The following is a 57,671-nucleotide window of genomic DNA, read 5'->3' as shown; positions in this document are numbered from 1 at the left end:
GGATGAAATCTGGGAAACGGCCACAGGCGCCTTACGCCAGGCCCTGGAGGCCAAGGGGATGCCCTATGTGGTTAATGAAGGTGACGGCGCCTTCTACGGTCCCAAGATCGATTTCCACCTGGAGGATTCCCTGGGCCGGACCTGGCAGTGCGGCACCATCCAGCTGGATTTCCTTATGCCCGAGAAATTTGACCTGCACTACATCGGCGAGGATGGCCAGAGGCACCGGCCGGTGATGATTCACCGGGTCGTCTTTGGCAGCATTGAACGTTTCATCGGCATCTTAATCGAACATTACGGCGGTGCCTTTCCCGCCTGGCTGGCCCCGGTGCAGGTGCGGGTGCTGCCCATAACCGACCGCCACAACGACTATGCCTTCAAGGTCAGGGAAGAACTGGTGCGGGCCGGCATCCGGGCCGAAGTCAACGACCGCAATGATAAAATCGGCTACAAGATCCGCGCCGCCCAGCTGGAGCAAATCCCTTACATGCTGGTGGTGGGGGATAAGGAAGCAGCCGAAGGTACCGTGGCAGTCCGGGAACGCCGCGCCGGGGATACGGGCAGTGTGCCACTCCAGGCCTTTATCGACAAAGTAACAGGAGAGATTAGCCGGCGGGAGTAGCACCTGGCTATTATAAGGATAATAATGAGCCCATCTGGCAGGTAAAGCTGCCAGATGGGCTTTTGTTTTAGTATACGTTTATCTGGCTTTAGACTACCGGCAAGAATCGGAAATTACTGGACCTGCGCCCGGGTGAATATTTATCAATTACTCTGGTAGGCGATGAGGTGCAAAATAAAGAAGGAAATTAAAACTAGGACCCGGTTCCTTATTTTAAAGATTTAAAGCAGCGGTTTGATACCGGTCCTGCCGGAATACAGGTCCAGCTCAAAATGCCGGTTATATAGGGGAAATGAGCTTTCTTCCCTCACATGTACCAGTGTTCCACTTGCTGTTAATTTTACCCTGGAGCCCCTCCTGGTTATGCCCGCCGACAATCCATCCAGGAGGCGGAAGAGCCGGTACATGGGCAGGAGGTAGAGAGGGTAGTCTTCCGGCAGATCGTGTTCTTCATGGTGGTGATATTTTATGATACTGACGGTCTTATCATCTATGTTATAAATACCCTTGGCCAGGGAGGCACTGCGGAAGGCGTGTAGGTACCCCGGTTCAAAGGATTCGCGGGGGTCAACCACATCACCGGGCTGCAAGTAAGGCTGTACCTTGGCCAGGTCATGGAATATAGCTGCCTTTACCACGGTTTCTTTGTCCACTCCAGGTAGCTCGGTGAGACCCTGCTTGGAGAGTTCGGCTACCAGGCGCAGGATATTTATTACATGCCGGTACACGCCTTCCCGGATCACTCCCGTTACTTTAATTTTTCCAGTACCGGCATCATACTCGTCCATGTATTCCACAATTGATCGCAGCCTGGCTTCCACGCGCTGGTCCGGCAGCAGGGTGGCCAGCGCCAGTTCGGCCTCCAGCTGGGCATGTTTGACCTTTTCAAATAGATCCTGTTCATTAGTTATATCTACAAAAATTGCCAGGTACCCGGGCGCCTTTTCCTTGCCGGACTTGATGCCCCATACTTTATAACTACGGCCGTTCGTCCTGATTATTTTCGTTTCATTTTTAACAGCTATGTTAATTAAATCGCTGGCGTTTAAACGTGTTATCTCAAGTATGTGGGCCGCCAGGGGGTTCAGGTACTTTATATCACCCGCAGGACTTATGAAAGCGAGCCCCACCGGTGCCTCTGCAATTACAATCCCAAAAAGGTCCTCAATTTCCAGGCGCCTTTCTTGTTCCTGGGTGTGTTTTTCCAGTGCTTCTGCGAGGAGCCCCTCCAATGATAATACACCGCTTGATTGCTTATCCTGGCTGATAAAATAGGGGAGCTTTTTCGCACGATCTTGGAGCCAGGTCTTGATACCTGCTAGTTCCTGTTCGACTTCAAGGTAGTCTTCATTTCCTATCATGTGTATGTAATCCTTGACTTTGCGCGACCTTATGGGCGCGGCATCAGGATCTCCCTGGAAAATTTTTAATATATCGAGGTAGTCGAGCCATCCCGCCGGCTTGTCCCCTTCACCGGCAACCTGCAGGACAAAACTGCTGGTATTAATGAGGGTGGCTATGGCATCTCCTATACTGGCTTCAGGAGATATAGTGACGATGTTATTGTACCTGTTAACGGACATGTTTTTGGTCTCCTTCCGGCAACTCTTCTCCACCTCTACTCTATCTATTTCAACTCGCCTGCTCCTGGTCGCCATCACTTTTCTCCTGGCTGCCTGGGAAATCTATTCAACGCCAGCCACACCTGGCTTCTCCTGGCAGCGCCCGGGAAATGCTTTGTTTATGCTTTGTCTAGCTGGCCCCGGGCATAATCAAACAACCTTCTCCATCGCTGGCGTTATCCGGATAAACAGCAAAACCGAAGCGCCAGGGCCCATTTTTTGTTTCAGGTGCGTAAGAGCTTCCTCGCCATTGCCTGCCTCGTCAACTATGTATCCTTTCTCCTCCAGCAGCATTTAAACATTCCCCCCTCTCTTTTTTAGCTTACCTTTGCCAATAACTTATTTGAGACATTCATGCCGCCTGATAGCGGCACCAGCAGAGGATGAAAACCTTTAGATGTAGAATCATCCTTGTGCGGCTGGCGAAGAGAGGTCGCAAGTTTCTTGGTGCTTTGAGCCCGAATGTGAGACGGACCCCGGCGGCCTGGTGCACCACGGAATGTTGCATATAAGCACGCAGGGTAGATTAATCCAAAAGGTTGCTGCACCAGCCGCAGTAAAAATGACAGCCGCAAGGAGAGAAGTGAACATGCAAATTGTTTATGAGCGTTGTTGCGGGTTAGATGTCCACAAAAAAAGTATCGTAGCCTGTCTTATCACCCCCGAAGGAAAAGAAATTCGAACCTTTGGCACCATGACTGACGATATTTTAGCTCTTATTGACTGGCTTAAAAGCAAAGGCTGTACCCATGTGGCCATGGAAAGCACCGGCGTGGATTGGAAACCGATTTATAACCTGCTCGAATTAGAAGAAATAGAACCTATGGTAGTAAATGCGCAGCATATTAAGACGGTACCCGGGCGCAAGACGGACTGTAAAGATGCAGAATGGATAGCAGAGCTTCTCCAGCACGGGCTGCTAAAAGGAAGCTATATTCCCAGCCGGGAACAGAGGGAATTAAGAGAGCTGGTAAGATACCGCCGTAGCCTTATCAATGAACGCAGCCGTGAAACCAATCGCCTGATAAAAGTGTTAGAGGGCGGCAACATTAAACTCTCTTCGGTAGTCAGTGACGTTAGAGGGGTTTCTGGACGTTCCATGATTGAAGCCCTTATTAACGGTATCGAAGACCCCCAGGTTCTATCGGAATTGGCCAAAGGGCGGCTTAAAAGCAAACGCGAAGAATTGGAACGTGCTTTACGAGGTGTAATCGGACCTCACCAAAGGATGCTCCTGTCCGTGCTATTAGAACATATTGACTTCCTGGACCAGCAAATTAACCGTCTGGACCAGGAGATAGCCGAGCAGATGCGCCCTTTTGAGGAAGAGCTTACCCTTCTGGAAACCATTCCCGGAGTGGGTAGGCGGACCGCAGAGCAAATCCTAGCAGAGATAGGTACAGATATAAACCGTTTTCCCACGGCTGCCCATTTAGCCTCCTGGGCCGGAATGTGTCCGGGTAATAATAAGAGCGCCGATAAACGTAAATCAGGTCGTACTACTAAAGGCAATAAATCTTTACGCAGCACGCTGGTATCAGCTTCCCATGCAGCCGCTCGTGCTAAGGAAACCTATCTTTCTGCCCAGTACCACCGTATTGCTGTTCGCCGGGGGTCCAAACGCGCTGCTGTCGCTGTTGGCCATTCTATTTTAGTAATAGTCTACCATATCCTTAAGAGCCGTCAGCCGTACAAAGAACTTGGTGCCAATTACTTTGATTGCCGCAAAAAAGAAGCGGTAGCCAAGCAGGCAATAAAGAAACTGGAATCCTTGGGATTTAAGGTTAATATTGAAACATCTGTTGCCTAAAGCAAACTGGTACTATTCTGCTTTAAGCTGAACCAGCCTAACAAAAAGCTCAGGTGTTAGGCCTAGTAGGTTTTTCGTCTCTTTATACTTTAAACCGGATTACGGGTTTTCAGGGTAGACACTGGTATTACTGGCTATTGCTGCAGAGCAGCTTCCTTGGAGAAGGTGCATGCCTGCTAGCATGTTTTGGATATATTATATCAATTTTTAGGCTGAGGCAGGATAATTATGAGGGCAGGCAGTTATTATGAAATGCTTTTGTAAATTATGACCAGTAAACAATATAATGGATTTGCTATTGCCAGCAGGAAAACAACAATGAATATAGAATATGTGAAAGTTTAATGAGAACAGCTGTGGTAGAAAGCACCAAATTTTAAGGAGGAGCGATTTATGAACTCAAATGGGGCTGTAAATAGAGTTGAGGAAATGGTGCAGGAGCTTGCAGCTGATAGCAGACTGCAAGGTCTGTGGCGAAATTTTTTAACGGCAGCGCTGGCTGATAATAAAGAAAAAAAACAGGTAGAACAGCTGAAGGATTCATTAAGTTTACTGTTTGAGGAGATTGGCGAACAGGCCTTTACAGCAGGGCTGCGGGCCATGGCAGCCAAAAATCCCTCCCTGCCTGTAACCGACCTGCTCTGTACTGTCATACAGGTGTGCGGGGAAATACGCAGGGAAAATGAACAAACTATTAATAACCTGCGCCAGATGCTGCCAGAGCTGGCAACGCCCATAATCCGCATCTGGACAGATATGCTGCTGGTAGCATTGATCGGCAACCTGGACAGCCATTGGGCCCAGAACATTGCTGAAAGACTGCTGGACAGGGTGAGTGCTGCCAGAGCTAAAGTGGTGCTGGTCGATGTGACGGGCGTCCCCATGATTGATACTGCAGTTGGCGGATTTTTGATTGAAATGTTCAGTGCCATCAGATTTCTGGGTACCGATGTTATCTTGACAGGTATCAAGCCAGAAGTAGCTCATACCCTGGTAAAGCTGGGGGTAGACTTCCGCATGGTTACTATCGCCCGCGACCTGGAAGATGCCCTCAGGAAAGGGATAGCTATAGTAACGGGGGAAAAGAAAAAACGCAGGCAGCTGGCCTGGGTAATGACCGGCGATAAAGAGAGTGAAAGCGGTGAAGAAATTGATATCTAAAGCTAGAGTCGTACCCGTTATCTGCCTGGGTGATTTTTTGCTGGTGCCGATCCAGATTGACCTGGACGACAGGACGGTGGGTCTGCTGCAGCAGCAGGTCCTGGAAGAGATTGAAAGCACCAGGGCCAGGGCGGTTATTCTGGACGTGCGCATGGTTGACGTAATAGACAGCTATATCTCTTATACTATTTCAGAAACGGCTGCGATGGCGCGCTTAATGGGATGCCGCACTGTTCTATGCGGCATCCAGCCTCCAGTTGCTTTAACCCTTGCCCAGATGGGTGTGATGTTGCAGGATATTGCCGTTGCCCGGGACCTGGAACACGCCCTGCTAATAGCAGGCAGCCAGTCAGGAGTTGGGTAAGCAGTGCTACATAAAAAGGTAGATGAAAATCTAGATATTGATCGGGTCTTTGATAGCCCGGCGGAGGATTTCGATGTATTTATCCGCATTGCCAGGGAAGAAGATATTGCCGTGGCACGGCAGATGGCCAAACAGCTGGCCCAGGAGGCCGGATTTTCTCTGGCCGATGTCACAAAAATAGCTACAGCCGTTTCCGAGCTGGCGCGCAATATCTACCGCTATGCCAAACAGGGCAGGATCATGATCAAAAAGCTGCTGGACGATAGAGAGGGACCTTATCTAGAAATAATAGCTTCCGACAACGGACCTGGCATTGCTGAAATTGACCTGGTAATGACCAGAGGTTACACTACCTATGAACGCAGCCTGGGCATTGGACTTTCCGGTGTAAAACGATTGATGGACACCTTTGCTATTTACTCGGAGGTAGGCAGGGGAACGGTAGTCATAACCGGAAAAAGGAGGCGCAAGTTTTGACACTGTCCCGGCAGGCAGCCGAAGGGAGCGGCTGGCAGGTCTGGGCCTGCTGGCGACCCCACCGGGGGTATACCGTGGGCGGAGATTTTTGTTATGCCTGCGGGGGCGGAGGCGGTCTCCTTGTGGCGGCCGTTGATGTGCTTGGACACGGAGAAGAGGCTTACTGCTCCCTGCAGGGTATACGCCGGGAGCTGGAAGAAGGCGGAGAAAACCTGCTGGACATCTACAGGCGGGTAGAGCAGTCCGCTTCCCGCTCTCGTGGTTGTGCGCTTTTTTTGAGCCTCCTTAACAATCACTCTATAGATTATATCCTGGTCGGCAATCTCCGGGGATGGGTAATTAACAGGGGGAGGTTTGAAGTCCTCCCCGGGCAGGCGGGGATTGTCGGGGGCCGGAAACTGCTCCCTGCTGTACGCAGCGTGAAAATAAATGATAAATCCTTACTGATGGTCTGCTCAGATGGGATCAGGCGCAGCTTTCTACCAGACAGCTACGACGGGAAGCTGTGGTATGACGATGGGTTTAACCTGGCCTGTTCAGTACTTGAACAGTACGGCATCGCGGAAGACGATGCCAGCGTTCTTGTGGGCAGGAGGTGGCCGTAACTTGCTTGCAGAAGCGTTTTACGATACCTACAGGAACTTTTTAGAACGATACGTGTGTGAGGGTGGAGCAGAGGGTGTTCTGCTGGAGGCCTACCAGGATTTGACCGCCAACCTGGATGATTATTATGTGCAGGCGGCCAACATCCTCGATATCCACACCCGTGCCCTGAGGGAAGTGATGGGCATCAGGCGGGATAGCGATCCCGTCCAGTGGATATATATTGACCGGGCTACTGAATTCCTGGCGCAAATCCTGGTAGTTATCGACACTTTTCTTCTCCAGCTGAAGGACCGGATTGAACATGACCCGCTGACAGGATTATACAACAGGATCGCCATGTATCCCATCGTCAACCACTTGCTCAAAGAAGCGCAGGAAAAAGGAATACCTCTGGTCATCGCCATGCTGGACCTGGATGATTTTAAGGCAGTAAATGACCAGTTCGGCCATCACGCAGGGGATGAGGTTTTGCGCAGTGCAGCTTTTATCATTAAGAAGGCGCTCCGCGCGGCAGATAAAGTAATACGGTACGGTGGGGAGGAGTTTTTAGTCATACTTCCCGGTACAAACCTGGAAAAAGCTCTGATAGCCCTGGAGCGCATAAGAACCCAGATCGCCAGCCAGCAAATGGTACCAGGCCAGGATGAAGTGGTTGTAACTATTAGCATCGGTGCGGTAGAGTATCCAGGGAGCGGGCCTGCCGATTTAAACGATTTAATAGAAAGGGCTGACAGGGCTATGTACCTGGCAAAACGTCAGGGCAAGAACAAGGTGGTGTGCCTCGACCTGAACGCACCGGGAACCTGATCTTTACAACAGGGCTCCTGTGTCACCTGGCGTACATTTTTAAAGGCAGCTAGACGGAGGGTATTATTACATCCCGGTAACAGAATCTCTATGAACTTATTGACGCCAGCACACCTCTATGTTATACTTTCCCAGGAAGTAGAAGCCATCCGCTTCTCACCTTACGGCCCGGGGCCAGTAAGGTTTGCCCAGGAAAAGGACTGTTTTTGGCGGGTGGAATCCACCCGCTTATATTTTTGAGAAACTGGGGGTACCCACTTCTCAATCACGGAGGTCTTTGACTGGGCGGTAAATCTAGCTGGAGGTGACGCATTATCAGCAAGGATTTGAGGGTCAATGGAGAAATCCGGACCCGGGAAGTGCGCCTGGTTGGCGTTGATGGGCAACAACTGGGGATTATGCCGACGCGAGATGCCCTGCGCATCGCCCAGGAACAGGGCCTGGACCTGGTAGAAGTGGCTCCCACTGCGCGACCGCCAGTTTGCCGGATTATGGATTTTGGCAAATATAAATATGAGCAGAGCAAGCGGGAGCGCGAGGCCAGGAAAAAGCAGCGCATAATAAACATTAAAGAGGTAAAGCTGCGGCCCAACATAGAAGAGCATGACTTCCAGGTCAAAGCGCGCAATGCCATCCGCTTTCTGGAGGATGGCGATAAAGTTAAGGTCACCGTTATGTTCCGCGGCCGGGAGATTGCCCATGCCGACCTCGGGATGAAGCTGTGCCAGCGCCTGGCCGACCAGGTGGCAGACCTTGCCTCCATTGAAAAACCGCCCAAAGTAGAGGGGCGCAATATGGTTATGATTCTGGCCCCCAAAGCTTAAGGGAAAAATTATTCGAGGTGATACTATGCCCAAGATGAAAACCCACCGCGGCGCGGCCAAGAGGTTCCGCGTCACAGCCTCGGGAAAAGTAAAACGAGCCAGGGCTTATAAAAGCCACCTGCTGGCCGGGAAAGCACCAAAGCGCAAGAGGCGTTTGCGCCAGCCTGCCTTAATTGATATCACCGATCGCAAGCGCATAGCCAGGCTCTTGCCTTATCAGGCTTAGAGGGAGGTAGGGAAAATGGCCCGTGTGAAACGTGGTGTGACCAAGCACCAGCGCCATAAAAAGATCTTGAAGCTGGCTAAGGGCTACTTTGGCGCCAAGTCCAAATTATTCCGCCCGGCCAACGAACAGGTATTGAAATCCCTGGCCTATGCTTACGCCCACCGGCGGCAGCGCAAAGGCGACTTTCGCAAGTTGTGGATTGCCCGCATTAATGCCGCAGCCAGGCTGCAGGGCCTTACTTACAGCCGCTTGATTAACGGCTTGAAAAAGGCCGGCGTGGAAGTTAACCGCAAGATGCTGGCCGACATGGCGGTGAACGACGTGGCAGGTTTCAACCGCCTGGTGAATATGGCGAAAGAAAAGCTAGGCCTCGGCGCCTAAAGAAACAGGGTGGTAGGCCAGCCAGTTGGCAAAACTGGCCGGCCTTTTTCACTTATATCCTGCTTGACAAGGGCCGGGCCGACCATAATAATAGGGGAAGATGCATTTCTACATAACTAATTCTGGAAGGTGAAAGAGTACGAGTATCGTTCGGGAATGGCCCTTTCGCCTGCGGCCACCCCAGATTATGGCCCTTGGCTTCGGGGTGGTTATCGCCACCGGCACGATCCTCTTAAGCCTCCCCATTGCCAGCCAGAGCGGGCAACCGGTGGCGGTTATTGATGCCCTGTTCACGGCCACCTCGGCCACGGCCGTGACCGGCCTGGTAACAGTTGATACCCAGACTACTTACTCTTTATTTGGTGAACTGGTTATTCTCGCTTTAATTCAAACCGGCGGCCTGGGTTTTATGACCCTGTCTACCCTGGTCGCCCTGCTCCTGGGCAAGCGTATCACCCTGAAGGAAAGGCTGGTCATACAGGAAGCCATGAACCAGCTGACGGTAGAAGGGGTCGTGCGCCTGAGCAAGTATGTCCTCATTTTTACACTGTTTGCTGAAGGCCTGGGGGCGTTGCTTTTAAGTATCCGTTTCAGCAGCCAGATGCCCCTGGGACAGGCCATTTATTTTGGTATCTTCCATGCCGTCTCCGCTTTCTGCAACGCTGGCTTTGATCTTTTTTCCAAGAGCCTGGTTGATTACCGGGGCGATTTGCTGGTCAACATGGTTATTACCTTGCTAATTATCTTTGGAGGTCTGGGTTTCAGCGTCGTAGCTGGTATTTATACCAAACGTTCCTGGCAGCGGCTCTCCCTGCACAGCAAGATCGTCATTCGTACCACCCTTTTGCTAATCGCTACAGCCACAGTAATTATCTTTCTCCTTGAGTATACTAACACGAAAACCCTGGCGCCTTTGCCTCTAGGAGAAAAGATCCTGGCTTCATACTTCCAGGCCGTGACGCCGCGGACGGCCGGGTTTAATACCCTCGTAATCGGCGACTTAAGGCCGGTAACCCTGCTCTTTATCATTATCCTGATGTTTATCGGTGCTTCGCCGGGGTCAACTGGTGGCGGTATCAAGACAACTACCTTTGCGGCCATTGCCGTGGCTGTCTGGACCATTATCCGGGGTAACGTTGATATTGAGGTATTCGGCCGGCGGTTACCCCGGGGTACAGTCTTAAAGGCTCTGGCCATTGCTGCTGTTTCCCTGCTCCTGGTAGTTACCGTAACTGGTATTTTATTAATTACCGAACAGGCAGATATGCAAATGGTACTCTTTGAAGTAACATCAGCCTTTGGCACCGTCGGTCTTTCCATGGGGCTGACGCCGAAACTGACGGTAACTGGCAAATTGCTTATTATCGCTACCATGTTTACCGGCCGGGTAGGGCCCCTGACCCTGGCCTTTGCCATTGCCCAGCGCCTGGGCCGCCAGGGAATAAAACATTATCCTGAGGAGAGGATTATTGTTGGCTAAAGGAGGCAGGGCTGTGAAACAGTTTGCCGTCATTGGCCTGGGCCGTTTCGGGTCCAGCGTGGCCCGCACCCTGGCCCGCATGGGCCACCAAGTAATCGCCATTGATAGCGACGAGGCCAAGGTGGAAGCCCTCATGAACGAGGTCACCACGGCCATCCAGGCTGATGCCCGCGATGAGGAAGCCCTGAAGGCGGCGGGCATTCGCAATGTGGACGTGGCCATTGTGGCCATTGGGGAAAATGTCGAGGCCAACATCCTGGTCACTTTAATCGTCAAGGAAATGGGCATCAAGTGCGTGGTCGCCAAGGCTCTGAACGACCTGCACGGTAAAGTCCTGGCTAAAATTGGTGCGGATAAAGTCGTTTTCCCGGAGCGGGATATGGGGGTCAGGGTGGCCCATACCCTTGCTTCTGGCAACGTCCTGGAGCACATCGACCTCTCGCCAGAGTACAGTATTGTGGAGATTGTGGCCCCGGCCAGGGTGGCGGGTAAGACCCTGGGGCAACTGAATTTACGCGCCCAGCATGGTGTAAGTGTCATGGCTATTAAGCGGGACAACAAGATCCTGGCCGCCCCCGGCGCCGATGATGTGGTGGAAGAAGGGGATGTCCTGGTACTGGTAGGACGGAACAAAGCCCTGGAAAGGTTACAGGAAAGCTAAGGTGGAGCTAATCACTTCGGCAGCCAACCGTTATGTGAAGCTGGCCCGCTCCTTAAAGGAACGTTCCTGGCGAGAGAAAAAGGGCTTTTATCTAATCGAGGGTATCCACCTGCTGGAGGAAGCCCTGCAGTCCGGAATACCCCTGGAAGTTGTGTTGTACAGCCCGCAGATTTTTGCTACCTCCCGGGGAGAGCGGCTGGTAGCCGGCCTGCAGCAAGCTGGCTACCGCTGCCTGGCGATAGCGGGAGATTTGATGGCGGCCATCAGTACCACCATTACGCCGCCGGGGGTTGTGGCCGTCGCCCCTATACGGGAGCAACCTCTAGCCGCCCTGCTGGCAACGGTACCGCCTTCCCCCCCTCCCTTCCTTATGATTGCCGCCGCCATCCAGGATCCCGGCAACCTGGGTACCATCTGGCGTACGGCCCTGGGGGCCGGGGCAAAGGGTCTGATATTAACCCGCGGCAGCGTTGACCCCTTCAACCCCAAGGTGGTCCGGGCGGCCATGGGTGCCACTTTTAAACTGCCGGTGGTAAGCGGCGTAGAACCGGGTGTCCTGGCCCGGGAACTAAGGGCCGCCGGGTTGAAGCTCGTAGTGGCCGATGTGGGCGCCCCCCTTACTTTCTGGCAGGCCGACCTGCGCGGGCCCCTGGCTCTGGCCGTGGGGAGCGAGAATCATGGCCCGGGGCCGGAATTACTGGCTGCGGCTACCGCGAGGGTAGGTATTCCCCTGGCAGGGGCGGTGGAATCTTTAAACGCCGCTATTGCAGCAGCCCTCCTCCTTTATGAAGCCCTCCGGCAGCGACAGGGAACATAGGACGCGGTTAAACTACGCCTTGTCACGACAAGTAGAGCTGTGCTATAATTAACCCTGGGGTTATCCCCAAAAGCTCCAGGAAAGGTCGTGATAGGTTGTTCCTGTCGGCGGAGTTCTTCTGGAGGTTGTTCGAAAAAACAGGTTCTATTGCTGCTTACATTATTTACCGCAGGCTGGTTACACAGTAGGTAAAAAATTAAGAATCCAAATGCTATGAATGGGCAAAGTAGCCGGTACGGAACCCACAGGGAGGCGGCGTCGTGGACTGGAAGCGCTGCCGGGGAAAGGCCGCGTGAAGTTCGCCCGGGAGCAGCAGGCTGAAAAGTAAAAAGTAGGCTGCGCCGGTGATCCCACCGTTAGAGGGGAGCGGCATGATGGTGCCGGTATACTTGGGGTGGTGTAGGATATTTTTTAAGCTTTCGTCCCGAAGGGGCGAAGGCTTTTTATTTTGATATACCTGGGGTGAGATAGATGTTAGCAACTATTGAAGCCATGAGAAATGCTGCCCTGTCCCGGATTGCAGCTGCCACCAGCAGTGAGGAACTTGAGGGGATAAGGGTCCAGTATTTAGGCAAGAAAGGGGAACTAACCGGGGTTCTCAGGGGAATGGGCAAACTCTCGCCTGAAGAGCGCCCACGAGTAGGCCAGCTGGCCAACCAGGTCCGGGAGGACCTGGAAAAGGCCCTGCAGGAGGCCAGGGAAGTCCTTTCACGCAGGGAACAGGCCGTCCGCCTACGGGCAGAGGCCATCGACGTTACCCTGCCGGGACGGCCGGTTCCCAGGGGCTACCGCCATCCCCTTTACCAGGCTTTAAATGAAATTAAAGCCATCTTCATAGGTCTGGGCTTTGATGTAGCCGAAGGCCCGGAGGTAGAAAGCGATTATTACAACTTTGAGGCCCTGAATCTTCCTAAAGAACACCCGGCCCGGGATATGCAAGATTCTTTTTATATAACTGAGGATGTTCTGCTCCGGACCCACACTTCTCCCGTCCAGGTACGGGTCATGGAGGCCCGCCGTCCCCGTTTACCCATCCGTATAATCGCCCCGGGCAAGGTTTACCGGCGGGATGATGACGCTACCCACTCGCCCATGTTCTTCCAGGTAGAAGGCTTGCTGGTGGATAGGCGGGTAACTTTTGGCGAATTGAAGGGGACCCTGATGGCCTTTATCAAACAGATGTTTGGTGAGCAGGTGCAGCTGCGTTTCCGGCCCAGCTACTTCCCCTTCACCGAGCCCAGCGCCGAAGTCGACATGTCCTGCGTCATGTGTGGCGGCAGCGGCTGCCGGACATGCGGCCATACCGGCTGGCTGGAAATCCTGGGCTGCGGTATGGTCCATCCCCGGGTGTTAAGCATGTCCGGTTATGACCCGGAAGAGGTGAGCGGTTTTGCCTTCGGCCTGGGGGTAGATAGGGTGGCCATGCTGAAATACGGTATTGATGACCTGCGCCTCTTCTATGAAAACGACCTGCGTTTTTTAAGGCAGTTTTAAAGGGGTGATTGTCCTTGCGCGTTCCGTATAAATGGCTTAAGAAATATGTAGATATCAATCTGTCGCCGGAAGAGCTGGCGGAGAAACTTACCATGGCCGGCCTGGCGGTCGAAAACCTGGAAAGCCTGGCCGCCGGTTTTCAGGGTGTGGTAGCAGGGAAGATCAGGTCTATATCTCCCCATCCTAACGCCGAAAACCTGGTAATCTGCCGGGTTGATACCGGCCGGGAACTGCAGCTGGTAACGGGAGCGCCCAATGTGTACGCCGGCCAGACGGTGGCCGTAGCCCTGGAAGGAGCGCGGTTGCCTGCAGGTAAGGAAATTTACCGGGCCAGCTTTCGCGGCGTAACCTCTGAAGGTATGCTCTGCTCGGCTCAAGAGCTGGGGCTGGATGTAAGCCTTATCTCCCCGGGAGACCGGGAAGGGATCCTTACCCTCCCGCCGGATGCTCCGCCGGGTGCAGATGTTGCCGAAGTCTTAGGGCTCAATGATGTTGTCCTGGTGCTGGAACTTACCCCTAACAGGGCCGATTGCCTTAGCATCCTGGGCGTCGCCCGGGAAGTGGCGGCCCTCACCGGGGCGCCTTTACTCCTCCCGGATATTGACGTACAGGAAGATGAGCGGCGCATTGCGGACCTTGCGACCGTGGAAATTGAAGCGCCTGACCTGTGCGCCCGCTATGTGGCCCGCCTGGTGAGCGGGGTACGTATCGGCCCATCTCCTGCCTGGCTGCAGGCCTGCCTGCGGGCCGCCGGTATGCGCCCGATTAATAACGTGGTGGATATAACCAACTTTGTCATGCTGGAGATGGGACAGCCTTTACATGCTTTTGATTACGACCTCCTGCAGCAGCACGCGATTATCGTTCGTTGCGCGGCAGCAGGAGAAAAAATAAAAACCCTGGATAATGTGGAGCGGGAACTGGATCCGGAGATGCTGGTCATTGCCGACGCCGGCCGGCCTGTAGCCGTAGCCGGCGTCATGGGCGGACTGGAGACGGAGGTCACCTCTGGTACAGTCAATATCCTTATTGAATCGGCCCACTTCGACGGCGCTTCCATCCGCCGTACTTCCCGGAAGCTCGGCTTGCGTTCGGAAGCCTCGACCCGTTTTGAACGTGGTGTCAATTTGGAAGGGGCGGCCGCAGCTGCCGACCGGGCGGCCAGGCTCATGGCAGAACTGGCCGGCGGCAGCGTGGCCAGGGGCAGGCTGGATCGTTATGTAAGGAAGTCCCGGCCGGTAACCATCAGCTTACGGCCGGAGAGGGTAAACTACATCTTAGGGACAGAGCTGGCGCCCCATATCATGAAGGAACTCCTGCAGCGTCTTCACCTGGAAGTTGAAGGGGAAGGGCCGTTCCTTGTTACCATCCCGTCTTACCGGGGCGATTTGACCCGAGAAATCGACCTGGTAGAGGAAATTGCCAGGCTGTACGGTTATAATAACATCCCGGCGAGCCTGCCGGGTAACATCACCGCGCAGGAAAAAGAGACTCAGGGCCAGCGATGGGAGGCAGCCGGGCGGGAGGCGGCAGCAGCGTCCGGCCTTGTAGAAGTCGTTACCTACAGCTTTATCGGGCCCACCGCCCTGGACCAGTTGCAGCTCCCGGACGATCATCCCTGGCGGCGGGTAGTAAAAATCCAGAATCCCCTGAGGGACGAACAGAGCATCATGCGGCCCTCCCTCTTGCCTGGTTTGCTGGAGGTGGCCGGGCGCAATGCCAGCCGCCGGGTGCTGCCGGTGGTCATTTATGAACTTGGACGGGTATTTATTCCTTCAGGCCGGCAGTTACCGGCAGAACCGCTGCGTTTGGGCGGGTTGGTTATGGGGAGTACCGGTAGGGGCTGGAACTGGCCTGCGGGCGAGATGGATTTCTTCTATCTTAAAGGTATTTTAGAAAATATCCTGGACAGGGTAAAAATCAAAAATACCACCTGGGAAGCTACGGCTGATTATCCCTTCCTCCATCCCGGCAGGGCGGCAAATATTAAAGCTGGTGAGACGATCCTTGGATTTGCAGGTGAACTGCATCCGGACGTCCTGGCTGCCTTTGATTTGCCGGCCAGGGCCTGTGTCTTCGAGCTGGACTGGGACTATGCCGGCAGTTTAACCCGGGGGCAGGTTGGTTATGAGCCGTTACCCCGTTTCCCGGCGGTGGAAAGGGACCTGGCGATTGTAGTAGAGGAAAAAGTCCCTGCAGCAGCAGTAGAAGAAATCATCAGGGAGGCAGGCGGGGAACAGCTTAAATACTGCAACCTTTTCGATGTTTACCAGGGGTCTCCTGTACCGGAAGGGTGCAAAAGCCTGGCTTATTCCCTGGTATACCAGTTGCCGGACCGGACCCTGACGGATGCCGAGGTAAATGCCGTGCAGAATAGGATTCAACGGGCCCTGGAGGAACGTTTTGGTGCCAGGCTACGCCAGTGAATTTTAATCCCTGGCAGGATTTTCTATAACTTAAAGCGAACAAACAAAGATATATCCAGGCCGAGGGAGGGGTAAACTTGCTTCAGGCAGAAAAGGTGAATGCTGCTACGGGTAGGACTACGGTCAATATTAACGGACAGGAATACGTAGTGAAGGGGGAAGAGCCGGAATACATCCAGATGCTGGCTTCGTATGTGGATAAAAAGATGCGCCAGGTCAGCCATAAATTCCCCCATTACCCCCCGGTAAAGGTCGCCGTGCTGGCTGCCCTGAACATTGCCGATGAACTTTACAAAGTCCAGCAGGATTATGAAACCCTGGTAAAATTGATACAGGAGGAAAAACGGGGTTGACCAACCTGGAGCTGGCCTGGGCACTAACGGAAATGGGCGACTTGCTTGAATTAAAGGGAGAAGAACCCTTTAAAGTCCGCGCCTATCACCGTGCCGCCCGGGCCCTGGAAAACCTGGAAGAAGAGGCCGCCTCCCTTTATGCCCGGGGTGCCCTGGAAGAGATCCCGGGGGTAGGCAAAAACCTGGCCAAAAAGATAGCCGAGCTTTTAACCACCGGCCGTTCTACCTTTCTGGAAAACTTGCGCCGGGAAATCCCGCCCGGCTTGAGGGAAATGTTAGCTATACCCGGCCTGGGATGCCGTTCGGTACGCCAGATTCACCAGGGCCTGGGCATTACTACCCTGGAAGAGCTGGAAAGGGCGGCCCGGGAAAAACGTATCAGGACCCTGCCTGGACTGGGAAGCAAGACGGAGCTGGCCATCCTGCAGGGCATAGAAATGTTAAAGGAAGTAAGGGAGCAGGTGCCCCTGGGAATAGCCAGACCTCTGGCCCTGCTATTCCAGGACCAGCTCCTCAATATACCAGGGGTTGAGAAGGTAGCCGTAGCCGGCAGCGTCCGCCGCGGTTGCGAGATGGTGGGCGATATCGACCTGGTGGTAGCGGTACGTCCCGGTAACCAGGTGGCGGAAGTCATGGGCCACTGTCCCCAGGTTAAGGAAGTGCTTGCCAGGGAGCCGGACCGTCTTTCCTTAAGGACGGTCCTGGGGGTCAAAGTCGAGATTATCATGGTTCCTCCAGGGGAATTTGCAGCCACCGTATTTTATGCCACCGGTTCTAAAGGTCACAGGAAAGGACTGCTGCGACTGGCATTGGCACGGGGTTTAAAGGCCGCCGATATAGGGTTGATTACACCCCGCTGGCTGGCCGAAGAGGAAGCGGTGAAGGGTGAGGCGGTGCCGGGACTGGAGAAGGGAGAGGAAATTCGCGAGAACAGGGAGATTGAAGCGGAACCGGCGGGAAGTATTGCAGGAGAGGCTGCTTTTTACCATCGCCTGGGTTTACCCTACATCGTACCCGAATTAAGGGAGGACCGGGGCGAGATAGAAGCTGCCTTAAAGGGTGAGTTGCCCCGCCTTATTACTGTGGAAGACATCCGTGGTGACCTGCACATGCACAGCCGCTACAGCGACGGCGTGGAGACAATAGCCGCCACGGCAGCGGCAGCCCGCCGGCGAGGTTACCGCTATCTGGCCATTACCGACCACTCCCGGTCCCTGGTGGTGGCCCGGGGCCTCAGTGTCGAACAGGTGAAGGCCCAGCGGGAGGAAATAGCCCGCTTGAATGACGAACTAGAAGACATTACCATCCTTGCCGGAATTGAAGTCGATATCCTGGCCGACGGCAGCCTGGATTATGAAGATGAAATCTTAAAGGAATTCGACCTGGTCATTGCTTCCGTCCATACAGGCTTCCGCCAGGAAGAAGGGCAGATAATGGCCCGGCTGGAGGCGGCCCTGCGCCATCCTTATGTGGATATTCTGGGACACCCTACCGGCCGCATGCTGGGTCGGCGTCGTCCCTATGCTGTAGACGTCGCCAGGATTATTGAGCTAGCGGCGGAGACGGGCACCATCCTGGAGATCAACGCCAGCCCCGATCGTCTGGACTTAAATGATACGGCCGTCCGCCTGGCGAAAGAATACGGCGTCTCCATAGCCATCAACACCGACGCCCATGATCCTGGCCGCCTGGCAGACATGGAATACGGCGTTCTTACCGCCCGGCGCGGCTGGTTGGAACCGGAGAATGTGGTCAATACATGGGGACTGGAACGACTGCTGGCGAGGCTCAAAAGAAACCGGGAAAAAGGTGGGAAATGACGAGGTGAGACATCCATGCCTAAACGTCTAGGCATCCTTACCGGCGGTGGAGATTGTCCCGGCCTCAATGCCGTCATCCGGGCGGCGACAAAAACGGCCAACAGGTATGGTTATGAGATGATTGGTTTCCTCGACGGTTACACCGGCGTGGTGGAAGGGCGTTACATTAAACTGGACCCGCCGGCCATCTCCGGCCTCCTGCACCGGGGCGGTACCATCCTGGGGACAAACAACCGCAGCAATCCCTTTTACTTCCCCGTTAAAGAAAACGGTGATGTTATTTTCCGTGATATGTCAGACAAGGCCATAGACCGTCTGGAGCAAATGGGCATCGAAGTGCTGCTGGTGGTGGGTGGCGACGGCACCCTGGCCGGGGCCAGGGACTTCAAGGCCAGGGGAGCGCGGGTTATCGGCGTTCCCAAAACCATTGACAACGACCTGGCGGCCACGGATCAGACCTTCGGCTTCGACACGGCCGTCAGGACGGCCACCGAAGCCCTGGACAAGCTGCATACCACGGCCGAATCCCATCACCGGGTCATGGTCCTGGAACTCATGGGCCGCTATGCCGGCTGGATCGCTCTTTACAGCGGCCTGGCCGGCGGGGCCGATGTCATCCTGATACCGGAAATTCCCTGGCATATTGAAAGCGTGCTGAAAAAAATAGAAGCCCGCAGGGCCGAGGGTAAACCTTTCAGTATTGTCGTTGTCGCCGAGGGGGTCAAGTCGCCGGAGGGAGAACTGGTTGTACAGCGTACGGTGGAGGGGAGCGTAGAGAGGGTACGCTTAGGCGGAATTGGTCAGTTGGTAGGGAAGCTAATCGAAGAAAAGAGCGGCATTGAAACCCGGGTGACGGTCCTGGGCCATATCCAGCGGGGCGGCTCGCCGTCGTCCTACGACCGGGTTCTGGCCACCCGTTTCGGCGTCGCGGCAGCGGAGCTGGCCGTCAAGGGCGTCCACGGGGTGATGGTCTGCCTCCAGGGCAATACCATTTCTTACGTTACCCTGGAAGAGGCGGTCGGCAAACCCCGGACCATACCCTTGGATCACCAGCTCCTGGCCACGGCCCGGGCTATAGGCATCAGTTTTGGCGATGATTAGCGAACTTTGGCCGGGTACTTTACCTGGCCTTTCTTAATTCCATGAGGGCCGTTTCCTGGCGGGCGGTCCTACCCAGCAGGTAATTAATATCCAGGGTGATTACGTCGAGGCGTTCATCCAGGTGTTTCCGCAATCTGGCAATGTCATCTCCCCGCAGCTCAAAAGCGTCGAACAGGACGTTGATTTTCGACAAGAGCTCGTTGTCCAGACGGTTTTCAATTCTAATCTGCCTTTGCTGCAGGTAGTCTAGCTGCTTGCTGTGCTGGTCGAGGGTTTCAGTGTGCTGCTGTAAGATTGCCGTATGCTGGTCGAGGGTTTCAGTGTGCTGCTGCAAGATTGCCGTATGCTGGTCGAGGGTTTCAGTGTGCTGCTGCAAGATTGCCGTATGCTGGTTAAGGGTTTCAGTGTGCTGCTGCAAGATTGCCGTATGCTGGTTAAGGGTTTCAGTGTGTTGCTGCAAGATTGCGGTATGCTGTTGTAATGTTTTTTTAATCTCTTCCATTCCCTGAAGGAGCTGTTGCAGGATTTCTTCCATCCGTACTCTCCTTTCCAGGCACATTTATTATGGATACTTCTTCGCCGCCGGGTAAAAAATTCCTCCAGGAGTGGCAGAAAAATTTGTTGCCTTTTGGTTATTAATCGTGCAAAATAGATCTAGAACAAACCTGACCGTATGGGTTTATACGTAACCGGTGCGGGAGGGCGACAAAAATTAATCCTGCGGTAAGGGGCAACCTGAGCCTCAGGGGAGGAGGGAATTACCATGAGGGGTTATTGCTAACGCTTGCCGGCCGATAGTCGGACTGGGAAGCGTTTTTTGGTTGGTTAATGTCGCCTGGAGCTACCGGAATCAAGGGGCATGGCCGGGCTATGAAGGATAAGGCCGGTAAGGAGGATATGGATGGAAAACCGCCTGGGAGTCGTCGGTATAGTTATTGAAGACCGGGAACATATTGCCTCCCGCGTTAATGCCATCCTGAGTGATTACGGCGACTGCATCGTCGGCCGCATGGGTATTCCCTACCGGGAACGGGGCGTGGCCGTTATCGCTTTAATCGTGGACGGGACGACCGACACCATCGGCGCCCTGACGGGAAAACTGGGCAGCCTGCCGGGCGTAAAAGTACGGGCTGCCCTGACGGGTAAAGAGAAGTAACGGCCATGTCAGACGCATTGCCTGCATAAGTATGTCTCTACGGGGGCTGAGGTTTTAGAACGGGTTTATAGCAATGACGGTAGAGGAGGTTCGACTGTGCGAAAGGAATTTGCCACCAGCTTAGAGAAGGCGGCTGCCGGGGAAGAACTTGCCAGGGAAGACATCATAAACCTGCTGGCCGCCGCCCCCGGTGTGGAGGAAGAAGCCCTCTGCCGCCTGGCGGACAGCGTTCGGGCGCGGGTGGCCGGTGATGAGGTTCACCTGCGCGGCGTCATCGAGTTTTCCAATTACTGCCGCCGTCGATGTTATTACTGTGGCCTGCGGGCCGACAATGTTACGTTACGGCGATACCGCTTGATGCCGGAAGATATTGTGGCCGTCGCCAGGCGCGGGGCGGAACTGGGTTACGGCACCATCGTCCTCCAGTCGGGGGAAGACCCCTGGTATACCGGCCCGGTGCTGGCCGGGATAATAAGGGAAATAAAGAAGCTGGGGGTAGCCGTAACCTTGTGCGTGGGGGAGCGCTCCCGGGAAGAATACGCCATGTGGCGGGAGGCCGGGGCGGACCGCTATCTACTGAAACACGAGACGGCCAATGCCGACCTCTATGCCCGCCTGCATCCAGGTATGAACTGGGAGGAGCGCCTCATGTGCCTCCGGTGGCTGCGGGAGCTTGGTTATCAGGTGGGGTCGGGTAACATTATCGGCCTGCCGGGTCAAACTCTGGAGGATCTGGCCGATGATTTAATCCTCCTGCGGCAGCTGGACGTGGAAATGGCAGGCTTAGGCCCCTTTATCCCCCACCCGGCAACACCCCTGGGCGGGGAACCGGCAGGGAGCCTGGACCTTACCTACCGGGTGGTGGCTACCGCCAGGCTGGTCATACCCTATGCCCACTTGCCGGCGACAACGGCGGTGGGCACCCTGGCCCCCAATGGCCGCCAGCTCGCCCTGCAGAGGGGGGCAAATGTCATCATGCCCAACCTAACGCCTACCAAATACCGGGCCGATTATCAAATCTATCCCAATAAGATTTGCGTCACTGAAGGCCCGGAAGACTGCCGTACCTGCCTGGAAGGCATGGTGCGTGCTTTAGGACGGCGGCTGGGGCGGGGACCGGGACACACCTTGAAACCTGTTATGAATTAGATTTTTTCTGAATGGAGGAATTGCCATGCAGCACAATTATCGTGCCGATTTTATCGATCATGAAGAAATAGAGGGTTATCTGGAAGAAGCCAAAGGGGCGACGCGGGATGAAACAGCCCGCATTGTGGAAAAGGCGCGGGAAGCAAAGGGGCTGGAGCCCTATGAAGTGGCCGTGCTGCTCCAGAATGACGATACAGATGTGCGCCGGCTGATGTTTGCCGCCGCCAGGGAAATAAAGGAAAAGATTTACGGCCGGCGTATGGTTCTCTTTGCTCCCCTTTACTTCAGCGACTACTGCGTTAACAACTGCCGCTACTGCGGTTACCGGCGGGACAACAAATTTGAACGCCGTCGCCTGGAACCGGAGGAACTGGAGCGGGAGGTACGTATTTTAGAATCCCTGGGGCATAAACGCCTGGCCCTGGAAGCGGGGGAGGACCCCGTCCACTGCCCCCTTGACTACGTCCTGGAGGTAATCGACCGTATCTATCACATAACCGAGGCCAGGGGCAACATCCGCCGGGTCAATATCAATATCGCCGCGACCACCGTCGACGCCTACCGCCAGTTAAAGGCCGCGGGCATCGGCACCTATATCCTTTTCCAGGAAACCTACCACCGGCCGACCTATGCCTACATGCACCCCGGCGGTCCTAAAGCTGATTACGACTGGCACACTACGGCCATGGACCGGGCCATGGAGGGCGGCATCGACGACGTTGGCCTGGGCGTCCTTTTCGGCCTCTACGATTACAAGTTTGAAGTGATGGGCCTGCTCTACCATGCCCGCCACCTGGAGCAGGCCTTCGGCGTCGGGCCGCATACAATCTCCGTTCCCCGCCTGCGACCGGCTTACGGCATTAACCTGGAGAATTTCCCTTACCTGGTTGAGGATGAAGATTTTAAGAAGATTGTAGCCATCATCCGCCTGGCCGTGCCCTATACCGGCATGATTATATCTACCCGGGAGACGCCGGAACTGCGGACGGAACTTTTAGCCTTAGGATTATCCCAGCTCAGCGCCGGCTCCTGCACCGGTGTAGGCGGCTACGGCCGTCACTATGCTGAAAACAGCGACGACGTACCCCAATTTGAAATCGGCGACCACCGCCACCCGGATGAAGTAATCCGCGACCTGTGCCGGCGCGGTTATCTCCCAAGCTACTGCACGGCCTGCTACCGCCGCGGCCGTACCGGCGATCGCTTTATGGCCCTGGCCAAAACCGGCGAGATCCAGCATGTATGCCAGCCCAACGCCATCCTGACCTTTAAAGAATACCTGCTGGACTACGCCGGTCCGGCTACCCGGGAAGCGGGGGAAGCGGCCATTAGAGAGCACCTGGCCCAGATACCCAGTGAAGCTATACGGGTGGAAACCGAACGCCGCTTGGAGCGCATCGCCGCCGGGGAAAGGGATCTTTATTTTTAATCTGCCTCCCGGCGATTACCTTCATCAACTATAGAAGGAAGGGGTATATTCAACCTGCGACCCTATTTGTTCAGTGTAATTAAAGAGAACCAGGTATTTTTTAGAAATTACCATTAAAAGAGGAAAATCGTCTTAGGTGTAGAATATAATTTAAGTCATTCCCAGAGGGTAAGGAGGTTGTTTTTTTGAAAAGAAATGTTACTTTCACCATCCTGGGCCTCTTGATTACCTTTGCTTTAATATTGACAGGCTGTGCTCAGGATAAAGGCAAAAAAGAGGAAACAAGTAAGGTAATCAAGTATGTGCTCGGTGCAGATCCGGAGACCCTGGATCCGGCCGCAATGACCGGTGCCCCGGAGGGTACCATCGCCAACGCCGCTTTTGAAGGTTTAACGCGCTACGACAAGGACGGGAAAATAACTCAAGGTATTGCGCAAAAGTGGGAAATTTCCCCTGATGGTAAAACTTACACTTTCTACTTAAGGGATGCCAAATGGTCCGACGGCAGCCCGGTTACGGCGGGCGACTTTAAGTACGCCTGGCTGAGAGCCCTGGCGCCGGAAACAGCTTCCCAGTACGCCTACCAGCTGTTTTATATCAAGGGAGCTGAAGAGTACAACAGCGGTAAGGGTAAGGCCGAAGATGTAGGTATAACCGTGGTGGACGATAAGACGTTGAAGGTGGAACTGTCCCAGCCTGCTCCCCAATTCCTGGGGCTTACCGCCTTCCAAACCCTTTATCCTTTGAACAAGAAAGCAGTTGAAGCTAACCCGCAGTTCAAGGTTGAAGGGGATAAGAAAATCGTCGGCAACGGTCCTTTTGTGATCGAAAGCTATACTCCCAAACAGAAGCTGGTGTTTAAGAAAAACCCCAACTACTGGGATGCTGCCAGTGTAAAGCTTGACGGCCTGGAGTTTTATCTGATTGACGACGACAAGACGGCTTTAACCATGGTTGAGAACGGCGAAGCTGATCTTGTGGTCGGCAATGTTCCAGTGGAAGATATCCCGCGGTTGAAGCAGCAGGGCAAGCTTAAAGTCTATCCCAATCTGGCTACTTACTTCTACCGCTTTAACGTTACCAAGAAGCCCTTTGACGACCCGCGGGTAAGGAAAGCCCTGGCTATGGCCATCGATAGAAAGGCGATTGTAGAAACCATTACCCAGGCGGAGCAAAAACCTGCTTTTGCCTTTACTCCTTACGGGATTGTAGATGCCGACGGCAAGGATTTCCGGGAGAACGGCGGCAACGACTATTTCAAGGAAGATGTAGAGGAAGCCAAGAAGCTGCTGGCAGAAGCCGGCTATCCTGACGGCAAAGGGTTCCCCAAAGTCAGCATCCTGTATAATACCAGCGAAAATCACAAGAAAATTGCCGAAGCCATCCAGCAGATGTGGAAGAAAAATCTGGGTATAGAAGTCAACCTGGTAAATCAAGAGTGGCAGGTTTACCTGACCATGATGGAGAAGCTCCAGTATGACGTCCTCCGTTCAGGGTGGATTGCCGATTATGCTGACCCCATGACCTTCATGGATATGTTTGTCACCGGCGGTGGTAACAACCTGACCGGGTGGAGCAATAAGGAATATGATGAATTGATCAAGAAGGCCAATTCCTCCGGCGACCAGGCCGTACGCATGCAGGCCATGCATGAGGCGGAAAAGATCCTCATGGACGAAATGCCTATTATGCCCATCTATTTCTATACTGAACCAACGGTGATTAGTGATCGGGTACAAGATGTAATTATCCCGTCCTTCGGCGTATACGCCGAATTTAAGTGGGCCAGTGTGAAATAAGTCTAAGGCGTTAGAAGAGGTATATGCCGTTGGCATATACCTCTTTACCTATTTGATAAGGCCTAGTAAAACGTGCCAGTAAGTTGAGGTGGAGCAATGGGACATTTTATAATACGCCGGTTGGTATCAAGTATCTTGGCGTTACTACTGATAATTACTTTTACTTTTATCTTAGTCCACATGGTGCCAGGAGGGCCCTTTGCCAGCGAGAAGCAACTTCCTGATTCGGTGATGCGCAACCTGGAAGAGAAGTTCCACCTGAATGACCCCTTATGGCTGCAGTACGTCAAGTATCTGGGACAGGTGGTAAAAGGGGATTTAGGTCCTTCTTACAAATATGAAAACCGGACAGTAAACGAATTCATCAGGCATGGCTTCCCTGTTTCGGCCACGCTGGGTGCCCTGGCGGTTGCCATTGCCCTGGTGGTGGGCATTACTCTGGGGATTATCGCTGCTTTAAGGCAAAACAGGTGGCAGGACTACCTGGCTATGGTTATAGCCACCATCGGTTTTTCGGCACCCAGCTTCATCGTAGCTTCCCTCTTGATGTTCTTATTTGCCTACAAGATAAAAATTTTCCCGACGGCCATGTGGGGTACACCTGCCCACGCGGTGCTGCCTTCTTTGGCCCTGGCGACCCTGCCTACGGCTTTTATATCCCGGCTCATCCGGGCCAACATGATCGAGGTGCTGCAGCAGGACTACATTAAAACAGCCCGTTCCAAGGGACTTTCCGAAAGGGTTATTATTTACAAGCACGCACTGAAAAACGCCATCCTGCCGGTGGTAACCTACCTGGGACCCCTCATCGCCTCCATTTTCACCGGGAGCTTTGTGATTGAAAAAATCTTTGCCATTCCGGGGATCGGCCGGGATTTTGTCATAGCCATCACCAACCGGGATTACGGCTTAATCCTTGGGCTTACCATTTTTTATGCCGTGTTCTTGATGGCCATGAACTTGATTGTGGATTTATCCTATTCATTGATTGACCCCAGGATAAAGCTAACGCGGGGGGAAGGTTAAGTATGGAGTTGACCAGGGAATTGCTGCAGCCTCTGGATAAGAGCGGTACAGAGGCTGAAGCCGTAGGGAAACCCCGTACTACTTACTGGCAGGACGTGCGCAGGAATTTTCGCCAGAACAAGCTGGCCATGTTTGGACTTGTGGTGATCATCGTTCTTCTGGCTATGGCCATTACCGGTCCTTACCTTTCGGGCCACACCTATGACGAACAGAACTACCAGATGGCAAATAAACCGCCCAGTAGCGAGTACTGGTTCGGCACTGATGCCCTGGGACGGGACCTGTTTACCAGAGTATGGTACGGCGCCAGGATTTCTCTGGCTGTTGGGGTCTTAACGGCCTGCATGGTATTTCTGATCGGGGTTTTATATGGCGGGATCTCCGGTTATTTCGGCGGCAAAGTAGATGAAGTAATGATGCGCGTTGTAGAGATTTTGAGCAGCATCCCGTTCCTGCTATGGGTCATTTTGCTCATGGTTGTCATGGAACCGGGTTTAAAAACCATCTTTATCGCCCTGGGTGCCGTTTACTGGCTGAACATGGCCAGGCTGGTACGAGGTCAGGTTCTTTCCCTTAAAGAGCAGGAATATGTTCTGGCGGCCAGGGTGTTGGGTGCGAGCCCCTTTAGAATTTTAATCCGGCACATTATTCCCAATACCATGGGGCCTATTATCGTGGCCATGACTTTAATGATCCCGGAGGCAATTTTTACCGAAGCCTGGCTTAGTTTTTTAGGTTTAGGGGTTTCAGCGCCCATGGCCAGCTGGGGGAGTCTCGCCAGTGATGGAGTTGGAGCAATAAGCGCTTATCCCTGGCAGTTGTTTTTCCCGGCAATTTTCATTTGTTTAACCATGCTGGCCTTTAACTTTGTCGGGGACGGGCTCAGGGATGCCCTGGACCCGCGAGCCAGGAGGTAGGGGGTAGCGGCATGGCAGAACTATTGCATCTCAATGATTTAAGAGTGCATTTTAAGACCTTTGCCGGGGAAGTACAGGCAGTCAGGGGCGTTACTTTTAGTGTCCAAAAAGGTCAGGTAGTAGCTATAGTAGGCGAGTCGGGGTGCGGCAAATCGGTTACCGCTCATACCATTATGAAGCTCATTCCCACGCCACCCGGCAAAATTATCAGTGGCAGCATCTTTTTTGACGGTGAAGACCTGGCGCCTAAAACAAATGAAGAAATGGCCAAGATCCGGGGTAAAGAAATAGGGATGATTTTTCAGGACCCCATGACTTCCTTAAATCCCACGTTGACGATCGGCAACCAGCTCGGCGAGGTGCTCAAAGTCCACCAGGGGCTTACCGGCGAGGCGGTACGACTAAGAATGGTGGAGCTCTTAAAAATGGTTGGTATTAATCAGCCTGAACGCCGCTTGAAGCAATACCCCCACGAGTTCTCAGGCGGGATGCGCCAGAGGGTTTTAATCGCCATGGCCATAGCCTGCAATCCCAAGCTTTTAATTGCGGACGAGCCTACCACTGCCCTGGACGTGACTATTCAGGCCCAGATTATGGAATTGCTAAAAGATCTGCAGCACCAGCTGCAGATGTCCGTAGTCCTGATTACCCATGATCTTGGCGTGGTGGCCGGTTTTAGCGAAAGGGTTGTGGTCATGTACGCGGGCAAAGTAGTTGAAGAAGGTACCACGGAAGAAGTGTTTTATAATGCTCGCCATCCCTACACATGGGGATTGATCAAGTCGGTGCCGCGTTTGAACCAGGACCGTTCCGAACCACTGGCACCAATTCCGGGGCGTCCGCCTGATTTGATCAATCCTCCACCGGGTTGTGCCTTCTGGCCACGTTGCGGGCAAGCCATGAAAATTTGTACCCTCCATGAACCACCGGAAGTGGTTTTCAGTGATGGGCACAGGGTTAGCTGCTGGCTGGAAGCGGAAGAAGTGAAAAAAATGAGCGTAAAGGTGGCTGGGGTGTGAGTAAGGTCATCATTGTGGCCAAAAACGTGTCTAAATACTTTCGTGTAGGGCCGCAGCAGGTATTAAAAGCTGTGGATGGGGTTAGCTTTAGCATCCACCGTGGGGAAACGCTGGGTTTAGTAGGCGAGTCCGGATGCGGCAAGACAACTCTGGGCCGAGTCCTGGCCGGGCTCTACGAGCCGACCTCAGGAAGTATTGAATATAACGGCAGCGATATGGCCAGACTCTCAAGGGAAGAAAAACAGCAGCTGCGCCGGAAAGTCCAGATGATTTTCCAGGACCCCTATGCGTCTTTAAACCCGCGCATGACAATCGGGGAGATTATTGCCGAGCCCCTTGATATCCATCGCCTGGCACACGGGGAAAAAAGGCACCGGCGGGTTGTTGAACTCCTGGAACTGGTGGGTTTGAATGAGGAACACACAAACCGCTTTCCCCACGAGCTTTCCGGAGGCCAGCGCCAGAGAATCGGCATAGCCAGGGCTCTAGCAGTGGAACCGGAATTTATCGTTCTTGATGAACCCACCTCTGCCCTGGATGTTTCCATCCGGGCACAGGTAATTAATTTATTAGAAAACTTACGGTTAAAATTCGGCCTGACATATTTATTTATCGCCCATGATTTGTCCATGGTGAAATACCTGAGCGACCGCGTGGCCGTGATGTACCTGGGCCGGATAGTGGAACTTACCGGGAATAAAGAGCTTTACGACAACCCCCTGCACCCGTATACCAGGGCCCTGTTGTCTGCGGTACCCATCGCCGATCCCGGGGTGGAAAAACAGCGGCAGCGAATTATCTTAATTGGGGACGTTCCCAGCCCTATCAATCCCCCGGAGGGGTGCGGTTTTGCTTCCCGGTGCCCGCTGGCCGGTGAAAAGTGCCACCGGGAAACCCCTGCGCTCCAGGAGAAATCGCCAGGTCACTGGGTGGCTTGTTTTAAACCGGAAGAAAAGGAAACGCTTTAAAACTTATGTAAGGTTGGACGGCATTGCGTGCGGTGTTCCACCGGAAGCGGGCTGTATATCCGATGTGTGAGGGGAGGGGGCTAGCCGCCCCCTCTTAATCATGCAGGGTTGGATTAGCGGTTATCATATGGGCCACCGGTATTATGTTGTCCCGAAGTTTTCCCTGTGATAAGGCTAAAAACCACGGTACTGATCACGGCCATTACCACGGCAGCATATGTCTCCGTAAAGGTGGGATGCACAGGGTAATGGCCAAATTTGGCCTTATAAAAAACCCAGAAGAAGCCTACCACGGCGGTGACAACCATCGCATAAACGGCTCCTTGGGGCGAGGTTTTGCGCCAGTAGATGGCAAAAAGGAGGATGACAAAAAGGGAACCGCGGATGGTATAGGCAAAATAAACCATATCCAGGATGCGGGTGCTGCCGTACATCAAGATGGCCAGGAGCAGGCAGGCGAGCCCGGCAGCACCGGTGCTTATCCGGGAAACCAGTAATAATTGTTTTTCACCGGCCTCCGGGTACCACAGGCGCTGGTAGAGGTCTTTGGTAAACATCGTCCCGGCAGCCAGGATAATCGGCGCAACAGTCGAGAGGATAGCTGCCATTATAGAGGCCAGGACAATGCCGCCGACTGCCGGGTGTAAGTGCATCATCAGGGTGGGTAAGGCCAGCTTGGCGTTGGCCAGCTCCGGGAAACGCACTTTGGCAGCCATGCCCAGCAGGGCGGTAAGAATACCGAAGGGTGCGACGATAAAGGCCGTAATAAAAGCTCCTTTTTGTGCAACCCGGACGTCCTTTGCCGCCAGGATTGGTTGGATACCGGCCTGGGCAGTACAAGCTCCCAAAATAGAAGCAATGATCCAGGAGGAGATGTTAGACCAGCCGATGCCGGTCCAGCTAAAGTAAGGCTGGGCGGGCAGGTGACTTTTCAGGGAGGACAGCCCCCCGATATCGGCCAGGACAAAGACTACGGCCAGGACGGCGCCGCCGTACATGGCGATCAGGTGCATTAGATTGGTATAACCAATGGCCGTCATGCCTCCCGCAAGGGTGTAGACGATAAAACCGATTCCCAGGATGACAACAGCTGTCTCGTAACTGAGGCCCAGGACCGAGACGCCCAGGGTGCCGGCGGCGATGACCTGGGCGGTACCGACGGCGATCATGACGAAGATAAGTAAAACGCTGGCCACGACGCGGGCATTAACACCGAGGAATTTTTCCACGATTCCAGGTACGGTTACGGTATCCAGGCTGCGGTATAACTTGGCAAAGAATAATGCCAGGATAATGACGCCGATGCCGTTGGCTATGGTATACCACGCCCCGGAAAGGCCGGCAATAAAGCCGTATTCCGAGATGCCGGTAGTCGAAGTGCCGCCCAGCCACTCGCCGACCCCGACGACGACCACCATCAGGACACCCAGGCCGGCCCCGTGGAAGGAACTGGCGCTGCTGGTTTTTTTCCTGGCAAAAAGACCGACGGCGATGGTGAGGGCAAAATAGGCCAGGATAATCAATAACTGTAAGGACATTGGATCGTTGTCCTCCTGTAATAGTGTATAAATATTTGATTTCGTATCAGTTCTTTTAATTAACAGGCCGTTTACCGGATTTAAGAGTACCGGGAGGCGTCTTCAAGCCTCCCGGTTTAAGGACTGTGATAAATTTAATCCACCGGTACTTCTATATCAAGCAAGGGGGCGTACTGCTGGCAGCCGAAGATATCGGATTCCCCCGGGCTGCCGCTGGGGCGCTGGCGATAGATGGTAAACTTTATGGCATAAGCAGGGTCGAATTCAACGAAGTCGGCAATTCTTTCCCGGCTAATACCATAAAGCTTGCAGATAGTTTCCGGGGTCAGGACGCCGCTTTTTTTGACCAGCTCGTAGTTTTCCTTTTCCCGGAAAATAATGTCAAAGGTAATTTTATCTGTACCGGCATTTTTACTGCGGATGGTTTTGGCCAGGTTGATCAGTTTTACGGTAGCCATTAAAATTTACCTCCTTACTTTCCTGCTTCCATCAGGTAGGTGGGGAACAGTTCTAAGGGGTCATCCAGGGCAATTGTGTGGTTCATGGTCCACATGTAGGCTGGTGACGCCGGTAGCACTTCGTCGACGACAAAGGCAACGCCGCCGGCCGTTCCTTTAACCTCAGGCAGGCGGGCGTAGAACATCTGCCGGGTACCGATCATGGCGATTTCTTCGGCCATGGCTTTGGTGGGGGCAATGCCTTCAACAACTACGCAGAGTTCATGGGAGCGGATCTCTTTAACCGGTTCCAGGTCGCCCATTACTCCGTTCCTGCCAAAAACATGGTAGTGGAGCTCATAACCTGTATCGCCGAAACGTTCCCGGGCCTGGGCCCTCGCCCACTCGATAACCTTGTCGATGTTCTGGATAGTGTAAGGATCACGGATGCCGGCAATACCGATGTAGCGCTCGCCTGCCTTGCCGGAACCCTCCAGTTTCACCCGCCATTCGTCCGAGGGAATAAATTTCGGCCCGATAATACGGCAGGTCTTTTCATCATATTGCTCATAACGGCAGTTGCTCATATCCAGCATGCCGCCCAGGACATACTCGTAGTAGGGGTTGGATCTTTCGTACATGGCGTGGCCGGCTACCGAAGCCACGGTGCAGCGCTGCTCCGGGTGCATGGCCGTAACCAGGACTTCCTTTTCGGTAATGGTGCCGATAACCGTCTCCTTGCCACCGTAAGGCTCGGCGCAGAAGGATGCACACTCCAGGACCTTGCCCAGGTAGTAGGCCAGGTCCGCCGGAAAACCGGCGCGGATGGCCGGGGCGGCAAAAATAACACAGTCGCTGGAGCGGCCGCCGATAATGACGTCGGCGCCCATATCCAGAAGTTTAATATAGGGGTGTACACCGGCCACGGCGACGATGCGGTCGGTTTTCTCCAGTTCTGCCCTGGTGAGGTCGGGGCGGCCGTCAAGGCCTTTGATGACCTCGCCTTTATCCATTTTCCGGGCCAGGTAGTCCTTGCTTACTTCGGAGTAGAAGTAACCGATTTTAAATTTAGGCAGGTTGTGTTTCTCGGCCAGCTCCTTAATAATGTTGACGTAGAGGTCGACACGGCTGTTGGTACCCGTGTCGCCGGCGGAACCGATGATCATGGGTACACCCAGTTTACGGGCGGCCAGCAGCATATGTTCCAGGTCGTGTTTCTGCCATTCCAGGGGGCTGGTAGAGGTGTCTGAGCCTAAAGGCCCGGGACCGATGTCATCGCTGCCGGAGTCCGCCAGGATGAAATCAGGTTTGGTTGCAACTCCCCGGTAAAAACTCCCTGTCTTGATGGGGGCAAATCCTAGGTGACCGTTGGGGCACAGGAAGCGCAGCGGTTTCCTTTCCATAAATACTCCCTCCAAGATGTTATCACGTGTTATAACGTGTTAATTTTTCTATTCGACATAGGTGCCTTTTTTCCTTCTGGTTAAAATAAAAAATTAAATTTTCTAGAGGAGGGGCTTGAAAGATCCATTTGTAAAATAATTGTTATATTGATCTTAACGCTAGATTGTGCTAGTCTTGTTATGACAACGAAGTTACAAGCTTTGGAGGTTCTGGCTGTGCCGCAAAATTTACCGTTAGAATCTGGAGACTGGCAAATATCACCGGAAAAATCCAAACCCCTTTATCAACAACTAAAAGATGTACTGGCGGGTCAAATTAAAAACGGCATCCTCAAGGCGGATGAGCGCCTGCCTTCGGAAAAGGAACTCTGCGCCATGTATAATGTCAGCCGGATCACGGTGCGCCAGGCCCTGGCGGAACTGACAAGGGAAGGGCTAATTTATCGCAGCCATGGTAAAGGTACTTTTGTTGCCAAGCCCCGCATCCAACAGGAACTGGTAAGGGTGACCCCTTTTGAAGAAACCCTGCGCAGCAAAGGATTGGAACCTTCCACTAAATACCTAGGCGCCAGCTTTGTACCGGCCGATTACCACCTGGCTACTGTGCTGGCAATTCCCATTTCAACTACTGTAATGCGGCTGGAACTCCTGGGCCTGGGAAATAATGAACCTATGGTCTATTATCTTTCCTACTTCGCCGGTGAGCTGGGGCAAAAATTATGCGATCTGGCCCGCGAGCTTTCCCAACAAAGGGTTGCTTTTTCTACTTTTGATTTGTACGAAAAAGCAGGGATACCTGCGCCTGCCATGCTGACCCAGTCCTTTGAGGCCATCGCCGCCAGGAAGGAACAGGCCGGGATATTAGGCGTTAAACAGGGGGAACCCCTGCTTTTAGTAACTTCTCTGGTTTATACGGCCGCAGGCCGTCCGGTGGAATACAAGCAGGCCGCCTACCGGGGTGATAAATACAGCTTTTATATAACCCGGCCGGTCAACCAGGAAAAAAGGTTATAACGGGTATTGACAATCGGAATCATGATGGTATAATAGCGTTGTCAACAAAAAAACGGGTAATGAAGCCTGATTTTGGCGAAGAAGCCCCTGAGTGTGCCATAAGCACCCCGGGGGCTTTTGTTTGCCCTTTAATAAAAAAATAAGAATTACCGGTATGGCATGCAGGAAAAATAAAATTAACAGCGAATAGATCATAACAAGATATAACATAAAAGAGGGGAGGGTATAACAAAGTGATGGCAAGAGCATTGGTTAAGGAAGGATATGGAAAAAAGCAGAAAAATGTAGTACTGGTCTAATTTTCAGGAAGGTATTATGTTAAAAACGTCAAATAACTTTTAAGGAGGTTATTCGGGTTGGGCGGCCAATACATTGGTCCATTTCCCCTGGAAGTATTTTATTTAATCGAGCTTTTGCTAGTTATATTTTTATTGTTTGTTGTCTTTAAAAGGCCTGTATATGAAGCCATGGCCTTCGGTTTTCTTTTTTCAATAGTGATGACCGGCAAATATGATGTCTTCTGGAAAGCCCTGGCTTATCCGGCAACCAGCAGTTTATTTTATGCTATCTTCGGCTTTTTGGCCCTGGCGCACCTTTTTGATATAACCAGGGTAATTGAGCAGGTTATTAATTTTATTATTGCTACTGTAGGTCGATTTCGCGGTGGGGCGGGTTATGTTTCCCTGTTCGCCAGCACGTTTATGGCAGCCCTGTCGGGTAGCGGTCCTGGCAATGTGGCTGCTACCGGTGTATTCACTATACCTGCCATGAAACGAACCGGTTTTCCGCCGGCCCTGGCTGCAACGACGGAAATGTCCTGTAGCTCGTTAGGAAACGTTATCCCGCCTGCCGGCAGCATTCTCCTGGCTTTCGGTGTACTCGACGCTGTCTTTAAAGGGGCACTCAGTTCTTCAACTTTTATTATCGGCTCATATGCTGTGGGGTTGTGGTTTGTTGTCCAGCGTTGGCTAACCCTTCTCGGGCTTTGCTACTATTATAAAGTTTCTCCCGTCCCGCCAGAGGAAAGGCCGGCAGCCGGGGAAGCCCTGCGCCAGGGTTGGAAGGCACTCGTCATTCCCGTGTTAATCTTTTTGCCTCTTTTTGTTGATTCCCAGATGGGTGACCTGTTGAAATTGCGCCTGGGAGCAGACGGCGCCAAAGCTTTTTCCAGCTCGGTTTTAATGTTTACTCCCGGCCTTGCGGCAGCCTACGCTCTTATTGTTGGCTGGAAATCCATGGAGGGCGGGGCGAGCCTTACCAATCTCTACGAGCGGTTTAAGGATAGCCTGGAGAAGGTAGTGCCCGTAGCTATTACCATTTACCTGGCCTATGCCACCGCCCAGGTGTTTGCCGCCACAGAGATGAAGGAAGTAGTACAAAACTGGCTGGTAGGTATGGGTCTAAGCCGCTATACCTTTGCCGTTGTTATTCCCTTGTTATTTATGTTCCTGGGCATGGCCCTTCCTGGCAGTTCGCAGATTGCCATTCTGGGCGGGGCGGTTATCGGCGCTTATGCTGCCCTGGGTGGCAACCCGGTAGTCCTGGCCCTCTTACTCCCGGCCATGACCGGGGCCATGGAGGGCATGACCCCGCCCCTTGCCCTGTGTATGTATACCGCTATGGGTATCGCCGGTTCCGGCTTCTGGGAAACGACTAAGCTAACACTTGTATGGATATTGTTCCATTTAATCTTAAGCATGATCCTGTTAGCCGGCCTGTTACCTTTGTTTGTAGTTTGAGTAAAGTGAAGGAGGCCAAACATGAGCTCGCTAAGACAGTTCTTGCGCGGAGCCTTTAGCATTGTAGCCCTGGTAACCTTGCTCCTTGGAGCGGTGGCTTTTCTTCTTTTCCTGGCCGGTTTTATCCTTGGGGGACCCACTGCTACCCAACTGGCCGTCACCGCCGGGGGCATTATGAAATGGGGCATAAAACTCGCTACAGTAGCCGTGGCTATTGGTATTGTAGATATTTACATTTCGCGTGATCATAAACTTACCCTGGTTAGTGAAGAAAAAGAAATAGATAAAAAGGAGAAAAATGTTTAAGGGAAGCTTTTATTAGTTAAATAAGATTTGCGGCTACCATTGTACCAGGCGAATAGATAATTGTTCGCCTGGTTTTTTATTCTGGACCAGCCCCGTGCTTTTATATAAAAAGTTCAATATCATGGGGGCTATAATAATGGCTATGAATTTAATGAATCCGGAGGAATTTTTACCTAAGCCTGGCTTCAACAATAAATAGTAGAGCAGAAGAATGGGGAATATGGTACAATACCTGCAGGGGATGATTACGTATGGCTATTTTGTTTAAAAAAAGATTGATGATTATATTCTTCCTGGCGTTTTGCCTGACGCTAATGGTTGAATTTCCTGCCGGGGCTTCTGCAACCGGCCAGGAGGTGTACTGGCTACGGGTGGAAGGGGCTATCGTGCCGGTGGTGGCGGATTACGTAGGGGAGGGGATCCGGGCGGCCGAAGAGGCTGGAGCCAGTTGTGTTCTCCTGGAAATAAACACTCCCGGAGGCCTGTACGGTACTACCCAGGAGATAGTAGAATGCATTATGAATTCCCGGGTGCCGGTTATAGTCTATGTTTCACCGGCGGGGGCGTGGGCCGGTTCGGCCGGGACCTTCATTACCTTTTCTGCCCATGTGGCGGCCATGGCTCCGGGCAGCAGGATAGGGGCTGCCCATCCGGTTTCCGTTGGTGGGGAGGGAGAAATGACCGATGTGCAGAAGGAAAAGATAACCCAGGATGCGGCGGCCTGGGTGCGGAGCATTGCCCAGATGCGGGGTCGTGATCCTTCCCAGGCGGAAATGGCAGTACTGGAGAGCAAGTCTTTTAGTGACGGCGAGGCATTAAAGGCCAACCTGATTGACCTGGTGGCTGCCAGCAGGGAACAGCTATTTAAACAGCTTCACGGGCGGACGGTTACGTTAATAGACGGGAAGGAGGTGGAGCTACAGCTAGATGGTGCCCCGCTTAAACCCCTGGTTATGAGCCCGGTTCAACGCCTGCTTTTTAAAATCAGTGAGCCCAATATCGCCTATATCCTGCTTACAGTTGGCGGCCTTGGCTTAATCATGGAATTATATCAACCGGGTGCCATTTTTCCGGGAGTGGCCGGCGGGATAAGCCTGTTGCTGGGGCTATATGCCCTGGGTAGCCTTGATGCCCAATTCGGCGGGGTGCTGCTGATCCTGCTTGGTTTAGGGCTACTGGCTGCAGAAGCTTTTGTAGTAAGCCACGGATTGCTGGCCGGGGGAGGTATGGTTTCTTTTATCCTGGGGTCCCTCATGCTTTTTAGCGGCGGGCCACCTGCCCTGCGGGTCAGCATCAGCCTGGTGGCAGTGACGGCTGCCAGTATGGCGGCCTTTATTGCCTTCCTCCTGGGAGCCGTGATTAAAGCCCAACGGCGTCGTGCAGTTACAGGTCAGGAAAGCCTTGTGGGTACTACTGGTAAAGCCCTAACTGACATCAAGCCAGAAGGGATAATTTTGGCAGAAGGTGAGAGGTGGAAGGCGGAAAGCCCAGAACCTATAGAAGCAGGCCAAAAGGTGGTTATAATAGAGGTGGAGGGACTAAAAGTTAAAGTGAAAAAGGAATTATAAGACAAATAGAAAGGATGAATAAGGATATGGAAAATTTTATTTCCCTCATTGCCCTGCTCATAATCATAATCAGCATAGTTTCTTCTTCCATCCGGATAGTACAGGAATACGAAAGGGGAGTTATTTTTCGCCTGGGCCGCTATGTCGGCGTGAGAGGACCCGGTCTCTTCTTTTTAATACCCATCATTGAACGCATGCAGAAAGTGGATTTGCGGACTGTGACCATGGACGTACCGGCCCAGGAGGCCATAACCAAGGATAACGTTACCGTAAAGGTAAATGCAGTGGTGTATTTCCGGGTTATTGAGCCGGCTAACGCCGTGATCAAAGTCCTGGACCATGTCCGCGCTACTTCCCAGCTGGCCCAGACCACCCTCCGGAGCGTCCTGGGCCAGTCAGATCTGGACGAGCTCCTGGCCCACCGGGAGCAGATAAACCAGCGCCTGCAGCAGATCATTGATGAGGGCACGGAGCCATGGGGAGTTAAGGTGAGCCTTGTAGAAATACGCGATGTAGAGTTACCCCAGAGTATGCAGCGGGCTATGGCCGCCCAGGCTGAGGCGGAAAGGGAACGGAGGGCTAAGATTATCCACGCCGACGGGGAGTTCCAGGCCGCTGAAAAGCTGGCTGAGGCGGCACGGATCATTTCTACCCAGCCGGCTTCTTTACAGCTGCGGTATTTGCAAACCCTGACGGAGATTGCCTCCGACAAGAGTAACATCTTGGTGTTCCCAGTACCCATGGACTTGTTTAAGACTATTTCGGAGCGTTTGAACGGCAAATAGGCTGTCTAAATAAAAATCACAGCAGCTTAGTAAAGATACAAGACGGGAGCCAGGGTCAACTGGCCAGCCGGTGTAGCCGGCTCTTTTTTTTATACGGCAACCCAACAACAATAATAATCAAACTTAATATCCCCAGCATCGCTCCGGTTGCCAGGGCTGCCGGAGCACCCCAGTGGTGGGCGATACTGCCGCTGAACAAGCTGCCGATGGGGGTCACGCCGCCGAAGACCAGGGCGTATACGCTCATCACCCGGCCGCGCAAATTGTCCGGTGAGTTGAGCTGCAAGGTTGTGTTCACCGATGCGGTAAAAGTAATCATTGACCAGCCGGTGAATACCAGGAGCAAAAAAGCCAGGGGATAAGAGCGCGTGAAAGCCAGGAAGAGTTGGAAGAGACAAAGGCCCGTGGCTCCGCCGAGAAGGAGCCGTCGTTGGGGTCCATTCTTACTTAAGACTGCCAGCATCATGGCACCTGCGAAGGCGCCGATGCCTGAAGCGGACATGAGCAGGCCGTAGCCTTCAGCCTGCTGGCCCAGGGTGTTCCGGGCCAGGACCGGGATCAGGACGTTAAAGTTCATAACTAAAATGCTTAGGGAAGCCATGAGGGTGATAGCCTGCAGAATAACCGGGGTCCGGCGGATGTAGGCCAATCCTTCGCCAATCTTTTCCAGAATTCGCGTTTCCACCTGCTGGCTCTTGCTTTCTCCAGGTACCCGGATCAACAGCAGCCCGCTGATAACGGCCACATAGCTGGCTGCATTGAGGAGAAAGCTGGCCGCCATTCCCAGCCGGCCAATGACCAGGCCGGCCAGGGCAGGGCCGATAATCCGGGCGGCGTTAAAGATGGATGAATTAAGGGCAATGGCATTCATCAAATCGTCCCTGCCTACCATTTCAACGACGAAGGCCTGGCGGGCAGGCATGTCAAAGGAGTTGACGACGCCCAGGAGGCATGCCAGGATCAGCACATGCCAGTAACGCACCAGACCGGTCAAGGTTAAGATACCAAGGGTAAAGGCCAGCAGCATCAGACTGCTCTGGGTTATGATTAAAAGACGCCTTTTAGGCACCCTGTCGGCTACCACGCCGGCTACCAGGGCGAGGACCAGTAAGGGGATAAACTGGATGGCATTAACCAGCCCCAGTAAAAAAGGCGAATTCGTCAACTGCAGTACCAGCCATCCCTGGGCCATATTCTGCATCCAGGTGCCCATGAGGGAGATTAGCTGGCCGCACCAGAAGAGCCGGAAATTGCGGTGCTTTAAGGCCGCCAGGGCCTGAAAGCGGCCTGCTTCCATAGCCTATGTTTCCCACCTTGTTTAAAAGCTAATATTTCCCCGTTACCCCGCATTAACGGTTTTCCTGGGATCTTAGAGGGGGTACAGGTATCTTAGGTTAGTCAGGAGCAAATGCAAAAAAACGTTTAATTGTTCCAAGTCTAAATTATCCTGGTTCGCCAGGGCTTTTTCTAAAACCGAGGCGCGGTAGTGTAATATTTCAGCCAGGAATTCTTCGCCTGCGGGAGTCAGGGCCAGGAATACCAAGCGCCGGTCATTATCGTCCCGCCAGCGCCGGACCAGTTTTTCCTCTACCAGGCCGTCAACAAGGCCTGTGAGGGTAGCCGGGGCCAGGAAGAGCCGCCGCTGGAGTTCACCCATAGTTATGGGTTTATCCGCCGCCAGGCTGCTTAAGACCCAGAAGCGGGCCATGGTTAAACCCCGGCCGTTCAAATAAGCGCGGGTATAATGGTTCATTAAATGGCTGATCTGGCGCAGCAGCAATTCCAGTTCCCGGGTTTCCTTCGCCAATTCAACCATAATTTAGCCCCCCAAATATTTCGGTCTCCAAAAATATTACTACCGTTCAAGGACCATGTCAATTATTTGCAAAATCTCTCCTTTTTCCATTGCGTCACGTTTATATATCCAAGGATCCAGAAGTCAAAAAAATGTACACCGATATACGACAATTTGTATAGCTAATAAGAATTTTATAAGACCTGGCAGGAAAAATAAAATTCATGGCGAATTAAAACCACATAAGAACTATCACAAATAGTTACAACATAAAATGTGAATAGAAGCGCTTTAATTGAAGAAAAGCATTAGGCAGGGGCTTGTTGGGAGCCTGTTTTTTTGGAAGCAATTGTGAAGCAATTCACCATCAGGGGGTTCAGACCCGGTGAAACTCAGGGAAGTGCAAGCCATCCTTAAAGCCGAGGTCTTTACCGGGGCCGATAAACTGGACATAGAAGTTGAGGCCGGTTTTGGTTCCGACCTGATGAGCGACGTCCTGGCCTTTGCGTGCGGCCGGGTACTCCTGCTGACAGGTTTGACCAATACCCATGTTATCCATACGGCAGCCATGATCGACGCCGTGGCCATCGTCTTCGTCCGGGGAAAGAGGCCGGACAAAACCCTCATCCAGGCTGCTGCAGGTATGGGCCTGCCTCTCCTGGGTACCAGGTTGTTGATGTATGACAGCTGCGGCCGCCTCTTCCAGGCAGGGCTAAAAGGTTGTTCCAGGGAGGCGGGTGATGACCAGGTCGCCTCCGGCCTGGCAGACAATAAAACCCGGCCGGAGTGGTTACCTTGAAGGATAATATACCGTCCCTGGAAATGGCTTTTCCCGTGCGGGCACGGGATTTTCTGGCGGGGGGGGACGGGGCGGCGCGCATCCGCCGGGTCCTGCAGCAGGTAGGTTTTCCGCCGGCGATTATTAGGCGGGTAGCTATAGCCGCCTACGAGGCGGAAATGAATATAGTTATCCATTCGGAGGGCGGAGAACTTAAAGCGCAGATAACACCGGAGGTAATCACCATTACCGCCCGTGATACCGGCCCGGGTATACCTGACATCGAGCTGGCCATGCAGGAAGGCTATTCTACCGCCCCGCGGGAGATCCAGGAGATGGGTTTCGGTGCCGGTATGGGACTTCCCAATATCCGCCGCTGTGCCGACGAACTGGAAATAAAGTCGGCACCGGGACAGGGTACTACCGTTAACATAATTATTTACAATCGCTGAAGGCGGTGGTGCGGTGGGTTATTTCCATTCCGTACGCCTGGAAGAGGATAAATGTAAAGGCTGTACCAACTGTATAAAACACTGCCCTACAGAAGCCATCCGGGTTCGGGAGGGCAAGGCGCGGATTATCCAGGAGCGCTGCATTGACTGCGGCGAGTGCATTCGCATTTGCCCCAACCATGCCAAAATCGCCGTAGGCGATGCTCTGACGGCCCTGGCTGCCTATAGCTACCGTATCGCCCTACCCGCCCCGGCCATTGTCTCCCAGTTTGCTGGCCAGGCGGGCCTGGAGCGCATCCTGGGCGCCCTGATAGCCCTGGGGTTTGATGCAGTTTACGAAGTAGCCCTGGCAGCAGAAATAGTAGCCCTGGCAACTAGACGATACCTGGATAATTACCGAGGGAAGAGGCCACTCATTTCACCGGCTTGCCCGGCAGTGGTAGGCCTGATCCAGGTACGTTTCCCTTCCCTGGTGGAGCAGATTTTGCCCCTGGCAACACCTGTTGATGTAGCCGCAAGACTGGCCCGGAAAGAAGGTATGGCGGTAACCGGTTTACCGTCGCAAGCCATAGGCACCTTCTTTATTTCCCCCTGTCCGGCCAAGATTACGGCTGTGCGCCAGCCTCAGGGAGGGCTGCCGGGCCCTGATAGGGTCATTCCCCTGGCTGCTATTTATGGTGATATCCGCCAGCATCTGGCTACTGCCGTACCTTATCCCTCCCGTGCCGGAGCTACCGGTTACGGCTGGGGCCACAGCGGTGGCGAAAACGCCAGCATCGGCGGGCGGCGTTTACTGGAGGTAGATGGTATCCATCATGTCATTGCAGTCTTCACCCGGATTGAAGCGGGCGACTTCGATGACATTGAATATATTGAAGCCCAGGCCTGCCCCGGCGGTTGTGTCGGCGGCGCCCTAATGGTGCACAACCCTTACCTGGCGCGGCTGGAACTGAGGCAACTCGCCCTCTGCCTGCCGTCCGGACCTGCAAACCTGCCGGAAGCCGGTTCCAGCCTGGTCGCGGCCCCGGTACAGCCCCGGCCGGCCCTGCAATTGGACACCGACCTGGCTACCGCCATCGAAAAGATGCAACGCCTGGAAGCTACCCAGGCCATGCTCCCGGGCCTTGACTGCGGCTCCTGCGGTTCGCCCAGCTGCCGCTCCCTGGCCGAGGATATTGTCCGGGATGAGGCCCAGGATACCGACTGCGTCTTTGTCCTACGCGAACGGGTGCGGGTCCTGGCAGAAGAGGTGGTAGAACTGGCGCGGAAACTACCGCCATCCATGGCCCAACCGGAAAGGAGAGATAAAGATGCAGCTCCGGGAAATAGTTGAACGTTTAAAATTACAGGTGCTGGCGGGAGAGAAGGCCCTGGACAGGGAGGTTAGCAGCGGTTACTGTTCTGACTTGATAAGCGATTTCATAGCCAATGGAGCACCCGGTTGCCTCTGGCTGACCCTCCAAACTCATATGAATGTGGTGGCCGTAGCCCTCCTGACCGGGGCGGCCGGGGTGGTGTTCACAGGGGGGCGGGGCATCCCTCCGGAGGTTTGCCGCAGGGCCGAAGCAGAAGGACTACCTCTCCTGCATACCCATTATCATACCTTTGAAATAGCCGGGCGTTTATACCGGTTGTTATACGAGAAGTGAGAATCGGGATTTTATGGCTCTTTATCGTGCCGATCTCCATGTCCATACCGCCCTGTCGCCCTGTGCCGGGGAGGAAATGATACCGCCCTTGATTGTAGCCGCGGCTTTAAAAGCTGGGCTACAGATCATTGCCATAACTGACCACAACAGCGCCGGTAATGTGGCGGCCGTCCAGGAAGCAGCCCGGGATACGGGGCTCACAGTTCTCGCCGGCATGGAAGTCCAGACGAGGGAGGAAGTTCACCTTGTTTGCCTCTTCGATACAGCAGAAGAGGCCATGGAGTGGCAAGCTGACGTCTATCGTTACCTACCTGCGGGAGAAAACCGGGAGGATTATCTTGGCGCCCAGCTTATCCTGGATGCTGCGGGAAAAGAGATTGGCCGGGAAAAAAGGCTTCTCCTGACGAGCACCAGGCTGGGGGCTGAGGAAGTGGCCGCGGAGATAAATAAACGGGGCGGCTTATGCCTGCCGGCCCATGTGGACCGGCCATCATACAGCCTGCTGGCCAACCTTGGCTTTATCCCACCGGACCTGCCGGCAGTTGCCCTGGAACTGGGCCTCTTTACACAGGAGGCCGCCTGCAAGCAATTCCCAGCCCTGACCGGCTGGTCCCTGGTGGCCGCATCCGATGCCCATTACTTAAACGACATTGGCCGCCGGGTTACCATCTATGATTTAAAAGCAATAAATATAAACGCGCTGGCCAATGCCATGCGACAGAAACAATTTAGGGTGGTGATCTGCGGGGAGGAAACAAATTCAGATAAATAGTACATTGCATTCGGTATTTTAGCAAAAAAAGGTATTCCATACTAAGGAGGTTTTACTGTGGAAACCTGTCAATGCGAAGCCAAATGGGAAGAACTCGATAAGATTATTGCCGCCCATCGCGGCCGGCCAGCTGACCTCATCGAAGTTCTCCATCAGGCCCAGGAGCTCATCGGCTACCTGCCCCGCCAGGTCCAGGTGGCTATAGCTGACGGCCTGGGAGTGTCCCTGACTGAGGTCTACAGTGTCATTTCCTTCTACCACCATTTTACCGTTAAGCCCAAGGGTAAATACCAGATCTCCGTTTGTAAGGGGACGGCCTGCTACGTTAAAGGGTCTCCGGAAATCCTGGAGCGATTGGAGAAAGAACTGGGTATCAAAGCCGGGGACAGCACCGACGACGGTAAATTTTCCCTGGAGGTTGTCCGCTGTCTCGGCGCCTGCGGCCTGGGACCGGTTATGACCGTCAACAAACGCGCCCACGGTCTGCTCAAGCCTGATACGGCGGTTGCCGTACTGGCCCAGTACCAGTAAAGCCATGGAAGAGTTGGCCCTGCACATCCTTGATCTCCTGGAGAATGCCCTGGAAGCGGGAGCCCGTCATATCCAGGTAACCGTTAACGAAGATGCGGAGAGCGACGAGATTAGCATTGAAGTCCAGGATGACGGCCGTGGTATGGGAGCCGAAGCCTTGCAAAAAGCCCTGGATCCCTTTTACACCACCAGGACTACCAGGAGGGTAGGCCTGGGGCTGTCCCTCTTGCAGGCCACGGCGGCCCAGTGCGGGGGTAACGTGGCGGTGGAATCCCGGCCGGGTCAGGGGACCCGGGTAGCGGCTACCATGAAGCTGAGCCACCCGGACTTGCCGCCTTTGGGCGACATGGGAGCGACCATAGCCGCTGCTTTGAGCCGGGAAGAACCGGTAGAACTCGTTTACCACCACCGCCGGGGGCCAAAAGAATTCCATTTTTCTTCCGCCTGGTTGCAGCTTCACCTGGGCGAGGTACCTTTAAACTGCGGGCCGGTACTGGACTGGGCGCAGCGCTATATCAATAAAGGAGTGGCAGAATTGTACGGAGGTGAAGGTAAGTGATCAAGTCCCTCGAAGAACTGCAAAAAATCAAAGAAACCCAGCTGGAAGCCATCCGCCTGCGGGAGGCGGAGCAAAAGGCAAAGATTGTCGTCGGTATGGGCACCTGCGGCATTGCCGCGGGCGCGCGGGAGGTTATGAGCGCCATCCTGGATGAGCTGGGCAAGCGGCGCCTGACCAATGTTGCTGTTACCCAGACCGGCTGCGTGGGTTTATGTGCCCAGGAACCCCTGGTAGACGTAATCCTGCCGGGAAAACCCCGGGTAACCTACGGTAAGGTCGATGCGGGCAAGGCGCGGCAGATTGTCGCCCAGCATGTCGTCAACGGCATTGTGATTAGCGAATGGGTTGTTAACAGGGGGGAAGAGTAAATGGAATTTTATCGTGCCCACGTCCTGGTCTGCGCCGGTACCGGCTGTACGGCTTCAGAAAGCCCGGCAACCAAAGAGGCCCTCATCCGGGAGCTCAAGGCCCGGGGCCTTGATAAGGAAATCCAGGTCGTCGACACCGGTTGTTTCGGTTTCTGCCGCTTTGGTCCCAATATGATGGTTTACCCGGAAGGGGTTTTTTACACCCAGGTCCACCCGGAGGATGTCCCGGAACTGGTGGAAGAGCACTTTATCAAAGGCCGGGTGCTGGAGCGCAAGCTCTACAAGCAGCCGGAGACGGAAGCTGCCGTCAAGGCCTTTGAAGAGATTCCTTTCTTCAAACACCAGGTGCGGATTGCCCTGCGCAACTGCGGCCTTATTAATCCGGAATCCATTGATGAATATATCGCCCGTGACGGCTACCAGGCCCTGGGCAAAGTCCTGACTTCCATGACACCAGGTGAGGTAATCGATGTTATAAAGAAGTCCGGCCTGCGCGGCCGCGGGGGCGGCGGGTTCCCCACCGGTCTCAAATGGGAGTTTGCCCACCGCTCGCCAGGACCGGTTAAGTATATCGTCTGCAATGCCGACGAGGGCGATCCGGGGGCCTTTATGGACCGCAGTATCCTGGAAGGCGATCCCCATGCCGTCCTGGAGGGCCTGGCCATCGGCGGTTACGCCATCGGCGCCAGCCAGGGTTATATCTACGTGCGCGCAGAATACCCGATTGCCGTGAACCGGTTGAAGATAGCCATCCAGCAGGCCAGGGAGAAAGGGCTCCTGGGCAAGAACCTCTTTAACTCCGGCTTTGACTTTGACATCGATATCCGCCTGGGCGCCGGTGCCTTTGTCTGCGGGGAAGAAACGGCGCTATTGGCCTCAATTGAAGGTCGCCGGGGTGAACCGCGGCCGCGGCCGCCCTTCCCGGCCGTATCCGGTCTCTGGGGTAAACCCACTGTCATAAACAATGTCGAGACTTTGGCCAACATACCGACCATTATCCGCGAGGGCTGGGAATGGTTTGCCAGCATCGGTACCGAAAAGAGCAAGGGGACCAAGGTCTTTGCCCTGGCCGGGAAGATTAACAACAACGGCCTGGTGGAGATCCCCATGGGTACCTCCCTGGGAGAGGTTATCTACGATATCGGCGGCGGCATTCCCGACGGCAAGAAGTTCAAGGCGGCCCAGACGGGCGGGCCTTCGGGCGGCTGCATCCCGGCCGAATACCTGAACACCCCCATCGACTACGAATCCCTGACGGCCCTGGGGACCATTATGGGTTCCGGCGGGCTGATTATCATGGACGAGGACACCTGTATGGTGGACCTGGCCAAGTTCTTCCTGGATTTTGTCAAGGACGAATCCTGCGGCAAATGTACCCCCTGCCGCATCGGCACGACCCGTATGCTGGAAATCCTCGATCGTATTTCCAAAGGCCAGGGTAGAGAGGAAGACCTCGACCTGCTGGTGGAGCTGGGCCAGCAGATCAAGGACACGGCCCTTTGTGGCCTGGGCCAGACGGCTCCCAACCCGGTCCTCAGCACCATTAAGTACTTCCGGGATGAATACCTGGCCCACATCCGCGAGCACCGCTGCCCGGCCAGCGTCTGCGCGGCCCTCTTTAACTCGCCGTGCCAGAATACCTGCCCGGCCAACGTGGATGTGCCCATTTACATCGACCTCATCCGCCAGCGGCGCTTTGCCGAGGCCTATGAAGTTATCCGGCGGGAAAACCCCTTCCCGGTTGTTTGCGGCCGCGTCTGCAACCATCCTTGTGAAGGTAAGTGCAACCGGGCCAAGATCGACCAGCCCCTGGCCATTCGCGAGCTCAAGCGCTTTGCCGCAGACTATGCCATGAAACTCAACGGCCGGCGGCCACGACCGGAAATTGCGCCGCCCAACGGTAAAAAGGTCGCCGTGATTGGCGCCGGCCCGGCGGGCCTGACGGCAGCCTACTACCTGGCCCTGAAGGGTTACAGCGTGACCGTCTTTGAAGCCCTGCCGGTGGCCGGCGGCATGATGGCCGTGGGCATCCCCGAATACCGCCTGCCGAAGAAGACCCTCCAGGCGGAGATTGATAATATCCTGGAACTGGGAGTAGACCTGCAGCTGGGCAAGGCCCTGGGGCGCGACTTTAGCCTGGAGGACCTGCAGGAGCAGGGGTATGAAGCCGTCTTTGTGGCCGTCGGTGCCCATAAGGACCAGAAGCTGGGGGTGCCGGGCGAGGAGCTGGAGGGGGTTTATGCCGGTGCTACCTTCTTACGGCAGCTTAATTCAGGCCAGGCACCGGAGTTAAAGGATAAAGTGGTTGCCGTCATCGGTGGCGGTAACGTAGCCATGGACGCCGCCCGCTCGGCCCTGCGCCTCGGCGCTAAAGAGGTGCACGTCATCTACCGGCGCCAGAAGGACGATATGCCGGCCCTCAGGGAGGAGATCCACGAGGCGGAAAAGGAAGGCATCAAGATCACCTGCCAGGCCAGCCCGGTGGCCGTCCTGGGCGAAAACGGCAAGGTTACGGCTCTTAAGTGCGCCCGCATGCGCATGGGTGAATTTGACCGCAGCGGCCGGCGGCGGCCGGTACCCATCGAGGGAGCCGACTTCACCCTGCCGGTGGACGTCGTCATTGCCGCCATTGGCCAAACGGTGGATCCCGCGAGTATCCCGGCCGGGGTAGAAGTAAGCCGCGCCGGCACGGTGGTGGCTGACAGCAAGACCCAGGCGACAAAACTGCCCGGTGTCTTTGCCGGCGGTGACTGCGTCGTTGGCCCGGATACCGTTATCGGAGCCATTGCTGCCGGTAAACGGGCGGCGGCGGCCATTGACCGTTATCTGGGCGGCGACGGCGTGATTGTACCTGAGATGGAAATCAAGCGCCAGCGGACGGCGCCGGTCATTGAAGAAAAGACGGCCCGGGAAGTCGCTCCCAGCCTTGAGTTGCCAGAACGGCTGGCGGGCTTTGCCGAGGTAGAGCTGGGTTATGACCTTGAGGCCGCGGTGGCCGAAGCGTCCCGCTGCTTGCGTTGCGACGTACGGGAATAGGCGGAAGATAGGAGGCGAAAAAGTGAGCACCGTAAGATTGACTATTGACAATATACCGGTGGAAGTTGAAGCCGGGACGACGATTTTGCAAGCTGCCGGAAAGGCCGGTATTCATATTCCGACCCTCTGTTACCTGGAGGGCATCAACGAAATCGGCGCCTGCCGGGTCTGCGTGGTGGAAGTGGAAGGGGCCAGGAACCTGATGGCCTCCTGTGTGGCCCCGGTTGCCGAGGGTATGGTGGTCAAGACCAACAGCCCCAGGGTCAGGACGGCCCGGCGCTTGAACGTGGAGTTGCTCCTTTCCAACCACAAGATGGAGTGTCCTACCTGCATCCGCAACCTCAACTGCGAACTGCAATCCCTGGCCCAGGAACTGGGGATCCGGCAGGTCCGTTTTGAGGGCAAAAAGGGTGAGTATCCTATAGACGATTCCACGCCCGCTATTATCCGCGAGCCCGATAAGTGCATCCTCTGCCGCCGTTGTGTAGCCGTGTGCGAAAAGGTCCAGGGGGTAAAGGCCATCGCCCCCATGGGCCGCGGCTTTGACACCGTCATCGCCCCGGCCTTCCAGGATAAACTCCTGGATATCGCCTGCGTCGAGTGCGGCCAGTGCACCCTCGTTTGCCCGGTCGGTGCCCTGTATGAGAAGGATTATACCAATGAGGTCTGGGCAGCCCTGGCCGACCCGGAAAAATTCGTCGTCGTCCAGACGGCCCCGGCCACGCGGGTATCCATTGGCCAGGAGTTCGGCCTGCCGCCGGGCAGCATCAACACCGGCCAGATGGTGGCAGCTTTAAGGCGGCTTGGTTTTGACCGGGTCTTTGACACTGACTTTACTGCCGACCTCACTATCATGGAAGAAGGCTCCGAGTTTATCGAGCGCTTCACCAAAGGTGGGCCGTTGCCGTTAATTACCTCATGTAGCCCGGGCTGGATCAAGTTCATGGAACACTTCTACCCCGAATTTATCCCCAACGTGTCTACCTGTAAATCGCCCCAGCAGATGTTCGGCGCCGTGGCCAAGACCTTCTACGCCCAGAAAGCCGGCATCGACCCGGCTAAGATGGTTGTCGTCTCCATAATGCCCTGCACGGCCAAGAAGTTCGAGTGCCAGCGGCCGGAGATGCGGGACAGCGGCTACCAGGACGTGGACTACGTCCTCACCACCCGCGAACTGGCGCGGATGATCAGGGAGGCCGGGATTGACTTCCGGAACCTCCCGGAAGAGCAGTACGACGATCCTTTAGGCGAATCCACCGGTGCTGCGGTCATCTTCGGCGCCACCGGCGGCGTCATGGAGGCGGCCCTGCGGACCGCTTATGAGCTGATCACCGGTAAGACGCTGCCCGCCCTGGACTTTAATGATGTCCGCGGCCTCACAGGTATCAAGGAAGCTACAGTGGATATCGAGGGCACTAAAGTGAGGGTGGCGGTGGCTCACAGCCTGGGCCATGCGCGGCAGCTTTTAGAGCGGGTCAAGGCCGGGGAGCAATACCACTTCATTGAAATCATGTGCTGCCCCGGCGGCTGCATCGGCGGCGGCGGCCAGCCCATACCCACCAATACCGAGATCAGGGAGCAGCGTATCAAGGGCATCTACCAGGCCGACGTCGAGATGCCTATCCGTAAATCCCATGAGAACCCGTCCATCCATGCCCTGTATCGTGAGTTCCTGGGTAAACCTTTAAGCGAAACGTCCCATCATATCCTCCATACCCATTACACGCCAAGGGGAAAATACTAGGGTGTAGCCCCGGCTGAAGCACCTTGCTTCCTGTAAATGTTTATCGAGGGGTAGACCAGTGCAGTAACCTGCAGTCTACCCCTCTTTTTATATCCCGGGAAGGAAAAAAGGTTTTCAGGGCGAATAAGATAGCACATTAAAAGGTAAAAATATATTTTCTTGCTGGCTTTTTAGTGGAAGTTAATTCTCCTGCCGGCGGCGTTAACAGTGGGATTATTTTGTTGTTAACATTTATTTCGTTAATGAAGGGAAGAGTGGTTATGAAATCACGCGAAGCCAGGGAGGACCTGAAGGGAATCGAACTGGTTGGTTTAGGCGATAGCTTGACGTGGGGCTACCCCTTTGGCCCGGAGGTTTCATGGCTGGATCAGGCAGGCCGTGCTACCGGCCTGGTGGTGGTAAACCAGGGCGTTAATGGTGAAACAACCGGCGAAATGCTGGCCCGTTTCGACCGGGACGTCACCGAACTGCGGCCGCTGGCGGTGACCATCATGGGCGGCACTAACGATGCCTGGGCCGGATTGACCGTTACAGAAGTAATGGATAATATCCAAGGCATGGTAAGAAAGGCACTGGAATCCGGCATCCAGCCGGTAATAGCCCTGCCACCGCCCCTCTGCCATACGGGCTCGGATATCCCCTTATCTTTCCTGGAGAAGATGGCAGCACTCCTGGCGGCTTATCGTGACGCCTGCCGGGCTCTAGCCGTGTCCGGAGGGTTAAGGCTTTTGGACTTTTATACCCCTCTCCTGGAAGGGGACACGGGGTGGGGCCGCAAGGAATACTTCGTAGACGACGCCCACCCCAGTGTAGAGGGTTATCGCGCTATGGCCGCTGTGGCAGTGCCATTATTTCAGGAGCTGAAAGAGAAAAAGCAGGAAGATTTTTTGGGAAAAAGATGAGGTGACAGGTACCTGTAGGCAGCCGTGGCAGTCCGATCCATCCGGGCCAATCCGTTCCGGAGTAGCTTCTTATTAGTCATAAGACCAACAGGTTTATTCCTCGGCACGGTAGGAAGCAGCCAGCAGCTCGGCCAGGTGTAGGACTTTTGCCTGGCTGCCCTGGGAGTAAAGGCCGCTCGCCAGCTGGAGCATGCAGCCCGGACAGGCCGTGACCACTGTGTCGGCGCCTGTTTGCATCAGATCCTTCACTTTAGTGACCCCGATGGTACGTGCGAGGTCGGGGTAAGTCAGGCTGAAGGTGCCGCCAAAGCCGCAGCAACGGTCGGGGTTGCTGACCTCTTTTAAGGTAAGGCCGGGAACGCTTTTCAACAGCTGGCGGGGCTGTGATTTTATCCCCTGGGCTTTGCGCAGGTGGCAGGGGTCGTGATAGGTAACATTTTGTACCATTGTCCCTCGGGGTGGGCGAAAATCAATGGCCAGGAGAAATTCGGAGAAATCATAGATTGGGGCCTCAAGTTCGCCGGCATAGAATTCTTTTAAAGTCGAACCACAGCTGGCGCAGGCGGTAATAACGGCATCGGAGTGGATAGAGCGCAAGGCACGGAGGTTTTCCTCCCGCATCCGGTTGAAAGTATTCCTGTCACCGGCAGCCAGCATGGGCAGGCCGCAACATACCTGTTTCTCGGGGATGACAACCTCTACCAGGTTACGTTGCAATACTTCTACTACATCACGGCCGACATGGGGATAACCGTAATTCATCAGGCAGCCGGTAAAAAAGGCCACCCGCGCCTGTTTTTTTAACCCGTTATCGGTCGCAGCAGCTTCCGGCGTCATGTTTGCGCCCGCAACCACCCCTGTTTTTTCCGCCTTTAAACTGCTTGCCGTTGCGGGGAACGGCTTGCCGCCGGAAGACATCGTAGCAATGGTGTGCCCCGTTAGGACGGGCAACAGGCGTCTGCCGGCCAGGGGCACGTTGAAACGAGGAGCCTGGTAATCGCTATTATTAACGCGCCGGGCAAGAAGGCCCTGGACCCTGGCTATCACGGGAAGGAAGAGGCGCAGGCGCTGCAAATTGGGTAACAGCCAGCGCACTACCAGTTTTTTCTCCCGGGATATACCCGTAACACCAGCCAGTTTTTCCCGGGCGGCGATGATGATCCGTTCTACATGAACGCCGCTGGGACATTCCTGGACGCAGGTACGGCAGAGAAGGCATTGTTGTATTTTTTCATTAAGGATATCGGTAGGATCAATACGGCCTTCGAGGAGGGCGCGGACAAGGGTGACCCTGCCCCGGGGTGCATCGCTCTCTACACCTTTAGCCAGGAAAACCGGGCAGACAGAACGGCACTGGCCGCAGCGTACACAGGGCATTAATTCCTGTTTCAGGTCAACAGGCATATACAAAGGAGATCCCCCCTAATTTTCGTCCAGGGCCATTTTGCCCGGATTCAAAATGTTCAGGGGGTCCAGGAGGCGTTTAATCTGGCGCATCACTTGCAGGGCCGGTCCCAGTTCTTCCTCCATATACCCTGCGCGGGTAAGGCCGACGCCGTGCTCGCCCGTAGTCGTACCTTCCATCTCCAGGGCCATGCGGTGGACGGCGTCGCCCAACTGTTTTACTTTTTCGATTTCCGCGCTATCGTAGGTATTGATAACCGGGGCGGCATGCAGGTTGCCGTCGCCGATGTGGCCGTAGGTAACAATGGGGATATTATATTGCTCGCTCAGCTCCTGGATGCGGCGCAGGGCTTCCGGGACCCTGATTACGGGTACGCAGATGTCTTCACCGATGTATACCCGCGTGGCGCCGGGTTTTACCCGGCCGGCGGCGGCGCCTACCACGCTTCGGGCGGTCCATAACTCAATTAGACGCTTAGGGTCGTCGGTCCACTCTACCTGGTTGGCAAACTGCTGGCAAATGGCCGCAATATTTTGCGCCTGGTAGGCCACCTCCGCCGGTGAACCATCTACCTCAAAGAGGAGCATGGCTTCGGCCGGCGGGAGTTCCAGCTCAGGCTTATACATGGTGGCCGCTTTCATGGCCGTACGATCCATGATTTCAATGGCCGAAGGCAGGAGGCGCCGGCGGAAAACCTGGATAACCGCCTGCCCGGAAGCCTCTAACTTATCGAAAAAAGCTACCACCAGGCCGCGTTTTTCCGGGATGGGCAGAACCTTGAGGCGGATGCGGGTAACTATACCCAGGGTGCCTTCCGAACCGGTGAATAAACTGGTTAGATCGTAACCTGCCACCGATTTGAGGGCGCGGGACCGGGCCCCACCGGTGACAATTACTTCTCCGCTGGGCAGGACTACTTCCAGGCCTAGGATATATTGTTTGGTGGTCCCGTATTTGACAGAGCGCTGCCCGCTGGAGTTAAAGACTACCATCCCGCCCAGGGTGCACATCTTGGTGCTGCCCGGGTCAGGGGGGAAGAAGAAGCCGTGGGCGGCCAGGGCTTTATTCAGGTCGGCATGGACGATTCCCGGTTGGACCACCACCTGGAGGTTTTCCAGATCGAGGTTGAGGATCCGGTTCATACTGCTTAAATCCATGACGATGCCGCCCCGGCAAGCAACGGCACCGCAGCACTGGCCGGTACCGGCTCCCCGTGGTATTACCGGTACCCGGTGTTGATTGGCCAGTTTCAGGATGTTAGATACCTGTTCTGTATTTGTGACCCGGACAACCAGGTCGGGTACCCAGTTATTGATCTGGGATAAAAGGGATGAATCGGTGGCGTAGCAGAGGCGGTTGGCCTCGTCGGTAAAAACGTTTTCCAGCCCGGCGATCTTTTCCACCTGGCGAATTAGATCTGCTGGCAGCATTAAAAGCGGCCTCCCCCTGTATATGCTAAATATTGAATTAATTTAGTGACGAAACGCGGTTACGTGTTTAAAAGTTACAGTTCTCTGGATAGATCGGTTTAGCCTGGCTGGTAACAATATTCTGCAAGACTCATGCCAGATATAGAGTTTTAACCGGGCAGGAGCAGGGGAGCCGTATAAGATTAAGATAACAGGATGGAAAAGAATATACATAATCCAGGACAGGCAGCATATGTTTCAGATTTGCAAAACAGGAGTACAGTTGTAACGTTCAACCTTTGGGAATTGTTTCGTGTTTCCGGCAGGTCAATCTTTATCATAAATTCAATTTGACGACCGGTCCGGGGTACCGGGCTGTTGGTGTATTCTTTCGTTTTCTATTTCTTTCAAAGCCTGGTATAAATGCCGGGCCAGTTTGGCCTTCTCCTGGGGTGTCAGTCCAGAAAGATGCTTAAATAAAGCTTCCAACAGGGGATCGGCAAGAAAAGTCCTGCCGCAAGGCTCCTTGAGAAACAAAGTTGTTTTACGCTGCTTTTCCTCCTGTTGTTCATAAGATACCAGATGGGGATAATCAACCCGTCCCAGCAGAAAATCGATGGATACCTGAAAAAAGTCCGCCAGTTTTTGTAAAGTTTCGGCATCGGGGGATCGTTTATTCCTTTCATACATAGCAATAGTGCTCTGACCCATGTTGAGCCGGCGGGCCACTTCTGCCTGGGTTAAGGCTTTTTCTTTACGTAAAGCTGCTAATCTTTCGCCAAGGGTTTTCATAATAGACCCCCAGTTGACTTATAAAGCAATAAGATTTGACAGTAATAATCTCGTTGATGCAAGCTAGCTCTTCACTGCCAATTTAACACTTTTTGTGATAGCAAACAATATTATATTACTAATTGTGATAATCAAGCTCTCTTGACATAAATTGCAAATCGTGATTAAATACTAACAAGAGATTTCCCTAACCATATATGGTGATCTCTATGCGAAATGAAAAAATGTACCAGCTACGCCGGGAGCGTGGCCTCACCCAGAAAAAGGTAGCGCTTGCTGTAGGAATTACCCAGAGTGCATATGCCATGATTGAAAGGGGCCGGCGTAATCCCAGGAAGGATACCATGAAGAAGCTGGCCGATTTTTTCGGTCTTACGGTCGATGACTTGTTTTTTAGCAACATTAATCACGAATAGTGATAAATATAACTGTTGAGACAAAGGCGTACACCTAGTGTACCTCCTATTTGAAGCTACCTTGCTTGTTTTTCAAGGTAGCTTTTCTTTTGCTGTTTTACATTAGCACCGGTGCTAATTCAAAAATCCGTCTCGCCATCCGGCTACATGTATTGTATAATAGATAAAGAAAAATAGTACGGGTAAGGGTGGTATACGATGGAAATTGTGAAAACAATCACAGGGAAATGCCGCATGTGCTACGCCTGCATCCGCAACTGCCCGGTTAAAGCGATTAAGGTTATCGAAGGCCAGGCCCGGGTGGTCCCGGAACTGTGTATAGCCTGCGGTCATTGCATCCAGGTCTGCGCCCAGCAGGCCAAGCTGGTGGAACGGGAAATTGCCAGGGTGGAGCAATTTTTGGCCTCCGGCCGCACTATTGCCTGCCTGGCCCCTTCCTTTGTGGCCGAATTCCACCCGGCCTGGCCGGGGCAGGTGGTGGCGGCTTTGAAACAGATGGGGTTTGTAGGAGTCTATGAAGTGGCCTTTGGCGCCCATCTGGTCACCCTGGAATACCGCCGCTACCTCCAGGAAGCCGGTGAACGCCAGGGGCTCATCAGTACCCCCTGCCCGGCAGTGGTGAACCTGGTTAGCAAGTATTACCCCCGCCTTTTACCCCAGCTGGTGCCCGTGGTATCACCCATGATCGCCCTGGGCCGTTACCTGAAAACAAAGCTCGGGCCGGATAATCGCCTGGTTTTTATCGGGCCGTGTGTAGCTAAAAAGGGCGAAGCCATGGACGAGGAAGTGGCCGGGGCCATCGACGCCGTGCTTACCTTCCCCGAATTAAAGGAAATGTTTGCTGCACGACATATTGATCTATCTGCGTGCGGCAATCTCGATTTTGACAGTGAACCGGGCTATCTGGGCCGGTTGTACCCTGTCGGTGGCGGCCTGCTCAGGAGCGCCGGGATTGACGCCGATATCCTGGCCAACCAGGTCATGGTAGTGGAAGGACGAGAGGACTGCCTGGAATTTTTAAAGGCCGTCAATGAAGGCAAGATGGTTCCCCGCATGGTTGATATGCTTTTCTGCAAAGGCTGTATCAACGGTCCCATGCAGGAGAATAAATTCTCTTCCTTCCGCCGGCGCAAAATTGTAGCCGAATTTACCCGCCAGGGATTGGAACAGGCAAAACCCCAGTCCTTGAACCTGGAAGGCTTAAACTTACGCCGGGAGTTCCATGACAAAACTGTATTCTTTCCCCGGCCCAGCGAGGCTGACATCCGCAGCATCCTGGCCGAACTGGGTAAACTTACCCCGGAAGACGAGCTAAACTGCGGTGCCTGCGGTTATCCTTCCTGCCGGGAGAAGGCTATTGCCGTCTACCATGGCCTTGCCGAAAACCGCATGTGCCTGCCCTATCTTATTGCCCAGCTGGAAAAAAGCAACCTTCACCTGCGCCAGGAGCTCAAGGTCTTCCAGTGCCAGTTTGGCCAGCTGGTAGGTAATAGCGCTGCCATGCAAGAAGTCTATCGCCTGATTGAAAAAGTGGCCAAAACCGATGCCACCGTACTTATCCGCGGGGAAAGCGGTACGGGTAAGGAACTGGTGGCCCGGGCCATCCACTATAACAGCCGCCGTAGCGAGGCGCCTTTCATAAGCATTAATTGTGCCGCCCTACCGGAAACTTTGCTGGAAAGCGAACTTTTCGGCCATGCCCGGGGTGCCTTCACGGGCGCGGTGACGGCTAAAAAAGGGCTTTTTGAAGAAGCCCATGAAGGAACGATTTTCCTGGATGAAATCGGCGATATCAGCCCCGGTCTCCAGAGCAAACTCCTGCGGGTCCTCCAGGAAGGGGAATTCCTGCGGGTAGGAGAAACGAGACCCACCCGGGTCAACGTCCGGGTGCTCGCAGCCACCAACCGTGACCTGGAAAAGGCGGTTAAGGAAGGTGCTTTCCGGCCGGAACTCTTCTACCGCCTCAACGTAATCAGCATCTGGCTGCCGCCCTTGCGGGAAAGGCGGGACGACATCCCCCTCCTTGCCCGGCATTTCCTGGAAAAGATTTGCCGGCGCCTGGGGAAGGAGGTTGCCGGTTTTACCAGCGAAGCTATGGATGCCCTGGTCCGGGCCGACTGGCCGGGAAATGTCCGCGAACTGGAAAATGTCATTGAGCGGGCGGTAATTTTAACTGAAGGCAGGAAAATCGAACTCGGCGACCTGCCGCGCCAGTTCCGTAACCTGGCGACAGGTGCTTCGGGATGGGCCTTTACCAGGGGAATGAGTTTTAAAGAAGCTGTAACGGCCTACGAAACCAACCTGATACTTCAAGCCCTGGAAGAAAGCCAGTGGGTCCAGGCCCGGGCGGCAGAAATACTCGGCCTGAAGCGGAGCACCCTGAATGAAATGATCAAACGTTTTAAGCTACGGCCTGCAAGCAAAGGAAGTACAATAAAATGAACGTAATACAAAAATAAAGATCGTAACTAAACCGTATCTCTGGGAATAAAGCGGCATATATGTCCAAAAATATGTATATATGAACGGGTTTTTAGCTTGATAAAAGGGAGGACTTTCCCAAGGATGTTCAAGGGGCGAAGGCCCCTTTTTTATGCCCTGGCATGAGATTTGCATTATAAAAATAGTGAAGGGAGGTACAAAAAACCGTTCAGGGGTGATTTACGACCGTTAGCAAGAAAAAAACAACCTTGTGCCCGGGGAATGACGCAACTGTTAAAAAAGTATGGTAAAATAAACTAACGAAAGGAATATTTAAGGGAGGAGTAAAAGATGGCCTATGCTTTAGCCAGGGAGGAATATAAACGGGTAATCCCGGACCTCACGGTTGAAGAATTAAATGAGGCTTATGCCCGTCTGGACGATCGCTATAATTGCCTGCGGTCCAATTGGGAATGGTTTACAGGGGTTGATTATTTACCCCATGATAAAGCCCGGAACCGGGTGGAGCAGAACTAGCATGGCTGATTTTTTCTTAAAAAGAAAATTAAGGCCGGTGGCATAAAATATTCGCTGCCGGTTTTTTTATTCCCTTCCCTGGCGGTATAATATCCTTGAGGTGGCACTATGTCGAAGGTAGAACTTATGGCACCGGCCGGTAGCCCGGAAGCTTTAAGGGCGGCAGTAAACAATGGTGCCGACGCTGTTTACCTTGGCGGGAAACAATTTAATGCCCGGGAGGGAGCGGAAAATTTTGCCAGGGAAGAAATCCTGGCGGCAATTGATTATGCCCACGAGCGCGATACCCGCGTTTACGTAACCGTTAATATTCTCCTGGCCGACCGGGAGCTCGGGGCAGCCCTGGATTATCTCTATTTTTTAGGCCGCGCGAGGGTAGACGGTATTATTATCCAAGACCTGGGACTTGCCTTTCTCGCCAGGCAGCTCTTACCCCAGCTTCCTCTAATCGGCAGTACCCAGATGACGATCACCAATACTGAAGGGGCAAAATTTTTACAGGAACAGGGTTTCAAGCGCGTCGTCCTGGGACGGGAGTTATCCCTGGCCGATATAAAGGCTATCAGTAGCCAGGTGGAAATAGAGCTGGAGGCCTTTGTCCACGGCGCCCTCTGTTTTTCTTATTCCGGCCAGTGCTTGTTTAGCAGCATGGTGGGCGGGCGCAGCGGTAACCGCGGTCGCTGCGCCCAGCCGTGCCGCCTGGCCTATACGCTGGTAGATGAAAGGGGACGGCCCTTAGAAACAAAAGTGGAACATCTTTTAAGCACCCGTGACCTCTATACCATGGATCGAGTACCCCA

57 protein-coding genes (2 of these 57 only partly in view) are annotated in these 57,671 nt (G+C 54.1%); 46 read left to right on the top strand and 11 right to left on the bottom strand.

Annotation, left to right across the window (positions count from 1 at the left end; genetic code table 11):
- A protein-coding gene (gene thrS, locus NWF31_RS08280; protein WP_258360026.1) for a threonine--tRNA ligase crosses the window boundary here: on the top strand, nucleotides 1-622 show its end. 1,280 nt of this gene lie to the left of the window's left edge; the window shows 622 of its 1,902 coding nt (coding positions 1,281-1,902); its start codon lies beyond the left edge, outside the window; its stop codon occupies nucleotides 620-622.
- Between the two features lie 221 nt (nucleotides 623-843).
- On the opposite strand, the gene NWF31_RS08275 is transcribed toward thrS, so the two are convergent.
- Together NWF31_RS08275 and NWF31_RS08270 are read right to left on the bottom strand one after the other, a co-directional pair.
- Nucleotides 844-2,280, bottom strand: coding sequence for an HD domain-containing protein (locus NWF31_RS08275; RefSeq protein WP_258360025.1), 1,437 nt, complete (start codon nucleotides 2,278-2,280; stop codon nucleotides 844-846).
- A gap of 114 nt (nucleotides 2,281-2,394) precedes the next feature.
- A complete protein-coding gene (locus tag NWF31_RS08270; RefSeq protein ID WP_258360024.1) occupies nucleotides 2,395-2,538 on the bottom strand; it encodes a hypothetical protein in 144 nt (47 codons plus the stop codon).
- A gap of 295 nt (nucleotides 2,539-2,833) precedes the next feature.
- Between NWF31_RS08270 and NWF31_RS08265 the strand changes: the two genes are divergently transcribed.
- From NWF31_RS08265 to NWF31_RS08185, 17 genes are all read left to right on the top strand, one after another.
- The gene (locus tag NWF31_RS08265; protein ID WP_258360023.1) at nucleotides 2,834-4,054 is read left to right on the top strand and encodes an IS110 family RNA-guided transposase; all 1,221 of its coding nucleotides are present in this window, start codon (nucleotides 2,834-2,836) and stop codon (nucleotides 4,052-4,054) included.
- Nucleotides 4,055-4,447: 393 nt separating this feature from the next.
- Nucleotides 4,448-5,215: an STAS domain-containing protein gene (locus NWF31_RS08260; protein WP_258360022.1), complete on the top strand. Its 768-nt coding sequence runs from the start codon at nucleotides 4,448-4,450 to the stop codon at nucleotides 5,213-5,215.
- Entirely contained in the window at nucleotides 5,196-5,579 is a 384-nt protein-coding gene (locus NWF31_RS08255) for an STAS domain-containing protein (protein ID WP_258360021.1), read from the top strand. Before NWF31_RS08260 ends, NWF31_RS08255 begins: the two co-directional genes overlap by 20 nt.
- A gap of 3 nt (nucleotides 5,580-5,582) precedes the next feature.
- Nucleotides 5,583-6,056 carry an anti-sigma regulatory factor gene (locus tag NWF31_RS08250; RefSeq protein WP_340674367.1) on the top strand — a complete coding sequence of 158 codons (474 nt, stop codon included), beginning with the start codon at nucleotides 5,583-5,585 and terminating at the stop codon, nucleotides 6,054-6,056.
- Nucleotides 6,053-6,661: a PP2C family serine/threonine-protein phosphatase gene (locus NWF31_RS08245; protein ID WP_258360020.1), complete on the top strand. Its 609-nt coding sequence runs from the start codon at nucleotides 6,053-6,055 to the stop codon at nucleotides 6,659-6,661. Before NWF31_RS08250 ends, NWF31_RS08245 begins: the two co-directional genes overlap by 4 nt.
- 1 nt (nucleotide 6,662) lies before the next feature.
- On the top strand, nucleotides 6,663-7,469 hold the full coding sequence (locus NWF31_RS08240; RefSeq protein ID WP_258360019.1) for a GGDEF domain-containing protein: 807 nt from the start codon (nucleotides 6,663-6,665) through the stop codon (nucleotides 7,467-7,469).
- Nucleotides 7,470-7,795: 326 nt separating this feature from the next.
- Nucleotides 7,796-8,293: a translation initiation factor IF-3 gene (gene infC, locus NWF31_RS08235; RefSeq protein ID WP_211295971.1), complete on the top strand. Its 498-nt coding sequence runs from the start codon at nucleotides 7,796-7,798 to the stop codon at nucleotides 8,291-8,293.
- A 25-nt stretch (nucleotides 8,294-8,318) separates the two neighbouring features.
- A complete protein-coding gene (gene rpmI / locus NWF31_RS08230) occupies nucleotides 8,319-8,519 on the top strand; it encodes a 50S ribosomal protein L35 (protein WP_054937731.1) in 201 nt (66 codons plus the stop codon).
- A 15-nt stretch (nucleotides 8,520-8,534) separates the two neighbouring features.
- Nucleotides 8,535-8,900, top strand: a complete 366-nt coding sequence (rplT, locus tag NWF31_RS08225) for a 50S ribosomal protein L20 (RefSeq protein ID WP_054937732.1) — start codon at nucleotides 8,535-8,537, stop codon at nucleotides 8,898-8,900.
- A 187-nt stretch (nucleotides 8,901-9,087) separates the two neighbouring features.
- On the top strand, nucleotides 9,088-10,380 hold the full coding sequence (locus NWF31_RS08220) for a TrkH family potassium uptake protein (RefSeq protein ID WP_258360018.1): 1,293 nt from the start codon (nucleotides 9,088-9,090) through the stop codon (nucleotides 10,378-10,380).
- A gap of 13 nt (nucleotides 10,381-10,393) precedes the next feature.
- Nucleotides 10,394-11,041 (top strand): potassium channel family protein, encoded by a 648-nt coding sequence (locus NWF31_RS08215; RefSeq protein ID WP_258360017.1) that lies wholly within the window; start codon nucleotides 10,394-10,396, stop codon nucleotides 11,039-11,041.
- 1 nt (nucleotide 11,042) lies between these two features.
- The gene (locus NWF31_RS08210) at nucleotides 11,043-11,858 is read left to right on the top strand and encodes a TrmH family RNA methyltransferase (RefSeq protein ID WP_258360016.1); all 816 of its coding nucleotides are present in this window, start codon (nucleotides 11,043-11,045) and stop codon (nucleotides 11,856-11,858) included.
- A 471-nt stretch (nucleotides 11,859-12,329) separates the two neighbouring features.
- A complete protein-coding gene (gene pheS, locus NWF31_RS08205) occupies nucleotides 12,330-13,352 on the top strand; it encodes a phenylalanine--tRNA ligase subunit alpha (RefSeq protein ID WP_258360015.1) in 1,023 nt (340 codons plus the stop codon).
- A gap of 14 nt (nucleotides 13,353-13,366) precedes the next feature.
- On the top strand, nucleotides 13,367-15,778 hold the full coding sequence (gene pheT / locus NWF31_RS08200) for a phenylalanine--tRNA ligase subunit beta (protein WP_258360014.1): 2,412 nt from the start codon (nucleotides 13,367-13,369) through the stop codon (nucleotides 15,776-15,778).
- A 77-nt stretch (nucleotides 15,779-15,855) separates the two neighbouring features.
- Nucleotides 15,856-16,131: a cell division protein ZapA gene (locus NWF31_RS08195; protein WP_258360013.1), complete on the top strand. Its 276-nt coding sequence runs from the start codon at nucleotides 15,856-15,858 to the stop codon at nucleotides 16,129-16,131.
- A complete protein-coding gene (locus NWF31_RS08190) occupies nucleotides 16,128-17,951 on the top strand; it encodes a DNA polymerase/3'-5' exonuclease PolX (protein ID WP_258360012.1) in 1,824 nt (607 codons plus the stop codon). The genes NWF31_RS08195 and NWF31_RS08190 overlap by 4 nt, the downstream gene beginning before the upstream one ends.
- Nucleotides 17,952-17,966: 15 nt before the next feature.
- A complete protein-coding gene (locus NWF31_RS08185) occupies nucleotides 17,967-19,052 on the top strand; it encodes a 6-phosphofructokinase (protein ID WP_258360011.1) in 1,086 nt (361 codons plus the stop codon).
- Nucleotides 19,053-19,071: 19 nt separating this feature from the next.
- Here the strand turns inward: NWF31_RS08185 and NWF31_RS08180 are convergent, their stop codons facing one another.
- Complete coding sequence (locus tag NWF31_RS08180; protein ID WP_258360010.1) at nucleotides 19,072-19,587, bottom strand: hypothetical protein; 516 nt, start codon at nucleotides 19,585-19,587, stop codon at nucleotides 19,072-19,074.
- A 366-nt stretch (nucleotides 19,588-19,953) separates the two neighbouring features.
- Between NWF31_RS08180 and NWF31_RS08175 the strand changes: the two genes are divergently transcribed.
- From NWF31_RS08175 to NWF31_RS08140, 8 genes are all read left to right on the top strand, one after another.
- Nucleotides 19,954-20,208, top strand: coding sequence for a TM1266 family iron-only hydrogenase system putative regulator (locus NWF31_RS08175; protein ID WP_258360009.1), 255 nt, complete (start codon nucleotides 19,954-19,956; stop codon nucleotides 20,206-20,208).
- 96 nt (nucleotides 20,209-20,304) lie between these two features.
- Nucleotides 20,305-21,357 (top strand): [FeFe] hydrogenase H-cluster radical SAM maturase HydE, encoded by a 1,053-nt coding sequence (hydE, locus tag NWF31_RS08170; RefSeq protein ID WP_258360008.1) that lies wholly within the window; start codon nucleotides 20,305-20,307, stop codon nucleotides 21,355-21,357.
- A 25-nt stretch (nucleotides 21,358-21,382) separates the two neighbouring features.
- Nucleotides 21,383-22,786 carry a [FeFe] hydrogenase H-cluster radical SAM maturase HydG gene (gene hydG / locus NWF31_RS08165; protein WP_258360007.1) on the top strand — a complete coding sequence of 468 codons (1,404 nt, stop codon included), beginning with the start codon at nucleotides 21,383-21,385 and terminating at the stop codon, nucleotides 22,784-22,786.
- Nucleotides 22,787-22,971: 185 nt separating this feature from the next.
- The gene (locus tag NWF31_RS08160; protein ID WP_258360006.1) at nucleotides 22,972-24,585 is read left to right on the top strand and encodes a peptide ABC transporter substrate-binding protein; all 1,614 of its coding nucleotides are present in this window, start codon (nucleotides 22,972-22,974) and stop codon (nucleotides 24,583-24,585) included.
- A gap of 96 nt (nucleotides 24,586-24,681) precedes the next feature.
- Complete coding sequence (locus NWF31_RS08155; protein ID WP_258360005.1) at nucleotides 24,682-25,611, top strand: ABC transporter permease; 930 nt, start codon at nucleotides 24,682-24,684, stop codon at nucleotides 25,609-25,611.
- Between the two features lie 2 nt (nucleotides 25,612-25,613).
- Nucleotides 25,614-26,528, top strand: a complete 915-nt coding sequence (locus NWF31_RS08150) for an ABC transporter permease (RefSeq protein WP_258360004.1) — start codon at nucleotides 25,614-25,616, stop codon at nucleotides 26,526-26,528.
- 11 nt (nucleotides 26,529-26,539) lie between these two features.
- Complete coding sequence (locus NWF31_RS08145; RefSeq protein WP_258360003.1) at nucleotides 26,540-27,547, top strand: ABC transporter ATP-binding protein; 1,008 nt, start codon at nucleotides 26,540-26,542, stop codon at nucleotides 27,545-27,547.
- Complete coding sequence (locus NWF31_RS08140) at nucleotides 27,544-28,515, top strand: ABC transporter ATP-binding protein (RefSeq protein ID WP_258360002.1); 972 nt, start codon at nucleotides 27,544-27,546, stop codon at nucleotides 28,513-28,515. The genes NWF31_RS08145 and NWF31_RS08140 overlap by 4 nt, the downstream gene beginning before the upstream one ends.
- Before the next feature lie 113 nt (nucleotides 28,516-28,628).
- On the opposite strand, the gene NWF31_RS08135 is transcribed toward NWF31_RS08140, so the two are convergent.
- The 3 genes from NWF31_RS08135 to NWF31_RS08125 form a co-directional block, all read right to left on the bottom strand.
- A complete protein-coding gene (locus NWF31_RS08135) occupies nucleotides 28,629-30,053 on the bottom strand; it encodes a sodium:solute symporter family protein (RefSeq protein ID WP_258360001.1) in 1,425 nt (474 codons plus the stop codon).
- Nucleotides 30,054-30,187: 134 nt separating this feature from the next.
- Nucleotides 30,188-30,511 carry a DUF4387 domain-containing protein gene (locus NWF31_RS08130; RefSeq protein ID WP_258360000.1) on the bottom strand — a complete coding sequence of 108 codons (324 nt, stop codon included), beginning with the start codon at nucleotides 30,509-30,511 and terminating at the stop codon, nucleotides 30,188-30,190.
- 14 nt (nucleotides 30,512-30,525) lie between these two features.
- Nucleotides 30,526-31,893 (bottom strand): DUF1446 domain-containing protein, encoded by a 1,368-nt coding sequence (locus tag NWF31_RS08125; RefSeq protein ID WP_258359999.1) that lies wholly within the window; start codon nucleotides 31,891-31,893, stop codon nucleotides 30,526-30,528.
- A 216-nt stretch (nucleotides 31,894-32,109) separates the two neighbouring features.
- Here NWF31_RS08125 and NWF31_RS08120 point away from each other — a divergent pair, with 216 nt between their 5' ends.
- From NWF31_RS08120 to NWF31_RS08100, 5 genes are all read left to right on the top strand, one after another.
- Nucleotides 32,110-32,907: a GntR family transcriptional regulator gene (locus NWF31_RS08120; RefSeq protein ID WP_258359998.1), complete on the top strand. Its 798-nt coding sequence runs from the start codon at nucleotides 32,110-32,112 to the stop codon at nucleotides 32,905-32,907.
- A 356-nt stretch (nucleotides 32,908-33,263) separates the two neighbouring features.
- A complete protein-coding gene (locus tag NWF31_RS08115) occupies nucleotides 33,264-34,646 on the top strand; it encodes a TRAP transporter large permease subunit (protein ID WP_258359997.1) in 1,383 nt (460 codons plus the stop codon).
- Nucleotides 34,647-34,667: 21 nt separating this feature from the next.
- Nucleotides 34,668-34,952, top strand: a complete 285-nt coding sequence (locus tag NWF31_RS08110; RefSeq protein ID WP_258359996.1) for a hypothetical protein — start codon at nucleotides 34,668-34,670, stop codon at nucleotides 34,950-34,952.
- A 251-nt stretch (nucleotides 34,953-35,203) separates the two neighbouring features.
- On the top strand, nucleotides 35,204-36,520 hold the full coding sequence (locus NWF31_RS08105) for an NfeD family protein (RefSeq protein WP_258359995.1): 1,317 nt from the start codon (nucleotides 35,204-35,206) through the stop codon (nucleotides 36,518-36,520).
- A 26-nt stretch (nucleotides 36,521-36,546) separates the two neighbouring features.
- Nucleotides 36,547-37,305 carry a slipin family protein gene (locus NWF31_RS08100; RefSeq protein ID WP_258359994.1) on the top strand — a complete coding sequence of 253 codons (759 nt, stop codon included), beginning with the start codon at nucleotides 36,547-36,549 and terminating at the stop codon, nucleotides 37,303-37,305.
- 55 nt (nucleotides 37,306-37,360) lie between these two features.
- Here NWF31_RS08100 and NWF31_RS08095 read toward each other — a convergent pair whose 3' ends face one another.
- Together NWF31_RS08095 and NWF31_RS08090 are read right to left on the bottom strand one after the other, a co-directional pair.
- A complete protein-coding gene (locus NWF31_RS08095) occupies nucleotides 37,361-38,602 on the bottom strand; it encodes an MFS transporter (protein WP_258359993.1) in 1,242 nt (413 codons plus the stop codon).
- Between the two features lie 72 nt (nucleotides 38,603-38,674).
- Nucleotides 38,675-39,121, bottom strand: a complete 447-nt coding sequence (locus NWF31_RS08090) for a MarR family winged helix-turn-helix transcriptional regulator (RefSeq protein ID WP_258359992.1) — start codon at nucleotides 39,119-39,121, stop codon at nucleotides 38,675-38,677.
- 364 nt (nucleotides 39,122-39,485) lie between these two features.
- Between NWF31_RS08090 and NWF31_RS08085 the strand changes: the two genes are divergently transcribed.
- The 11 genes from NWF31_RS08085 (at nucleotide 39,486) to NWF31_RS08035 (ending at nucleotide 49,891) form a co-directional block, all read left to right on the top strand.
- Nucleotides 39,486-39,899: a transcriptional regulator gene (locus NWF31_RS08085; protein ID WP_258359991.1), complete on the top strand. Its 414-nt coding sequence runs from the start codon at nucleotides 39,486-39,488 to the stop codon at nucleotides 39,897-39,899.
- A 23-nt stretch (nucleotides 39,900-39,922) separates the two neighbouring features.
- A complete protein-coding gene (locus NWF31_RS08080; RefSeq protein ID WP_258360047.1) occupies nucleotides 39,923-40,330 on the top strand; it encodes an ATP-binding protein in 408 nt (135 codons plus the stop codon).
- A 13-nt stretch (nucleotides 40,331-40,343) separates the two neighbouring features.
- Nucleotides 40,344-41,663, top strand: a complete 1,320-nt coding sequence (locus tag NWF31_RS08075; protein ID WP_258359990.1) for a [Fe-Fe] hydrogenase large subunit C-terminal domain-containing protein — start codon at nucleotides 40,344-40,346, stop codon at nucleotides 41,661-41,663.
- On the top strand, nucleotides 41,641-41,979 hold the full coding sequence (locus NWF31_RS08070; RefSeq protein WP_258359989.1) for a DRTGG domain-containing protein: 339 nt from the start codon (nucleotides 41,641-41,643) through the stop codon (nucleotides 41,977-41,979). The genes NWF31_RS08075 and NWF31_RS08070 overlap by 23 nt, the downstream gene beginning before the upstream one ends.
- Nucleotides 41,980-41,992: 13 nt before the next feature.
- Nucleotides 41,993-42,751: a PHP domain-containing protein gene (locus NWF31_RS08065; RefSeq protein WP_258359988.1), complete on the top strand. Its 759-nt coding sequence runs from the start codon at nucleotides 41,993-41,995 to the stop codon at nucleotides 42,749-42,751.
- Between the two features lie 57 nt (nucleotides 42,752-42,808).
- Nucleotides 42,809-43,282: an NADH-quinone oxidoreductase subunit NuoE family protein gene (locus tag NWF31_RS08060; RefSeq protein WP_258359987.1), complete on the top strand. Its 474-nt coding sequence runs from the start codon at nucleotides 42,809-42,811 to the stop codon at nucleotides 43,280-43,282.
- Nucleotides 43,257-43,841, top strand: a complete 585-nt coding sequence (locus NWF31_RS08055; RefSeq protein WP_258359986.1) for an ATP-binding protein — start codon at nucleotides 43,257-43,259, stop codon at nucleotides 43,839-43,841. Before NWF31_RS08060 ends, NWF31_RS08055 begins: the two co-directional genes overlap by 26 nt.
- Nucleotides 43,841-44,209, top strand: coding sequence for a (2Fe-2S) ferredoxin domain-containing protein (locus NWF31_RS08050; RefSeq protein WP_258360046.1), 369 nt, complete (start codon nucleotides 43,841-43,843; stop codon nucleotides 44,207-44,209). The genes NWF31_RS08055 and NWF31_RS08050 overlap by 1 nt, the downstream gene beginning before the upstream one ends.
- The gene (gene nuoF, locus NWF31_RS08045; protein ID WP_258359985.1) at nucleotides 44,210-47,245 is read left to right on the top strand and encodes an NADH-quinone oxidoreductase subunit NuoF; all 3,036 of its coding nucleotides are present in this window, start codon (nucleotides 44,210-44,212) and stop codon (nucleotides 47,243-47,245) included.
- Between the two features lie 22 nt (nucleotides 47,246-47,267).
- Nucleotides 47,268-48,989, top strand: coding sequence for an NADH-dependent [FeFe] hydrogenase, group A6 (locus tag NWF31_RS08040; RefSeq protein WP_258359984.1), 1,722 nt, complete (start codon nucleotides 47,268-47,270; stop codon nucleotides 48,987-48,989).
- A 260-nt stretch (nucleotides 48,990-49,249) separates the two neighbouring features.
- Nucleotides 49,250-49,891, top strand: a complete 642-nt coding sequence (locus tag NWF31_RS08035; RefSeq protein WP_258359983.1) for an SGNH/GDSL hydrolase family protein — start codon at nucleotides 49,250-49,252, stop codon at nucleotides 49,889-49,891.
- 93 nt (nucleotides 49,892-49,984) lie between these two features.
- On the opposite strand, the gene NWF31_RS08030 is transcribed toward NWF31_RS08035, so the two are convergent.
- From NWF31_RS08030 to NWF31_RS08020, 3 genes are all read right to left on the bottom strand, one after another.
- Nucleotides 49,985-51,295, bottom strand: a complete 1,311-nt coding sequence (locus NWF31_RS08030) for a (Fe-S)-binding protein (protein ID WP_258360045.1) — start codon at nucleotides 51,293-51,295, stop codon at nucleotides 49,985-49,987.
- A gap of 18 nt (nucleotides 51,296-51,313) precedes the next feature.
- Nucleotides 51,314-52,726 carry an FAD-binding oxidoreductase gene (locus NWF31_RS08025; RefSeq protein WP_258359982.1) on the bottom strand — a complete coding sequence of 471 codons (1,413 nt, stop codon included), beginning with the start codon at nucleotides 52,724-52,726 and terminating at the stop codon, nucleotides 51,314-51,316.
- Nucleotides 52,727-53,050: 324 nt separating this feature from the next.
- Entirely contained in the window at nucleotides 53,051-53,497 is a 447-nt protein-coding gene (locus NWF31_RS08020) for a helix-turn-helix domain-containing protein (RefSeq protein ID WP_258359981.1), read from the bottom strand.
- A 209-nt stretch (nucleotides 53,498-53,706) separates the two neighbouring features.
- On the opposite strand from NWF31_RS08020, the gene NWF31_RS08015 reads away from it, so the two are divergent.
- The 4 genes from NWF31_RS08015 to NWF31_RS08000 all read left to right on the top strand — a co-directional run.
- Complete coding sequence (locus NWF31_RS08015; protein ID WP_258359980.1) at nucleotides 53,707-53,913, top strand: helix-turn-helix transcriptional regulator; 207 nt, start codon at nucleotides 53,707-53,709, stop codon at nucleotides 53,911-53,913.
- 198 nt (nucleotides 53,914-54,111) lie between these two features.
- Nucleotides 54,112-56,355, top strand: a complete 2,244-nt coding sequence (locus NWF31_RS08010) for a sigma 54-interacting transcriptional regulator (RefSeq protein ID WP_258359979.1) — start codon at nucleotides 54,112-54,114, stop codon at nucleotides 56,353-56,355.
- A 330-nt stretch (nucleotides 56,356-56,685) separates the two neighbouring features.
- On the top strand, nucleotides 56,686-56,871 hold the full coding sequence (locus NWF31_RS08005) for a hypothetical protein (protein WP_258359978.1): 186 nt from the start codon (nucleotides 56,686-56,688) through the stop codon (nucleotides 56,869-56,871).
- 108 nt (nucleotides 56,872-56,979) lie between these two features.
- Nucleotides 56,980-57,671, top strand: partial view of a U32 family peptidase gene (locus NWF31_RS08000; protein WP_258359977.1) — the start only. 1,897 nt of this gene lie beyond the right edge of the window; only the first 692 of its 2,589 coding nucleotides appear in the window; it begins with the start codon at nucleotides 56,980-56,982; its stop codon lies off the right edge, out of view.

Source organism: Neomoorella sulfitireducens, from assembly GCF_024733845.1.
GTDB lineage: Bacteria > Bacillota > DSM-521 > Neomoorellales > Neomoorellaceae > Neomoorella > Neomoorella sulfitireducens.
The sequence above is the reverse complement of the archived record's forward strand: the minus strand, read 5'-3'. Positions and strand labels throughout refer to the sequence as shown.

Bases quoted from the DNA above. Each gene is read 5' to 3' on its own strand.
- NWF31_RS08275 (WP_258360025.1), bottom strand. From the start codon at position 2,280: ATGGCGACCAGGAGCAGGCGAGTTGAAATAGATAGAGTAGAGGTGGAG.
- NWF31_RS08270 (WP_258360024.1), bottom strand. From the start codon at position 2,538: ATGCTGCTGGAGGAGAAAGGATACATAGTTGACGAGGCAGGCAATGGC.
- NWF31_RS08265 (WP_258360023.1), top strand. From the start codon at position 2,834: ATGCAAATTGTTTATGAGCGTTGTTGCGGGTTAGATGTCCACAAAAAA.
- NWF31_RS08260 (WP_258360022.1), top strand. From the start codon at position 4,448: ATGAACTCAAATGGGGCTGTAAATAGAGTTGAGGAAATGGTGCAGGAG.
- rpmI (WP_054937731.1), top strand. From the start codon at position 8,319: ATGCCCAAGATGAAAACCCACCGCGGCGCGGCCAAGAGGTTCCGCGTC.
- rplT (WP_054937732.1), top strand. From the start codon at position 8,535: ATGGCCCGTGTGAAACGTGGTGTGACCAAGCACCAGCGCCATAAAAAG.
- NWF31_RS08220 (WP_258360018.1), top strand. From the start codon at position 9,088: ATGGCCCTTGGCTTCGGGGTGGTTATCGCCACCGGCACGATCCTCTTA.
- pheS (WP_258360015.1), top strand. From the start codon at position 12,330: ATGTTAGCAACTATTGAAGCCATGAGAAATGCTGCCCTGTCCCGGATT.
- NWF31_RS08185 (WP_258360011.1), top strand. From the start codon at position 17,967: ATGCCTAAACGTCTAGGCATCCTTACCGGCGGTGGAGATTGTCCCGGC.
- NWF31_RS08180 (WP_258360010.1), bottom strand. From the start codon at position 19,587: ATGGAAGAAATCCTGCAACAGCTCCTTCAGGGAATGGAAGAGATTAAA.
- NWF31_RS08175 (WP_258360009.1), top strand. From the start codon at position 19,954: ATGGAAAACCGCCTGGGAGTCGTCGGTATAGTTATTGAAGACCGGGAA.
- hydG (WP_258360007.1), top strand. From the start codon at position 21,383: ATGCAGCACAATTATCGTGCCGATTTTATCGATCATGAAGAAATAGAG.
- NWF31_RS08155 (WP_258360005.1), top strand. From the start codon at position 24,682: ATGGGACATTTTATAATACGCCGGTTGGTATCAAGTATCTTGGCGTTA.
- NWF31_RS08150 (WP_258360004.1), top strand. From the start codon at position 25,614: ATGGAGTTGACCAGGGAATTGCTGCAGCCTCTGGATAAGAGCGGTACA.
- NWF31_RS08145 (WP_258360003.1), top strand. From the start codon at position 26,540: ATGGCAGAACTATTGCATCTCAATGATTTAAGAGTGCATTTTAAGACC.
- NWF31_RS08135 (WP_258360001.1), bottom strand. From the start codon at position 30,053: ATGTCCTTACAGTTATTGATTATCCTGGCCTATTTTGCCCTCACCATC.
- NWF31_RS08130 (WP_258360000.1), bottom strand. From the start codon at position 30,511: ATGGCTACCGTAAAACTGATCAACCTGGCCAAAACCATCCGCAGTAAA.
- NWF31_RS08125 (WP_258359999.1), bottom strand. From the start codon at position 31,893: ATGGAAAGGAAACCGCTGCGCTTCCTGTGCCCCAACGGTCACCTAGGA.
- NWF31_RS08110 (WP_258359996.1), top strand. From the start codon at position 34,668: ATGAGCTCGCTAAGACAGTTCTTGCGCGGAGCCTTTAGCATTGTAGCC.
- NWF31_RS08105 (WP_258359995.1), top strand. From the start codon at position 35,204: ATGGCTATTTTGTTTAAAAAAAGATTGATGATTATATTCTTCCTGGCG.
- NWF31_RS08100 (WP_258359994.1), top strand. From the start codon at position 36,547: ATGGAAAATTTTATTTCCCTCATTGCCCTGCTCATAATCATAATCAGC.
- NWF31_RS08095 (WP_258359993.1), bottom strand. From the start codon at position 38,602: ATGGAAGCAGGCCGCTTTCAGGCCCTGGCGGCCTTAAAGCACCGCAAT.
- NWF31_RS08090 (WP_258359992.1), bottom strand. From the start codon at position 39,121: ATGGTTGAATTGGCGAAGGAAACCCGGGAACTGGAATTGCTGCTGCGC.
- NWF31_RS08080 (WP_258360047.1), top strand. From the start codon at position 39,923: ATGGCTTTTCCCGTGCGGGCACGGGATTTTCTGGCGGGGGGGGACGGG.
- NWF31_RS08070 (WP_258359989.1), top strand. From the start codon at position 41,641: ATGCAGCTCCGGGAAATAGTTGAACGTTTAAAATTACAGGTGCTGGCG.
- NWF31_RS08065 (WP_258359988.1), top strand. From the start codon at position 41,993: ATGGCTCTTTATCGTGCCGATCTCCATGTCCATACCGCCCTGTCGCCC.
- nuoF (WP_258359985.1), top strand. From the start codon at position 44,210: ATGGAATTTTATCGTGCCCACGTCCTGGTCTGCGCCGGTACCGGCTGT.
- NWF31_RS08035 (WP_258359983.1), top strand. From the start codon at position 49,250: ATGAAATCACGCGAAGCCAGGGAGGACCTGAAGGGAATCGAACTGGTT.
- NWF31_RS08030 (WP_258360045.1), bottom strand. From the start codon at position 51,295: ATGCCTGTTGACCTGAAACAGGAATTAATGCCCTGTGTACGCTGCGGC.
- NWF31_RS08025 (WP_258359982.1), bottom strand. From the start codon at position 52,726: ATGCTGCCAGCAGATCTAATTCGCCAGGTGGAAAAGATCGCCGGGCTG.
- NWF31_RS08020 (WP_258359981.1), bottom strand. From the start codon at position 53,497: ATGAAAACCCTTGGCGAAAGATTAGCAGCTTTACGTAAAGAAAAAGCC.
- NWF31_RS08015 (WP_258359980.1), top strand. From the start codon at position 53,707: ATGCGAAATGAAAAAATGTACCAGCTACGCCGGGAGCGTGGCCTCACC.
- NWF31_RS08010 (WP_258359979.1), top strand. From the start codon at position 54,112: ATGGAAATTGTGAAAACAATCACAGGGAAATGCCGCATGTGCTACGCC.
- NWF31_RS08005 (WP_258359978.1), top strand. From the start codon at position 56,686: ATGGCCTATGCTTTAGCCAGGGAGGAATATAAACGGGTAATCCCGGAC.